Here is a 55,049-nt window from a genome sequence, read left to right on the forward strand (position 1 = left end):
AGATATAGGTGATCTTCGCCCCGGGATACTTGTGAACAATTCTACCGGCCTCCTCGTAGTTCAAGATCGCACCTCCGAGGTAGAGGTGCTTCAGCCCGGGATACACATTGTCTGTCTTCAGACAGAAATCCGGCGATGTAATGATGCTCGTGATTGCAAGAGAGCCGAACTTACCAAGTCTTCGATTGAGAAACCAGGCAGGAGTGCCGAGGTTTATCTGAGGAAGAACGGTGGAAAAACCCTTCAATACATTGGCGAAACAATACATAAAGGAAGTGGTCAGCACGATGTTCTCCCCTTCGTCCTCCATATTGTCGTTGATCAGCTCCAACTGGCGGTAGAGGTCAAGACGGCTCCTAAGAGCGATCTTGGGTCTTCCCGTCGACCCCGTCGTCATAGTAAGAAGGGCCGGCCTTGCATCCTCATTCGGATCTGTAAACCCTCGGCCTGTCGCCTCCTCGCCCTTTCTTATGTCGGTGTCCAAAGTTGTTCTCGCCCCATCTTTCTCCCCGTTCCCGTCAAAGAAAGAAACTCTTCCTCTCCTCTCATCTTTCGAAGCCCTCTCCTTCTTATCCCGCTGCGAATATGTTGTACCGATGCCCCCTGTATAAGTCCTTGACTTTTCATACAGCCTATCGATAAAGAGCATCCTTCGGATCTTGTTGATGTCGCCGAAGGCCAGTTTCAAAAACCTCGTCTTCTTCGAAACGGCGATATAGTCCGCCTTATACTGCGACAGTGTCTCGGCGATCAGCTTCCTGCCCGCCCACACATCGACATACATCGCCGAGGCTCCGATCTTGAGACAGGCGAACATAAATACGACAAGCTCGTAGGACGGCGGTACAAAAATCAGTACCCTCCCTCCTTCGCCAAGCCCCCTCTCCCGAAGAAGAACTTCCATATTGTCCACATCGATTCCGAGCTGTCCAAACGACACCTCTCTTATTCTGTTGTGTTGCAGATAGAAGAAGGCTGTCCTGTCCGCGTAGGAAAGGCAGGCTTCTTCAAACTTGTCAATAATCTTACTCATACTTACTCTTTCTGTCTTTGATCTCTTTGTGATATACCGAAAAATCCCGATAGAAGAAGGACTGATTCTGTCGAAACAGCTCGTCCGAGAGCTCCTTCTCCAAGACGAAGTTCTCCTCGGGAAAATACCTCCTGTTCTGCATATTCCAGTAGGCAATCCTCGCTCCCTTCGCACACATCCTGGATAAACGATCCGCTTCTATGAGAAACGTCTCCTCGTCAACATACTCGAAAATATCGGACAGGTTGAAAAAGTCAAAGCGAAGACGGCTGTCAATCTCCCCCAAACCTCCGTGCAAAAGAGTAATCCGGTCAACCCTTTCTCGAATAAGCTCATAGTTCTCCCTCTGCAGATAGACGGGCAGGGCCTCTGCTTCAAAGTTACCCTTCAAGATATAGCTGAGATAGGGATTGCTCCGATTTTTCGTAGAAGAGATCCCGTACTCAAAGCGTCTCTTGATGTCTTGAGCAACACCCCCCTTTTCCTCGACGTAACGATAGAAACTCTTATCCCTTCCAAGTCTTCCCATCACTCTTACTCCGAAGTAGATCCGGAACATCGAACGAAAACGCAGATTATCGATATGCCTGTCATAGAAGCGTTTTTGCCTGTCGGGACAATCCAAATCGCAAAACTCACGCAGTTTGACCGAACGGCAAAAGAGCGGGGCGATCCTTCGTCGAAACAGTTGAAAATACCTCTCGAACTTTCCGGCGTGGATCACTCCCCCTTCCACGATATCGGCATTGGAGCGAAAGTAGGAAAATGCCTCTTCGGACAGATTGCCCCTGAGCCTTTCCAAGGTTTGGAGCCTCTTTCCACTCTCCTTCACCCCCAAAAATGCGAGGGCCTCTTCATAGTCCAAGACCTCTATCGCCCTCATCTTAAGTTCCGTGCAAAAGAGCTGGGTCGGGTTGATATCGAAGGCGAGGATCTCTGAAGGATCTTCCAGGAGAAGGGCAAAGGTGTTATCTCCTCCCGAGGCGATCGAAAGTCCTCTCTGTCCCCTTCCTATCTTTAGAGCCTTCGCCAATATCCTGCTGTCTTCCCAACAGTTTGCATACCGTATAAAAGAAAATCTGTCCGTCCTACCCATCTGCCGACCGTCTCCCCCTGTCTTCGCCCTCTTCTTTGAAACAAAGCCCTTCAAGGTCTTTTTCCAAAATTTGAATTTCGCCTTCGCCCTCCTCCACGGACACCGAAGGCAAGAAGCCGTTCTTCTCCCAGAACCTCTTCGCCTGCATATTCGTCCTCACATAGCCCAAGCCGACCCTTCGATAACCCAGACCGGCAAGATGAATCAGGATATCCGAAATCAGAGCGGTTCCCGATCCGTGTCCGCTATATCCTGCATCAAGCATAAAAAGCCCGATCCAAACCGTATCCTCATGCGGAAAATCCTCGATCAAATCCAGAACAGCCATCAGATGTGAGCCCTCAAAGAAGCCCAGATAGTGCTTTTTGCTCCCGGTCCATCCTTCCGGCACCGCCGTCAGATCCCTCATAACGCTTTGCTCCGAGGGGGCGGGGGGACAGTGTTGAAAATAAAGAGGATTGCTCCTATACAAAGCAAGGATCTCTTCTGCATCTTCGCTGTTTAACGACCGACTCCTATACTTCGTACTCAAGTTCAGAATATCGAAGCCCTCTGCTCCTCGTCTTGTGCTCTTCATCTCTTGTCCCTCCTCAAAGTCTTTCGCATAACGAGTGCCCTGCTCTTTTTCTCTCCCCAGGACAGATCTATGTGTTCTTCCGCTACAAAGCCCATTTCTCTCCAAAAACTGGTCACATTGTCCTCGTAATCATCTACGACATCAATGCGGACACAATTACATCCACCCTTTACAACTCCTTCTTCAAACAGCTCATACAGTTCTCTTCCCTCTCCCCTTCCACAAATCTTTCTATCGAGCATCAAAAGGGAGAGATAGACTTCCTCTCCGGGTCTGAACTCGATCAGACCCTCAACTTCCTGACGGAAGAGATCGACCGCGACACAGGAAACAAAGCCCGCTTCTTGCATGGTAAGCGCTTCTCTTAAAATAAAGTCCTCATCGACAAACGTGACGCCCAAATGATGTTCAAGAAAACCTCGGTTTGAATTGTAAACTTCGACAAGCCTCGCGTAATGTTCTTTTTGAACTTTCTCTATACGGTATTTTTTTCTGACAAACACAGCCAAAACCCACTCTCCCCGTCTTTCTATTCTTCTTCCATCAATTCAATACTTCCCCTTATTCCGTCGACCCTTACCTTCATTCCGTCCTTGACTCTGTCGGTCAGACCCCGCACTCCGACGACGAGGGTCAGACCCATCTCCCTTGCGATGACTGCGGAGTGGGAGAGCACGCTTCCTCTCTCGATGATGACTGCCTTCGCCATCGGAAAAAGTACCGTCCAACCGGGATCCGTCCTCTGTGCCATCAGGATGTAGCCGTCCACATCGGCATCAGCGGGATCCGTGACATATTTGACCCTGCCCTCTACCACTCCTCCGCCTCCGGCGACACCGTAGAGCATAGTCTCGTCGTGTTCGAGGATCTCCTGCCGACTAAAGATCGGGATCATAGTTTCCTCCGCCACTTCTCCGTAGAAGTACATCCTCTCATAGATCTTCTTTTCTTTATTGGTTTCGTACTCTTCTTTTCTCTGCTCAATCCTCTCACGAACATCGAAGTCTTTGCCCTCCGCAAGAGAAAAAACCTCGTCTTTGTTCAGAAAGAAGACATCCCTGTAATGCTCAAGTATACCCCGTACTTCGAAATTGTGCCCGAACCTCAAAAAGATATTGCGGACAATGGCATAGATATAGGTTCTTCGAAGGCGAAGCAGCTCCCTGTTTCGTACAAAATACTTGGTGATCCCTACCAAGACCTTGAGTAGCTGTTTTTCGAGGAAGGACACCTGACGGTACAACTCTCCCTCATCGACCTCTTCTATTTGGTAGACCGGTACCTTCCCCTCCATCTTGAGATAGTTCTTCAAGGTCTGAAACAGGAAGGTCGAATCCTCCTGAAGGGTTACAGTCTCAAGCTTGAGCTCGTCCATCGCCCTTGCTCCGTAATTGTCAATATAGTCCAGCAATCTCCGGTTGACCTCTCTACCGTCCTTGAGGCGAGATCTCAGCTCTTCGATACTGCTCCTTCGAAACTCCTGCAACAACTCCTCATCGTCCCAAATCTCATTGACGATCTCCATTAGCGCAAGGCTCTGTTTGACACTCTCGACATTGCCCTGCTTGCTGAGGATCTTTCCGATAAGCCCCTCACTGTCTTTGATCTTTTTCTTTTTCAACTTCTCACTCAAGAGACCAAAAAAAACCATGGCTCCCATATCGTTGGTGATCGGAGTGGTAAAATCGTCCAGAATCGCCTCCTCCAGATCCCGGTATACCTTGAGCAGATCCTTGTCTGCATAGCCCTCGAAACGGTTGTTGGCATAGGGCGAGGTGAGACGTTCGAACTTCTTCACGAAGGCCTCGCTGTCCCTTCGGATACGCAGTAATTTGTAACCGAAGCGGAGGTAGATCTTCATCAGACGAAGCTTCGCCCTGCTCTCGGATTCCTTGAGTTCGACCTTGACCCCCATCATATTCTCCATATACCGCTTATTCTTCTCATAGCCGGGATAGAGGGCGGTCATCCTATACCAGCTGTTCAGGCGATAATAGACCTTGTTTTCGTAGAAGCAGATCATCTGCCTGAGGTCCTCGCCGATGGATTCGATGTCTTCCTCGGAGATATAGAATCCTTTCAAGGTCTGACGGTAGATTTTTTCGTAGACCTCCCTTGCAAAGCTGAAGGTCAAAGGAGTGGTCACTCCCGAATAACTCTCGATGATATTGGAGTTGTCCAGGATGGTTCGAAACTCCCTCTTGTCAATGTGGCGGTATGTTGTGATCAGCCTGTCCTGAAGGAGGTAGATCTCTCCCTTCGAAACGCAGAGTTCAATATCCCTCGCCCTCTTCTTCTCGTGAAGATCTTCGATCTCCCGCCCGAGAGCTGCGACCTCCCTGATCTTCTCATCGCTGAGCGGAAAGCCTTCGGACCTTGTTACGATATCCCCGAAAATATCGACAATGACATCGTGGCTGTTCTTCTCTCCCGATACCAAGCCTTCTCCCAAACCTTCAACGGCACTGATAAGGAGTTTGTCGGGATCGTTGGTCTGAGGATCGGTCGTAAACATCACCGCCGACACCTCCGCCTCCACCATCTTTTGGACGATGACCGCCATCGCCATCTCTTCATTGATCAAACCGTGTCCTCTTCGGTACTCCATCGCCCGATCCGAAAAACACGAGAGATAACAGGCCTTGATCAATCCTTCCAAGTCTTCGTCCCGACTCACATTGAGAAAGGTCTCCATCATCCCGGCGAAGGAATGTGTCTCCCCGTCCTCGTCCACCGCACTCGAACGCAGGGCAAGCAGGTCCCCCGACTCAAACTGTCTTTGGAGAGCCTCGGAAAACTCCTTCCTCATCTGCTCGCTGAACTCCCTACCCTCGATCAAGGCTCGGATCTTCGGGAGGGAGGAAGGCTCATAGTTCGACAGAAGATCTCGATATTCCTCCTCCTTCTCACCTAAGAAGGCGGAAAAAAACTCCGTTGTCAAAACGAAGAAGGGAGGTACCCTGTAACCCGCCTGCTTCAAAGAGGCAAGCTGATACCCCTTTCCTCCCGTCTTTCTTCTATCCGCTCCCGTTACCCCTTTATAGATCATCTCTTCTCTTCCTTTTCCATATTCCAAATACGAGGGACAGCAGTACCAATCCCGCCAAAAACACAAATTCTCTCAGTCCGAACTCCGACAACGGTCGGACACGACTGAGGTAGTAGGCTCCGCTGACCGCACCCGCTCCGCTCTGTAACCATGGAACCCTCTCTTCGAGCAACATCCACAGCACGATAAGAAGACAGAACAGGCCTCCTGCTCCATAGATAAGAAGGTTCACACCTACATAGAGCAGAGATGTCACAAGGCAGAGTCTTCTCAATCCTCTTCGGTCCAAACCATACCTTGAGTTGCCGAAACAAATGCCTCTTCCCCCCTCCCCGTTCATGCCGCGTACCGATCTTCTCGCGTCCTTTTCATAGTCAAAAAAGTCATCGAGGGTACGGGCTAGGAGGAGCTGCAACCAGATCGGCAGTACAAACAATTCGCAACGCGAGGATGCAGCCGCCGAAATGACCGAGGAAAGAAAAAGGGCAAGGAGGGCGTAGATAAAGAGCCTCCCCTTATACAGAAAATACCCTGCTACTTCCATTTGGAGATCACCCTCTTGTAGAGTTCCGCCTTGAGCAGCGTTGTTCCTTGAGGCTTGCCGATGTAGTCGAAGAGTTCCTTCATCTCCGCCTCCGGCTTGGATTCAAGAATCTCTCCTTCCAGTTTCTTCTTCGCATCCTCCACACTCAACTGACCGTCCCTCACAAGAAAACTCACCTCCGGCAGGATATGGGGCCTTCCCTCCGCCCTCTGGTAGATGTACTTAGTCGCGGGATGGATACGACAGTCGTAGTGGTTATAGTGTTCTCCCACCCTCCAACTCGTATTTTGCTTCAAAAACCGTACGATCTCGTCTTCGTTGTAAGGATGGTAGAGAAAGTAGGCGACAAACTCGCGGAAGTCGTCCCCCCGAATATCTTCAAACAACATCTTCTTCACGTCTTCTCTCAGGTTCTTGTCCAGCTTTTCGTCGATTCTGCCCAAGAGGCCCGTGTAGAGCGATGCAAGGTCCAGTTCCTCGATCGGCGTCAGCCCCGCTTCGACCAACTCGGAGAACACATCCTCCCCGTAGAGCCGAAACATCTGCTCCGGGCTTCTACCGTGGACGATCATCCCCGCATCGATCTTGGAGGCGAAATTTATCATCGACGCGTAGCCGATGTAGGAACAGGCAACACAAGGCACCAGCCATTTCTTTACCGAATAGGCGTAGAATCGTTTGAGCAGGTCCGGATCAAACTCAATGTATTCATGCTCGACCCGCAGTTCTTCTACAATCCGATCGATATTAGCCCTTGCCTCATCGCTCAAAAACCCGTTGTTCATTGTAAATGCCTTGATATGAAGATTATACCTGTGCTTGAGTTCGTAGAGTACAAAAACGCTGTCCTTGCCCCCCGAGATCCCGACCGCCGCATCGTAGGCATGCCTTCCCTTTATCCTGTCTACCCTTGAGCGAAACAGTTCTTCCAGCTTGGGATAGTCCGTCAGAGTCCGCCTGTCTCTCAAGTACGCTTCACAAAAATTGCACAGTCCTTCGTCATTAAAGCGGATTCCTCTGACCGAAGTATCATTCAAGCACCTTATACATGTTTTTGCCATCTAAATCTCCTTACAATATACCGCGTATCGCTTTTCCTTAGACTCTACCTTCTTTTCAAACCTTCTGAATCCTTCCTTCTGTTCGCATTGGAAATGGTAGATCATCTCCTCGTACCCCTTGTCCTTCACGAGAAGACAGCCTAGGTAGAGCAGGGCGACGTAGAGCCCATGTTTTTGGTAGGATTTTTTGACCGCACTCGTCTTGGAGATAAAGCCCTCTCCCACCGGATTTTCATAGCCGAAGACATAGCCTGCCGCCTCCCCTCCGTCGTAGGCGACGATCAGGGAGAACTTCAGGTTCCTGATCCACGACAGGTAGAGCTCCTCAAAGACTTCGAAGGGAAGGTCGCTGTAGAGGTAGGCGTCGCGGAAGGCGTCCCTCGAGATCTCGTAGACCTCCCTTGCAACCGGAAAAGCCTCTTCTCCCTCATAGAGCTCAAACCGATAGCCCTCTCCCAGTTTTTCTTCATAGACCGCCCTGCCCATCTCGAAGAGAGGATTGTTCATATCGATGACGGCACTGCGGTAGGTGTAGAGCTCCCTGTAACCGAGCCTTCCTATCCATTCATTGTAGTAGGAGGGATTGGTACAGTCGGGAAACAGCCTGAACTCAAAGTTGTCGATCGCCCAGCGATAGGACATCCAGGTACAGTAGTTCATCGGACCGATCAGGCTCCTAAAACCCAGCTCCTTCGCCCTCTTCTCCATCTCCTTGAAGACGGCCTCCGCCTCCCTGTAGTCCTCCGACAACTCGACAAAGCCGAACATCGCCGGATGTTCCTCCACATTGCGGTTGACGATCAAATAAGTCCGACACCCTCCGTGTTCGAACTTCTCATAGTAGTCCGCCAATTCCAAAATTTTTATCTCCCGATCCATTATTTTCGACCTTCCTTTCCGCCTGTCAAAAGACAGAGCAGCCGATTCGCATTGATACACATCTGTTTGACAAAGCCCAGCTCCAGCGTCACATCGACAATCCGATAGACACTGAGCTTGTTGACAATATATTCCAGGATATTGAACTCCAGAATCTGCCTGTAGTCCTCCTCGTCAATCTCAAGATCAAGGGAGGTGAGAAGACCCCTCTTGTAGTAGTCTATCGCCTCGAAGACCTCTTCATCTTCCATTTCGTGAAGAACAAAGATCAGAAACTCGATGACGTCATGCTCGGGATTTTGGAAACTCGCCAACTCCCAATCATAAATGAGCACGCCTTCTTCTGCAAAAAAGATGTTACGCAGGTTGAAATCGTTGTGAGTGAGAGTCCTGTGCTCTCTAAGACGGGCATGGCGAAGGTGGATATCCTCGATAAAAGCCCTGATCCCCTTGAGTTGCTCAGGATCAAAGAACTCCCTGTTGCTCTTCTCCAGCTTGTCAAACATATATTTGAGCAGGGGCCGACTCCTCTTGTAATCCCTGCTCGTAGGAAAATTGAGACGGCAGGCTGAAACGGAGGCTTTGCGGTTATAGTGTGCCCTATGAAAGTGCAAGATGGTATCGAGGACCTCCCTGATCCTCGAACCGCCCTCCTTCTTCGACGATGCGACCTCCTGCATAAGGATCATATACCTGTCCTTCCTGTCACTTCGGTAAAAACCGAAGGTCGGGATCAGGTGCCTTCTGAGATCGGCATCTACCTCCTTATAGAAATCGATCTCTCGAATATGGCTCTTATCAAAGCCGAGGATGCCGTGATAACGCAACAGAAGGTAGTAGAACCTCAGGTCCCTGTCATAATTGAGCAGACGGATCCCGTTTCGGATAATACGGGCCGACTTGAACTTGCCTATGACATCCAGTCTTTCTCCGTCGTAAAAACGAATCGAAAACTTTCGGATTGCCGGACTCCTCATACTCGCCTTTCCCGTAATCCCCTCCACATCTTCAAAGGGAAGTTGTTCTACGTTATCTATTTTTTTTTGAAACATTGTCTGAAATTCAAATATCAACTCTTGTGTTTTCATACTGTCATTCATTCAAACCGCCGATATCCATGCCCTTTATTCTACAGATTACAATACTATTCTCCCTTTGAAATGCCGAGTATACAAAATATACAATTGCTGAAAACAATTTGGATGCTCCTATGCTTTCAAAGCATTAAACTTGTCAATTCTAACAGATTAATAGTATAAAACAAATTTTTGTGCTTGTGAGTGCGGATATGACCACACTTCCAAGGGGGACGGTATCAAGTTCTTCTCCATAAATTTCCACATTAAAATACCTTCCCCGAATATCTACCCGAAAACAGGGAAGGCTATTGCATTTCTTTTGTAAAAACTCTTAGGTCAACATCATACAAAAAGGAATCCTTTATTTCTTCGATTTCAGTACATACACAGGATCTTTGAAGTGAGTGTTTCAAACTCTCGCTTTTTTCTTTATACTGTTCTGCGACCTTTTATCGATATATGCTGTTTTCGTTCATAAGTCGACGCTCAATGATCTTCCTAAGCAAAATCGAGACAAGCAGGATGACGAGGATAAGCGACAGGGCCGCCAACACAAGCCTGACGGAAGCGGAGGAATAGAACACCGACCAAAGATGGATTACAACAAAGAATGCAGCGACAGGAAGAGAGAGAAAAAACCTTTGAACACGAATCGACTTTCCGAGGTTCTCCTCCTGACTGAGGGGCAGTTCCATTCCCGCCAGTGCATTTGCAAGCAGAAAAATATTGACCGTATTGGAGAAGATCAGCACAAGGTCGATATAGGCGTCTCTTTTGCACAGAATACCGAAGACAAAACAGTGGAACAGGGACATCGGAACAACGTATTTCAGGCAGACCGCCTTCAGTCCGGCCGTATAGAGGTTGGCCCTGTTTCTGATCGGCAACCTGAGATAAGAGTTGACACGTTCGGTCCGATTCGAAATCTCAAATAGAGAATACAGGATCATGACCGTAAAGGCGGAAATATAAATGTTGAGGTAGAACGGTTCCTGCCGAAGCTGTTGCAGGATATCACCGCCCTTGTCCAAGGTGTTGAACACGAACACATAGGGGAAGATGCAGGCAAAGGTGACCTGCGGAAGCACTTGGAGTTTGAGTCTTCTCTCGCGTCCAAACAGAAGGAGGTAGAACCTCATAAAGTTTTTCTCCTCGGGATTCGAACCTGTTAGCGCCACTATAGTCCTCCACAGTGCAAAACGTCCTCTATTTCTCCTGCTTGCCGTCGAGAGCCTGTATAAGTTCCGCTCAAAGTAAGGCATCACCTTCGCCAAGTAAAGCAGAAGAAGCAAGACCGGAACAACGACGGAGGCCACACAGGCCACAACGATGACGGCAGAGGTTTGGTGCTCGAAGAGCAGTTGATACGGGGCCGCCAAAAAAGTCGAGGGAAGAAGGTAGAGAAGGGTCGGATAGGTGCGAACCTCCTGGAGATCTGGAGAAAACCCGATCAATCTGAGCACGACTTGATAGCTTACCATCAGAAAGACGGACACCCCTACCTGAAAGTAATTGATGATGTCCCTCAGCTTTTCTCCCGTAAAAAACCTCAGCAAGATCGCATAGCCGAACGACGAGATCACAACGGAGAAGATGACCGTCAAAAGAACGGTGACCACCGACATTCCCAAAAAAACTGCGCCGTGCCGAAACGTACCTATCGCGATCCCCGTCGCCGCAAGTGCGAGGGCATAGGTCGAAATATACAGGATGATGTGAGTCAGTTTTGCCACCGACATCGTTTTGACATCGATCGGCCTTGTCATAAAAAACTCCTTCTGCCTCAAATCGAGCAGGATTGAGGAATAGTCCGAGATAAAGATTGAGGAAAGCAGAGTCAGAAACATCAGGATAAAAATTTGCATACTCAAAAAGATCGAGACGGGCAGCAACAGGATGAAGCCGACCATGATCCCCATGATCAAAGTGACGATCATCGATTTCTTAAACTGATTTTTGCCGTCATCGATTACCTCTCCCTGCGTTGCAATGACATTCACCCTTCTTCGGTCCATGATCAGCTTCAACTTCAGAATCTCTATCATCTGCTCATAGTCCACCCCGGCGCCTTCATAGAAGGTCCTGAACAGGCTCAAAAGTTTGATCACATAGGTCTCATTCATCTCTATGTCCTCCCAATACACAGTCCACATACTCCTTGACCAGATCCGCCTTCTCATCAAAGCCCGTCAATTGATTGAAAATGCTCTCAAGGGATTTGTCCTCACTGTGCTCCTCCAGATCCTTCATCGTCCCGTCGGCGATAATATAACCCTCCTTCAAGAGGATGATACGGCTGCTTACCTTCTGCACCACTTCCATAATATGCGAAGAATAAAAGACGGTCTTTCCCTTCTTCGCCAAGCTTGAGACGACGTCCTTGAATATAGCGACGGAGTTGGCATCCAGACCGTTCAACGGCTCATCCAAAAATAGGATGTCCGGATTGTGGAGCATCGAAGATACAATGCTCACCTTTTGTTTCATCCCCTTGGAAAAACTCTCCATCCTCTGCTGTATATGCTCCTCGACACCGAAGATCTTGAGCATGGTTTGTGCCCTGTCAAGGTAATCGTTTGTATCCATCCCGTAAATACGCGAAAGGAAGGAGAAGTACTCCGCCGGTGTCAGGGATTCGTAGATCATCGACATCTCGGGCACATAACCGATCCTCCTCTTGTAGTCTGTACTGTCCCCTCCGATCTTCTCGCCGAAGATCTCAATCTCACCCGTATGATCGGATATCAGCGAGAGAATGATTTTGATTGTCGTACTCTTTCCCGAACCGTTGGGACCGATGTAGCCGACGATCTCCCCTCGCTCCACCTCAAAGTTCAAATCGTGCAGGACCTGCTTATCCTCATAGGATTTGTTCAGTCCCCTTACCTTCAGTACCTTCTCCATCACTTTCCATCCTTTCTCAAGAGTGTTTAAAAGACCTTATCCGACCGGAGTATGCCGAAGATGCCATATAAGGCTAAATATCAATATGCCGATCTACTAATGTTCTCTCTTCTTCTTCCCACGTTTTCGTCCCTGTTTCCCCGCGAGAGGATAAAGGCGTTGCACCTTGTCGTTGAGCACCATAGCCAAGATCATAAACAGGGCCGACAGCAACATAAAGATAGGACTTCTCTCTCTGATGTAGGCGGGTATGGTGAAGAAGCCCGCAAACAGAGCGATCCTCGAATACATCATCAGCTTCTTCTGCTCCTGCGACTGCTCGGACTTGTCATATTCCACCTTCATCCGTCGGATCAACTTCTTTCTCTTACCCTCCAAGGCAAAGAAGAGCACCTCGAACACGACGACGAACAAAACGAGGTAACTGAGCTTGTTGAGCATATCGGTCAGCATAAAGATCGAAACATAGCCCGCAAAAACCAGGACCAGTGACGCATAAAACAGGACCCTCTCCAATTTCTTGTCTTCCATAAACATCCTCTCCTTTTCTCTTATATCGATATCCGACAGTTCTTTATATCCACTGTGCAATCAAAAAAAATCAGTTCCGGCTATCGCCAAATACAGTTCTTTGATATCAATAACTCCTACTATTCTCCGTTTGAAATGTCGGGTATACGGAATTATCATTTTCGAAAAGCAACTTGGATAACGATATGCTTCAAAGTAGTCGACCTGTCAATTTTAACAGATAACAGTATCAAACGAATAAATATATCGATATCTCCGATACTCCATTCCAAAAAATGTTTTTTGCCCTGTTGTATCCGGGCAAAAAAACAGGGCATACAACGCAGGCTTCGATCCCGGCCGTTGATGAGCCCCTCCCTGTTCCATACTTCAATCCTTCTTCTGAAGGATGCGAAGGCGGTATACGCTATAGGTGATAAAAAGAAAATCCAAGCAGATGATCAGGATCCCGATCTTGACCTGCAAACGCGTGATCAAAACAGCACTCGTTCCGAGCAAAACGCTGACCGCATAGAGGACGAGGACCGTCTGTTTTTGGCTCAGACCCTTGTCGAGAAGCCTGTGATGCAAGTGCCCCTTATCCGCTTCCATGACCGGCCTGCCCGCCAACTTACGCCTAATGATGGCAAAGGTCGTATCAAAAATAGGCACCGCCAGAGCCAAGATGGGCACGATGACCGCAACAAGAGTAACGGTTTTAACCGTTCCTTCAATCGCCATCACCGAAAGGATGAAGCCGAGGAACAAAGAACCCGTATCCCCCATAAAGATCTTTGCAGGGTTGAAGTTGAAGGGCAGAAAACCCGCCGTGGAGCCTGCCAGACACATAAAGATCGTCCCGTAGACATAGTAGCCGTTGAGAATCGAGACCGACGCGAGCGTAAAGGCCGCAATACACGAGATCCCCGCCGCAAGACCGTCCAAGCCGTCGATAAGGTTGATACAGTTGGTGATCCCCACGATCCAAAACAGACTGATGGGTACCGCCCAATAGCCGAGCCACATAACATGACCTGTAAAGACATTGGCCAGATAGTCGATCCTTACTCCGGAGTACACGACAATTGAAGCACATAGAATCTGAATCGCGAGCTTGGGCTTCGCATCCAAGGGTTTGGTATCGTCGATAATTCCCATAATTACCATAATCGAAGAAGCAATCAGAATCGCAATCAACTCCTTGTGTACTCCTCCGAAGATAAGAGCCCCCACCGAAAAAGCCGTGGCGATACCCAGACCTCCGAGCCTCGGTATCGGCTGTTTGTGTACCCTTCTGTTGTCCTTGGGCACATCAATCGCCCCGACGATGTGAGCGAATTTGATCACAAAGGGTGTGAGCAAATAACAAATAACAAAACCTGTAAAAAATGCCAATACTAATTTTATAGCAACCATTCCCGTATCCCTCTTTTGTTTTACACTAGTACCTGTTCGAACCGTTTAGGAAACACCGAGCAAAGACAAATTCCCGCTTTCCCTTCGAGGTTATAAGACCCCAAAATTTTTTGTTTTAAGAAAATACCGTGCAAAGCGACATCTTGTGATTTTACTGTTGTTTTATACGGAACAAAAATCTTGCGAAAGGAGCACTTCCAAGGAGCTTATGCTCTGTATGAAACCGGTTTTGCTCCGCTTTGTAGAATTATTCACTATCTTCTTTAAGAATTTCATCCTTCCGATAACATCGATGTCATACTGATTTTTTGGAATTATGCGGTATATCCTTAATATCCCGGCGACAGATCTTCCGACAAGGAATCGTCGTTGTCGATCCAATCCTGCACGTCGACGACCCGATAATCATCCTTTGTATCACGGATGTAGACCCTCTCGATACCTGCGTTGATGACGGCACGCTTACACATACTGCACGAAGATGCGTCCTTCACATACTCTCCCGTGCGGTAGTCAATGCCGACCAGATAGAGGTCCGCACCTATCATATCCCTTCTCGATGCGGAGATGATCGCATTCATCTCCGAGTGGACGCTCCTACACTTCTCGTACATCTGACCCCTGGGTATGCGGAGTTTCTCTCTGAGGCAGTAGTTCAGATCCGTACAGTTTGCCCTTCCGCGCGGAGCACCCGTATAGCCGGTGGAGATGATCTCGTCGTTTTTCACAATGATGGAGCCGTAGTTCCTCCTCAGACAAGTCCCCCGCTTTGTGACCGTTTGTGCAATATCAAGATAATAGTTTATCTTATCCCTTCTGTTCACGACCCTTAACTCCTCACTTATATTATGCTTAATCATACCATAAAACCATCCAAACTTTAACACTTTTTTTGCAGGATTTCCGTTTGAAATCTCTCGATTTTTTTCAAGCTCTCCTTCTTTTTTTGTTTCCGTCTGTTCCATTTTGCAGTATAATTATAGCATAATCAATATTCCATTTAAGACAACGACTCTTAACTGAAGAAGTGTAGACAATCCCATTTGTTTTAAATACCTTTTCAAGCATCACCATCTTAGTTGTTTTTCCGGACGAAGCAAAGGTGTTCTTTTCTATCTAGGTTTGGAAATCGTTCGACATACTTTGTTACACTGACACAAAATAGCCCTCTGACAATTCGGAATAACGTCCATTCACTTCTAAAGATAAGGCTACGAGGAGGAAGACCGTTTTGAAAAAAGATAATGAGCAAAACAGAAGGCTTTTATTATTCGGTTATCTGGTATCGAGCCTCGGAGACAAAATCTACTTGGTATCTTTGACCTTGTTCCTAATCAAAGAGTTTAAAAAGCCTGATATTTTAGCACAAATTATTGCTATTTCTTCCCTTCCACAATTATTTTTCGGCTTTTTTGCAGGTCAAATCGTTGATAAATTGAACAAAAAGAAAATAATTGTGCTCTCCGACCTTCTTCGTGGAATACTTATGTTGTCCATTGTATTCTTTCTGAAAACAGAACATCTCCATGTTTCGGCTCTCGCGATTATTACCTTTTTCATTTCAGGTATAGGTGTGTTTTTCGACCCTGCCATCGCTTCCTTTATTCCTCTGATTTGCACAGGAGAAAACGAACTGAAAAAAATAAATTCCGCCCTATACGCCTTTATCAACATCTCTACTGTTTTGGGACCGGTGTTGGGAGCTTTTCTTTTCGGGACTTTCAGCTTTAAAGCTGTTGTCATCTTAAATGCAATATCCTACGCTCTCTCCGGGCTCAGTGAAATCCTCATAAAAGACCTTGAACCGCCAAAAAAATGTAAACCCTCTGATATAGATTTGTCAGAAGAATTATCTCAAGGGATGGCTCTTATTTTTCGTCATCGTGCTTTGAAACGTGTTGTGTTCCTTTCCCTTGTGACAAATTTGTTTTTCATACCGTTTTTTGAACTCTTCCTGCCTATTATTGTAACGCTTGAACTTCACTACAACGATTTGTTTTTCGGAAGCATTTCCACTGCCCGTGCCATAGGAACAATTACAGGCTCTCTTCTTATCTACAAATGGGTAATAAAGCACTTGGAAAAGTTCTATGCGAAAACTCTTTTTATTCAAGGGCTTGTCGTCTTTACAACAGGAGTTACAGTTTTCTTCCAGGATCAAACTATGTATGTGACTCTCTGCCTTTATATCACAATATTTATTGCGGGTAACATCGGTGCCCTTTCGAACATCCCGTTAAATGTACTTATTCAGCAGAATGCTCCCAAAGATAGGGTTGCTACTACATTCTCCACGATGTCGACACTATTTAGAGTCTTGGCACCCGTAACCCTCTTTTTCTTCGGTCGGCTTACCAAATATATCTCCTCATCAACCCTATCCGTTGTCAGCGGACTTATTGTAATGTTTATTACCGTTCTTATCTTTTTCTTACCATCCGCTTATTTACAGAGGGAGTAATAAGTATTGCCTATACTTTGAGTTATATCCCTTACTGCTTTCCATAAAAAAAAGACGCTGTTATAATAGCGTCTTTTGTTCTACTTTTCTATAACATCGCTTGAATAATCGCCTATGCCTCCTGCGTTATAGACATCGGTAAATCCGTTGGCGACCAGAAGCTCTCCGGCCTGTCCGCTCCGATTGCCCGAGCGACAGTACAGGATGATCTTTCGATCCTTATACTCTTCGACTTTGCCTACATTGGCCTCGATGTCTTGAAGAGGAATATTGATCGCTCCTTTCAAGTGTCCGGAAGCAAACTCCTCCGCCGTACGTACATCGACCAGGACTGCCCCTTCAAGCTTTTCCCCCGATTTCAACAGTTCCTCCAATTCGCTCGGACTCATGTCCTTGAGCACCGCCTGATCGGTCTGTTCCTGTAGGGTCTGCTCTGCTTGAGGCACCGAAGATCCGCTGTTCGCCGTACAGGACACCCCTACCGCCAAGGACAGTGCCATCGCAATACCGAAAACCAGTTTTTTCATCTTATCTTCATCTCCTTATCTCTGTTCTGTAAAGCAATTCCACGAGCCTGCTTCAAACGCATAGCTTGTGTTCTATGATACCCGTTTATAATCTTTTTAAGCATCCGACTTATCGTTCCTTTCGCTCTGCAATCCTTCAAACTCTTTGAAGTGCATACCGTTTCTACCGATCGTATTTTATCCGATTTCAGCTTTATGAATAATTGTTATTTGCTGCTTCCTCTTGCTATTTTTTGCGGATACCATTTCTGAAATCGGGCAGTAAAAACTCCCATGATTGCAGGAAGTATGGAATTGATCAATCCAATATACATTCTTGCATCTGTACGCATAATAAAATAGGTCCAAATCGGCGTAAGCAGATAAAGAACTCCCCAAGCGGCGGTCAAAATACGATTTGTCTTAATAAACAAAGGATTTCGAAAGGCCCTGTCCCCACCGTAATCATTCTTGGAATATTCAGCGGAAAGAGGTATGTCCCTCAAGGCGGATATGCTCCACATCAAACCGAATGCGAAGTAAGACATCGGGATTACGACCATGGAAGGTATCCGGATCAACAACATCATCGAAAACACACTGACCGCGGCTCCTGAAATCACATCGTATACGGTTTTTTTGTTCTTGTAGAACACCATGGGCAACAAACAGGAAACAAAGATACTGATCAGACTTCCCCAAAAGATATGGATACTTGCCGCTACCCATAATACAATCCACGGGGTCAATACATACCTCATATCCGTTTTTTCCTCTATCAAGGATTTGCTGTCGCCTTGTTCGACATTTGAAGCTTGACCGAAGTACTCGTTCCACCTCATCATGACATCAAAACTGCCCTCAACGGAGTATAGATGTTTCATCAATGCCTCACTACCCTCCATCTCTCCTTTAGCGATCGCCTCCCATACTTTGAAGGGAGTATGAATAACCGTTGTCGGCAATCCGTCAAACTCTTCCAGAACACAACTTTCCGTTTGACCCAAAACGACCCGATAACGCTTGCCGATATCCGTATAGTCCATATCCAGAAGAATGTCGGTTCCCCTATATGACTCAGGGTTATAAAGGCTCGCCATCTGTCTGGTAAAGGTCAACGAAGCCTCCTGCTTTTCTCCGGAAGGAGCCACCCCCCAGCTTGCATCCGCCATACGTTCGAACACATCCCTGGGCAGGATCGGCTCCTCCAATGTTTTTCTTGTTTCTTCGCGTATGCCTCTGGAGATATATTCCGCACCTGCCTGATATACCTTCTCAAGATAGGTTTGCGTTTGCTTGGATAATTCCGGAACGGCAAAGAGTTCTCCTTCTCCGCAGAATAAGCTCGTGTACTTGTCTTTACCGCAGATCCTGTCAAATTGTGCTTCAATACTGTTATAATTGGACTTTGACGTATAAAATCCGCAGGTGGAGATCAGGATAGTCTTTTTTCCGCTCATATCGTATCGTGCAGGGTGTCCTCCTCCCTCGGAGTCCGGCAGCATAAACGGCAACGACAGAGGAAGTTGTCTGTCAATGACCGTTTTCAAGTGGCCGGGCAAACTGAAATAATATAGAGGAAAACTCCAAATGACAAGATCGGCCCACAACAGTTTTTCCAGCACCAATTGCATATCATCTTTGATACAGCAGGTTCCCGGCACCGTCTTCCAACAGAAAAAACAACCTCGACAGGGACGAATGTCCATCTGTGCGATATGGAGTCGTTCAATTTGGGGAAGACTGTTCTTTTTTTGGTCGCAAATGCCTTCCAAAAAAGCATCGGTAAGCCGAAGCGTATTGCTGTTCTCTCCTTTCGGACTTCCGTTGATCACAAGAATGTTCATTGCTCCTCCTTTTCTTCCAAGAGAGCGATACAGTGCTCTGTCCAATCCAAGTACATTTGTGCATACCGTTTCCCGAAGTCGGCGGTCATTTTCCAGAACAAGGCGCGCTTTTTATCGGACATCTTTTCTCCGTACAATTCTATGGAGGCATCTGTCTGTTGAATCGCCTTCAAACCGAGAGCATAGTTTTGATTCAGCAGTTTAAAAAATTCCACACTCTTTGAAACCTCTAACTCCCCCATAAAAAAAGTCTTCATCAAAACAGAAGAACGCATATCCAAATCCACATTGACATCGGATAACCAACGCAACAACTCCTCCCGTCCCTTCTGCGTGATTGAGCAGATGTTCTTATCGGGTTTTCCGCTTTGTTCAACCGTTTGTTTTACGATCCAGTTGTTTTTTTCCAACACATTGAGTTCACGATAAATTTGGCTGGTCTGAACGGGCCAGAAAAAGTTCAGGGAGTCCCTGAACACTTCTCGGATCTCATAACCGCTCATATCTGTATAACTCAGTAATCCGAGTATTCCATGCTTGAGCACAACGATTCCTCCCCTTTGAAACGAATTATATTCCACAAATGGAATATCTTGATTATATTCTACTTGTGGAATATTGTCAAGAGATTTGTACGGCAACTTCCGCACAGAGGAAATACCGCACAAAGACACAAAATGATTTTTTCTTTGTTTCAATACGCGTGAAGACTCTTCCAAATACACACTTTCGGGAATGACTTTGTTCAAGAAAAACTATGTTTCCACTCCGTTTTCGAATTATACGGTGTTTTCTAAAATCAGAGTATTCTTTTTCGTTGTTCCAAACGATAAGAGAAACAGACGATACCTTCGGATAAAACATTTTGTGTGCTCATAGATTTTTCAACCCGTATAACTGATCTATGGAAACAGGAAATCCTGTCATCGTCTTATACTCTTCATCCTTTGAAGTATCGATAACACCGATTTGTACTCCCTGAAAGATAAACGGGCGTTTGTAGTTGCAAAACGGATATAACCACGATTCTATTGGAGAATGGTATTATAGACTTCAACAAAGAACTTATGAAGTGACGCCATTCAAGAACTCCTCTCGCATACAAAGCTCTTTTCCATGCTTTTTGAAACGACGATCCATCTCCTCAACTGCCCAATATAATAAAACGAGGGATGTTTTTTTCGCTGTTCTTTCAAGGATTTTATTCTTCTGATATTTTAAGATATATAATATACAAAACTTTATATAATATATATTTGACATAAAGAATTATATATTGTATTATATGAGTAAGAAAGGAGTTGAAGTCGTGAAAAACAAAAAATTGAAGCTCGCAAGAGTGGAAAAAGATATGACGCAGAAGGATCTCGCAGATGCAATCGGAGTCTCGCGTCAAACCATAGGACTGATCGAAGCAGGGAATTTTAACCCTTCATTAGCTCTATGTATCAGTATTTGCAAGGCATTAAACAAAACTTTAGACGAACTTTTTTGGGAGGATGAAAACAATGAAAACAAAACAAATCTATGATGAACGTATTATCGCCGAGAGAAGAAAGATCGGGAGCGACCTCGCACAACTCCTGTTCGTTGTCCTGTTTGTATCTGTAATCGTACAGCAGGTAATATTGAAGGCAGCTGTCGAACAATATCTGGTGGAATTGGTCTGTGTCATATTTTCGGGTTTCTATATTTTGGTCGGGAATGTAAGAAAAGGAATTGATATGGTTCGTGAGATTCACCCGTTAAAAAACGCTTTCATAGCGACTTCGGTGGCAACGATCATCTTCGGGATCCAAAACTATACTTCCTACTCCGAGAAATACGCCAAAGTGACAGACCCCAAGTTTTTATTTTCATTGGTCGTATTTTTCCTGTCGATGTACACGATGAGTTTTGTTCTTTACGCTCTCTTACGCCGTATCAATGAAAGCAAAATAAAAAAGATCGACGCGGAGCTCGATGAGGAAGAATAACCCGATTGAAATTCCATATTTGTAAGAAAAGTGTGTTGCAAAATAACAGACCCATCGTCTTGCAACACACTTTTTTTATTAATACTATTATTCATTTGAGCTGTGGACATCAGAAACCTGTGCTCAACCGAAGATAACACGGATGTTCGTAGTCATAAAGTAGATATAACCACACTTCTATTGGACGATAGTATAAAAGACATTCCGTCTTTGAGGATATAAGAGCTCTCCATACAAAGGCAAACTTCTGATTTCCCTATGAAGTTATAAGGTTTGAAAGTTGGACATATCAACCCTTTCAAGAAGTTTCTTTTTCCTATACAACGATTTTTTGAATTATGCGGTATTTGCCTTACAAAAGACCGGTTCCCCTATTTGAACCTTTTGGTACAAAAACTGCGATACATATGATTCAGCGGTCCTCTTCCTATTCCGAGATGAAGTTCGGCGGATATCGCTCTTGCAACGTAAGCCTTGGCTTCTCGGATCGCCGTCTTCATATCCTTGCCGTGGGCAAGGTTCGATGCGATGCTGCTTGAAAGGGTACAACCCGTTCCGTGGGTATCGGGGTTGTTGAACCTTCTCCCTTCAAAAAGTACAATCCCTTCTTCCGATACAAGAACGTCCGTCGGTTCTTCCTCGAGATGTCCCCCTTTTATCAGAACGGACACTCCCGTCCGTTCCAACATCCTTTTGCCCGCCTTCTTCATATCTTCAAGGCCTGTAATCTTCTCTCCCGACAACAACTCGGTTTCCGACAGGTTCGGAGTGATCAGTTCCACAAGAGGAAGAAGTTCACGAACCAAGGTCTCGATCGCCTCCTCCTCAATAAGGGGAGAGCCCGATGTCGAAAATGCAACGGGATCGAGGACGATATGCTTAGCTCCGTACTCCCTCAACTTGTATGCGACAGTATGTATGATCTCGGCAGTTCCGAGCATTCCAATCTTGACCGCATCCGGGACGATGTCTTGGAATACGGCATCGAGCTGGTCGGCGACCATCTTGACGGCAACAGGTTCCACACGGATCACTCCCATCGTATTCTGGGCCGTGATTGCCGTGATCACGCTCATCGCATAGACTCCGTGTACCGTCATGGTCTTGATGTCCGCCTGAATGCCCGCTCCGCCTGAACTGTCTGAGCCTGCGATAGTAAGCACTGTCTTCATACCTTCCTCCTTTGTTTCTTTAGTAACTATCGTTTTCTTGAATGATTCCATTGCTATTTCCCGTTTTAATTCCATAATCGCTTACTACTGTCGATACAAGATCTGTCATACCGAGCCTGCAATCATCAAAAAAAACACTTCCGTTCCTATTCCAATACCAATCATTGATATCCACATCTCGAAAGAATAACAGTATAGGCAATACCGCACAAATATAAAACCTTGATTTTCCTACGAAGTTGCAAGAAACAAAGTCTTATCAAATCAGTCTATTCTTCCTTTGAGTTGTGGATATAAATAATGTGTGACCATAGAAGATAAACCGATTTTTCGTAAGTTGAAAAAAGGATATATCCATCCTTCTATTGGAGAATCGTATCAGTCGAGAACAGTATCCACCGTTGATTTGGTTCTTGATTCCCAAACTATTTTGTAAAGTAACATCCGAACCGGAATTGCAGTGAACGGTACGAATTGTTTTATATAGATAGAACTTTGAAATCACCGTACAAAGGAAGAACAGGAATTTTCCTTTGTGCGGTGTTTCCCGATATATCACTACAGCGGTCAGATGGAGTGAACAATACTTTGATCTATCTTGCCAGTTCTATACTGGTTTCGCTGTCGATAAACTCTCCTATCCTCTCGTCCCTTCCCTGAAGAAGGTATCTTGTCCCTCCTTCGTAGGCTCTTCTCGCCATCTCCTTGAGTCTGTTGATCTCTCCTGTTTTTTCGATGTTGACGATCAGACCTACCTTCAGGTTCGGATAGGTCAGGGCCCGGTAGTCGCCGTCGCTGTCGCCCATATACAGGATGGGAGCCTTGCCGTAGAGTCCTTCCAAACTCGCAAGATAGTCGGCCTTGCCCTGCATATAGGTCAGGAGCTTGTCCGTGTCGACCTCCGCCAGAAAACGCCCCTCCTCGTCCTTGAGAATGTTCATCCCTACGACCTCCCCCTTGGAAAACCCGTAACCCAAGACCTTGGAGCTTGCTACCTCCTCGACAATAAGCTCCGATGAGGCGGTACAGATATAGACGTCGATGTTGTTGTTTCGGAGTTTGTCATAAAGGTCCGCCTGTTGGGAGATCCTCCTGATCCCCGTCTGAATACAGGTTTGGATCTTATCTCCCTCAAAGTCGAACTCCAATTTCAGGATCTTCAAAGGCTCCTTCATCCAAAAATCCAAGGCCTCCCTTGTCAAGAGCCTCACTTTCTCCTCGGTCATCTTGTAGAAGAGGTACAGGATGCGATGACAGCCCTTCCCGTAGTCGAGCTGTGCATAAGAGAGCTCGTTGTAGAAGTAGACCATCGAGGCGACAAAGTTTCTGTAGTCTTCTTCTTCCTTCAGCTTGTCGGCCCCTTCGTTCTTCCTCTCGTACAGGCGAGTGTAGACTTGTGCGATATACGCGGAGATCCGGTATGCGTGCGAACCCTCCTCCATCTCGAACTCCTTGCGTAAGACATAGAGAAAGTCCTCGGGGTCCATCGCATACCTCAACTCAAAGAGTTGATAGAGGAACACCGCGTCCTGCACATCGTACATCGCCGAAGTATTGTCCCAGTCGGCGACCACATAGTTTCTGTGGTATTTTTGAGTTTCCTCAGGGCTTCGATGTGCCCGGATCAGCTCCTTCAAAACCTCGTAGTTCTTCCTTGTCCATCCCTGTTCTTTGAGCATATTCTCCTCCTAACAATCTTTAATATCTGTATTCTGCAACTAAGAAAACACCGCACAAAGGCAAACTTCCGATGTTTCTTCGGGTTTATAAAATACGAAAGTTTATCCTATCAACATTTTCGGAGGTTTCATCCTTCCTACAAAATTGATTTTATGCTGATTGTTCAAATCGTGCGGTATTGCCCTAAGTATTGCCGGCAGTACCGTCTTTCTATAAACGGATCTCGATCGACAAAGAGGAACGCAAAATCAGGGCAAGCCTTGTACCCATGTGCGTTCTTCTTTCGATATGACTTCTCTAAAACGATTCAAAACTTCTTTTGACCGCCTGTCTGTAAGCCGTCTCCTCAAAGCCTTGACCGACCTTCTTCCTTATCAGTTCCGAAAGTTGGAGGAGGTAGGTTCGATAGCCTTGAAGAAAGATCTTCCTGTCTTCTTCACGTCCGCTCCACTCCCCTTCACTGAAGTGCACCGTCAGCGTCAGTTTTTTCTCCTTCTTGTGATAGCGACTCTGATAGATGCCCGAGGAAGGGTAGTAGGTCGATAATCTTCCGCTGAAACAGACAAACATATCAATCTTCTCCAAACCATCCATCTCCAACACACCGAACTCTTCCTTGAGTTTTTTCCGCACCTCTCTTACCGTTTCGGCGATATGGTCCGCAGGTTTCTGCGGATCTCCAAACACCGCACTTATAACAAGCTCCATGACTTCCTCCTTTCTCTGTGTCGGTTCCTATCCGTTTTTGTACCTTTCTGCAGTAGAAAAAGACTGATCCTGTAAGCACAACAACTCCATACCCGTAAAATTATCAGAGGTTTTACTATCGTCTACAGAAGTACCGCATAAAAACACAAAATGATTTTTCCTTTGTTTTTCAAAATATAGAAAGCTTCGCAAACGAGAGCTTTCAGAAATGCCTTTGTCCAAGAAAAACGAAGTTTTTCCTGCTTTTTGGACTTGTGCGGTGCTTCCTTATAACAAGGATCCACATAAGGGTGATATCCATAGTCCCTACACCCTCAGTATCCTACCCCACATCAGCTACCCCTCTTTCGACGAGGGGCATCTTATACTCAGTTCCATCGAAGTCTCCTTCATCCGAAGTTTTATCTTTTCACCTTCTTCCAAAGAAAGTTCGACATTGGCGAAGGCGGAGAAGAGATCGATGTCCCTCATCATATGGAGGGTGAGACGGCGATCCTCCCCGGAGATACGAAACAGCAAAAACTTAACCTTGGGAAACTGGATGCGGGACAGCCGCGGATCCTTGCAACCAAGATCGACCGTGCGTCCTTCAAGATCGACAAAGACATCGATATCTCCGTTTTCTTTTTCGTTGCTGCGATAGGAAAATTCTGTATCGAGGAGTTTTTCTACCCTCGGATCCATTGTGGCACCTCCTTTAGATAAGCGTCATCCTCCAAACGGTTTTTTGGTAATGATATAGAAAACACCGCATAATTTGAAAACCGTCGTAATACTATTCTCCAATAGAAGCATGGATATATCCTTTTTTAACTTATGAAAAATCGGTTTATCTTCTATGGTCACATATTATTTATATCCACAATCCAAAGGGAGAATAGTATAAAATCGCTGTATATGAAGGCTGACTTTCTTGAAAGTATTGATTTGACAAAATTCCATTTTTTCAAATTCATAAGAAAATCAAATTTTTACATTTGTGCGGTATTGCCTATATCCTGTATACCCTGCCTTTCAAACGGAGAATAGTATAAACATATAACAGTATCGGGACCTCTATGATACAAGCCCTTGATATCAATAAAAATAGGCAATAGTACAGACACGGCTCTTCGGACATCTCTGCATGTAAGCTCCGATCGATATCTCCGGCAGGTTCTGATACTATCACCTATTGCAATTAACCTTATGCGATTTGAAATCTGTTGCCGTTCAAACCGTTTTCGATAATGATATATTCCGTTTCCTCTTACCTTCCTACTCGACCGTTACCGACTTGGCAAGGTTTCGCGGTTTGTCGACATCGTTGCCCTTCAACAGGGAGGTGTAGTAGGCAAGCAATTGTGCCGGAATAATGCTTACGACCGGCATCAGAAGGTCGGGGCAGTCCGGTACGAGGATGTGTTCCTCCGACTGCTCTATGATGTTTTTCGCTTCCGCCCTTGTAATGGCAATGGTGTAGGCTCCCCTCGCCTTTACTTCCTGGATGTTGGACGCCGTCTTCTCAAGAAGATCCTTCTGTGTCGCCAATGTGATGACAGGGATCCCCTCTTCGATCAGGGCGATGGTTCCATGTTTCAACTCTCCCGCGGCGAAGGCCTCGGTAAAGATGTAGGAGATTTCCTTGAGTTTGAGCGCTCCCTCCATGGCACTGCTGTAGTCCAAGGTCCTTCCGAGGTAGAAGATACCCTTGCTGTCCTTGATCCTGTCCGCAATCCCCTTGACCTTTTCTTCCTGTTTGAGTACTTCTTCCACCTTGTCTCCGAGGGTCAGCAATTCCTTCAACAACTCGTCCCTCTCCTGAACGCTCAACCTTCCGAGAAGGTCGGCCATCTTCATCGCCACCAGATACATCGCAATCAGCTGGGTGGTATAGGCCTTGGTCGATGCGACTGCAATCTCAGGTCCCGCCCAGGTGTAGAAGACATCGTCCGCCTCTCTTGCGATCGATGAACCGATGACATTGGTAACGGCGAAGGTCCGCGCTCCCTTCTTCTTCGCCTCGCGAAGTGCCGCCAGGGTGTCCGCCGTCTCTCCGGACTGACTGACAAGGATCATAAGGGTGTGCTCATCGACAAAAGGTTCTCTATAGCGAAACTCGGAGGCCAGATCCGTCTCTACGGGAAGACCCGCAATCTTCTCTATCGCCGTCTTTCCTACCATTCCTGCATTATGAGCCGTTCCGCAGGCTACGATGTAGACCTTGCGAACCTTCTCCAGCATCTCCTTTGTCCAGGTGATGTCCCCGAGAGAGATACTGCCGTCCTCCTTCATCCGATGTTTGATTGTATCACGAATCGCTTGGGGCTGTTCGTGGATCTCTTTTAACATAAAATGAGGATAGCCCCCCTTGGTAGCCGCCGCCATATCCCACTCGATATGGGTCAACTCTCTTTCCACCTTATTTCCTTCTCCATCGAGGATGGAGATGTCATCCTTACTCAAGATGACGGTCTCTCCGTTTTCGATAAAGTAGACGTCCCTCGTATGTTCCAAGATGGCCGGAATATCCGAGGCGATAAAGTTTCCGTCCTTGCCCTTTCCGATGATGAGGGGACTCTCCTGACGCAGGGCGATCAGCGTATCGGGGTGTTTTCTGGACACGATTCCGAGTGCATAGGCCCCTCGCAGACGTTTTTTTGCCTCGAAGACCGTGGAGACAAAGTCTCCCGTGTCACAATCCGCCAACAGATGCGCGACGATCTCGGTGTCCGTATCCGAGAGGAAGCGGTGTCCCTTGTCCTGCAACTCTTTCTTCAATTCGAGGTAGTTCTCTATAATCCCGTTGTGGACGACGGCAAACTCTCCCTTATCATCCAAGTGAGGATGTGCATTGACATCCGAAGGAGCCCCGTGGGTCGCCCAACGGGTATGACCGATGACGACCCTGCCCTCGATCGGGTCCGCCTCAAGTTCATCCCTCAATCCCTGCAATCTTCCCTTCTTCTTCTTGAGTCGGAGTCTGTCTCCGCAGACACTGGCTACCCCCGAAGAATCATAACCTCTATACTCCAATTTCTCAAGTCCGTCCAAGACAAAGTTCTGCCCCTGACGTTCTCCTATATAACCGACGATCCCGCACATTTCGATTTCCTCCTTCTGTTTGTAACAAAACTTCTTTGTTTACGATTTCTCAAGTCTCGGCTCCGTCTTTTCCAAAAGCCGTGTACTTCTTCTCGTCTATACCTCTTTCTCTCACCGATCGTACAATTCAACTTCTATGATCCCTCGAACTGTTTCAAGCAATGATAGCTTGCATAGTTCTCACACATCGATTGAAAAACGGTATAACGGGTCTAAATAAAAAATCACACAAAAACAGATGCATCGTCCTTTGTCGGGCGATACCTCCTGTCAAAGAGAGTTCACGGAAATGCTTTTGTACCGGGAATTCCTCCCCGTCTTTGTTCATTTCTTAGGCTGTGAGACCTTCGAGGCATCCGCCGAATCTTCGATAACCCCGCTCCTCGTCCACCGCTTGGGTTCTGGCGCTACATCTATTTTTCTCTCTTTGTTTTGTTATTATATCATATCTGCCCCCATTAAGAAAATACCGCACGAAAACAAAAAAGAGGATTGAAGGGCAATCCTTTATGATGATCCGAATATCCGACAACAAGATCAGAAAAGCCCGCCCCCCAAAAACAATTGGAGAATACGGGCTTTTTGCGTATCTATGATCTTATACTGCTATTCTTTTGAGTCGTGGATATAAACAATCTGTGACCCATAGAAGACAACATAGTTTTTCGTGGTCAAAAAACGGATATATCCATACTTCTATTAGAGAAGAGTATTCTATCCGTTTTGCCTGTATCAACTCAACCTTCCTCCATCAAGCTCGTGCCCTGCGTCGTCGCAGCATATCGAGAGCCATCCTCAGTTCCCTTACCCGAAGCGCTCGAAGCATCGCATAGTAGACCGCCATACAGATCAGGGTCGTTATGCCCAGTTTGATCAGGTTGGAGCCTACAAAAACAGAAAGCAGAGTCGAGACCATCTTGCCGACCAATGCCATTACAAAGGCGGACAGTGCGATACGAATCAGAGATTGCAAAAGCTGTCTGCCTCCGAAGCGCCCTATCTTGCGTTGGAGGTTGACGAAGAAGAGTAGGGCGGTGATGATCGACGAAGTTGCCGTAGCAAGGGCCAAGCCCCTATGTCCCATGGGTTCCACCAACAGCAAATTCAAGATGATGTTGATCACAATCGAGATTACGGAGTTGATCATCGGAGTCTTGGTATCTTCCATCGCGTAGAAGACCTTCTCCATGATCTGCCTCCATCCCAAAGAAACGATACTGATGGAGTAGAACCTCACTGCACCCGCTGTCCATCCTACCATCTCCGCCGTAAACTCTCCACGCATAAAAGCAGTCGCCACAATAAGCTCAGACATAGCTATCATCGCAAACGAGATCGGCACCAAAAACACCGACATACTGCCCAAACTCGTCGCCAAGGTCTTCTTTACCGTCAGCATATCTCCTTCTTTGGTCAACCTCGAGATCCTTGGGAATATCGTTGTTCCCACTGAAGTGACGACGACGGAGTTGACCAGAAGATTGAGTTTGTTGGCGGCATACATACAGGTCACGATCCCCGCCGCCAACCCGGAGGCGAGGTAGCGATCTACGGTCAGGTTGATGTCAAAGACCATCCGTCCCAAAAATACCGGGATGACCAGGAGAATGATCCTCCTCACGTTCTCATCCCTAAAATCGAGTCTCGGGCGATAGCGAAATCCCGCTCTGTATGCAGGTATCCCGAAGTAAGGAAGATAAAAGGCATATCCTGCAGTGACCCCGATTCCCAGCCACAGATAGTTCTGCGTCGTTCCTATCAGAATGGCGGCGATCATGATCAGGTTGAGCGGTATCCCCATCAGACCCACGACGGTAAACTTTTCGTGCACCTGCACATAGCCTTGGAGGATGAAGGAGATGCCCAAGAACAACATCGACCAGATCATAATATTGGAGAACTTGACCGCATAGGCGATCGTCTCCGTCTTGTAACTGCGAATAAAGAAGGTTCTGATGATCGTCTCATCAAACATCAGAAACAGAGCAATGATGATAAGCGAAATCAGCACCACCATCGTTATCAAGTTACTGTTGAACTTGTCAACTTCCTTCTTACCCTGCAGTTTGACGGAGTTATACATCGGTACATAGCAGGTCAGAAGTGCCGTGGCGATTCCTCCGAAGATCACAAGGGGGATGTTCCACGAGATGACGAAGGCATCGGTCAGTGCGGTCGCGCCGAACTTCTTCGTCAGCAGAGCCTCCCTTGCAAATCCGAGAATCTTGGATAACAATGTGAAAAAGGACATCAGAAATGCCCAGGTAGATAGGTTGATCATTGGAAACTTTCCTCTTTCTTCTCTTCTAACACCAAGGAAAAGGTGTCTTGACTCTCTTTCACCCCTGCGACGGTGTATGTAAGTTTCGATCGAAACAAGGGTCCATCGACCACAAAGGTATGGTACTCACCGTTTTCTCCACAGACATCGATGTTTTTTGCCTTCATTCCTTCTATAAGCTCTTCTGTAAGAGGTAAACCGAGAACCGTCTTGTCGAAGCAGGACTTCCTCACCTTCTGAAGGACACAGCGATAACCTTTGGAGATGATCTCTCTGACGAGATCCTCCCTTTTTTCTCCCCAGAGGGGAAATACGGCCTTAAGACCGACTTCCTCGCAGAGACTTCGACACCAACTCCTATGTTCTTCAATATCGATATCTCCAAAAACACAGACTTCCGTCCCGCTCCTCTTAAAACTCTCAAGGACAGCTGCAAAGCGTTCCCTGTAGTCTTCTCCCTGCGAGTCTACCGCCTTGAACGGAAGTTCCAGACACCTTCCCACCTCCTTGAGAAGCCCCAAGGGAAGATTATGGAAGAAACTTCGACCCGTCCGCACGTCGAAGGTGACAAGCAGGGCCTCTATCCGATAACCTTGAGTGATCGCGCGTTCCAGAGCCAAGATACTGTCCTTTCCACCGCTGTAGGATACAACTGCCTTGCACATTTGCTTTCTCCTTACTCCTTCATTAAAACCAGTATAACGGCACGTTGAAATTCATAGTAATTCCGACTTTGATATGAACTCTTTCAGTTTATATCAAAGGCAGGAAATAAAGATAAATATCAATATGTCAAGACACTAGGGAACCTCCACATAAAGATGAGATTCGTTTTTTCGTCCTCTTTCGGAACTCAACGATCTCGTGAACCGGGTTCCTTCGGTCCCGATGTCATAGTGTTTTTCGATAGAAGTGTGGTTATATCCACACTCACAAGCACAAAAACCCATCTTATTACTATTATTCTTTTGAGTTGTAGATATAAACAATCTGTGACCCATAGAAGATAAAACAACTTTTCGTCGTTTGAAAAACAGATATATCTATACTTCTACGGAAAAATAGTATTATCTCCCATAGAATGAAAGATACGGATAATCTGAATGAGCAATCGTATCAAAGCTGTTTTTTTCAAATGATGCGATATCTCCATAAGATCACACGGCTTTTTTCATCTGTCTTAGAGCAGGTCTCGTGATCTCCATCTGATCGTATTCCACAAACAAAGTCCTTCCTATTCTCTGAAAGTACCTTCGAATCTCCTTATAACTGTCGTTATGGAAGGGCTCTATCTTATTGTTGAAACAGGTGTCATAGAAGGTCCTTCTCTTGTAAAAACCGATGGCCTCATAACAGCGGATCGCCCTTGCATTGTACTTTGCAACCAGGAGCCTGATTTTTCGAAGCCCCTTGACCTCAAAGGCCCAGTTCAAAAACACTTTGATCGCGTCCCTGCCGAACTGTTTGTTCAAGGCATTGGGTCTGAGCAAAATGCCGATCTCTCCCGTCTTCAAGATGGGATTCACCTTCCTCAGTGCAATATAGCCGATCAGGACGGCCTCTCTGTCGAAGATACTGAAACACTCTCGGTTGCCCCTGACCTTGCCTTCATACCACCTCTGCACCTGGGTGTCCGTCCACATAGGAAAGTTGTAATCGAGGAAGAGCTCGTCGGTGTGTTTTTCCCAATACAACATCTCCTTAACATCCTCCACCTTCATAGGTGCCAGTTTTACCTTTTCTCCCCAAAGCATAGTTCTCTCTCTTTTCGACTATAATCTCAATTCGGGGCCGGGTGCATTGGCAAAGAGCTGATACTGTCCCAGCCATGTCAACACAACGGTTCCGATCTCTCCACTCCTGTGTTTTGCAATAATGACCTCCGCCATATTCTTGTCGGGGGTATCCTGATCATATACCTCATCCCGGTAAAGAAACATTACCATATCGGCATCCTGCTCGATGGCTCCCGATTCCCTGAGGTCCGCAAGCATTGGCCTGTGTTCCGCCCTCTGTTCGGGTGCACGCGAAAGCTGAGACAGGGCAATGACGGGACACTCCAACTCCTTGGCGAGGATCTTGAGCGACCTTGAGATCTTGGAGATCTCCTGTTGACGGTTCTCCGTCCTTGTATCTCCTTCCATCAACTGGAGATAGTCGATCACGACAAGGTCCAAGCCTTTTTCGATCTTGAGCCTTCGACACTTGGAACGCAGCTGAACCGCATTGATCCCCGGGGTGTCGTCGATATAGATCTTTTGGTTCGAGAGGATGTGCATCGAAGAAGTCACCCTCTCCCACTCTTCATCCTCCAAGGTCCCGTTCTTGATGTTGCCGAGCATCACTTGGGAGTGGGCTGCAAGCATCCTCTGAAAAAGTTGCTGCCTGCTCATCTCCAAGGTGAAGACCGCTACCGAGGCCCCGCCCTTGAGAGCCGCATTGGCCACCAGATTCAGGGCAAAGGCGGTCTTACCCATCGCGGGACGTGCTGCGACCAAGATCAGGTCCGTCTTTTGAAAACCGTTCGTCTTCCTGTCCAGATCGATGAAACCGCTCGTCAAGCCGGTCAACTCCGCCTTATTGCGGTAGATCCTCTCCATCTCGTCGTAGGTCTCCATTACGATATCACTGATCTCAATAAGCCCTCTTGTATTCCCGGACTGGGAGATATCAAAGACCTCCTTCTCCGCAAAACCCAAGACGGCTTCGACCTCCTCCTCCGCGGAATACCCCTTCTCCATGATCCTCTGAGAGGCACGGATCAACTCTCTGAGTACGGATTTTTCTTTGACGATTTTGGCATAGTTCACGATGTGAGAGGTAAAATCAGGCACAGATGTCAGGTCGGTCAGATAGCCGACTTCCTCCGGGGACTGCTCCGCCCCCTTCTTCGTCATCTCCTCGGTCACGGTGATAAGATCGATCGGCTCGGACTTCATATAGAGCCTCAGCATCGCCGCATAGATATCCTGATGAAGTTCTCTGTAGAAATCCTTGACCTCGATGATGTCCGTAACCAATACGATGGCATCCTTGTCAAGGAGGATGCTGCCCAAGACGGATTGCTCCGCCTTGATCGAATACGGCATCGTCTTTCCTTCCACCTTCTCACCTTCTCCCAAATCTTCTTTATCTTAATCGATCGCCTTGATGTGGACTGCCACTTCTCCCGTAACTCTGCTATGGAGTTTGATCTCCACGATCGTTGTGCCCAGTTCCTTGATCGGATCCTTCAAGATGATCTTTCTCTTGTCGATGTCGATATCCAGATCCTTCTTGAGCTGATCGGCGATATCCTTGGACGTGATCGAGCCGAAGAGTCGTCCGTCTCCCGCCTTGGCATGGATGGTAACTCCGTTTTTTTTGAGCTGCTCCGCCAGTTCCTTCGCCCTTTCCTCGTCGCGCTTGTCGTTGATCTCCTTCGCCGTTTTTCTCTGGTTGTAGTCGTTCAAATTCTCTTTGGTTGCCTCGATGGCAAGACCTTTTTTGAACAAGAAGTTACGCGCATATCCGTCGCTTACTTCTTTGAGTTCCCCACTCTTCCCTGTTCCTTTTACATCCTTGAGCAATATTACCTTCATTGGTTCTCCTCCTCATTCAAATATTCCATGACCGCTTCTTCCAATCTATCCATCGCTTCTTCTATCGTCGCATCCTTCATCTGTGTAGCTGCGGTATCCATATGACCGCCACCGCCGAGTCTTTCCATAATGAGCTGAACGTTCATCTTACCCATCGAGCGCGCACTGATCTGAAGGGCGTTCTCCTGCCCCTTCGTGATCACGAAGGAGGAGATGACTCCCTTGATGTTGAGAAGGTCGTCGGCGACCTTTGCCGCGATCAACTTGGGATTCTCCAAAATCTCATCGCAGTGAGTCATAGCGATCTTTCCGTCGATGATCTTGGCGTTCTTGACGATTTCGGCAATCTTCATATAACTGTCGACATCTCCTTGGAACAAGGTCTTGACCTCGACCGTGTCCGCCCCCGCCTTACGCAGAAACGCCGCCGCTTCAAAGGTCCTCACCCCCGTCTTGAACGAAAAACTCTTGGTGTCGAGCATCATCCCCGCCAACAGCGATTCCGCTTCCAAGGTATTGAGTTTGGGTCTGTCATCGATATACTGGATCAGTTCCGTGACCATCTCACTGGCTGAAGATGCGTAGGTCTCGTGGTAGACGAGCACCGCCTTGTCGACAAACTCCACTCCTCTTCGGTGATGGTCGATCAAAACGATCTTTTCACAGAGGTCGATCAGCTCCGGAGCTTCCGTCAGGAAGGGCTTGTTCGTATCTACGATGACAAGCAGGACATGCTCACTGGCTATCCTCTTCGCCTGCTCGCTGTTGATAAAGATGTTTTCATAGCCTTCCTTCTTTCTGATTCTCTCATACAGGGTATCGATCGACGTATTCGAATGGTTGAGTACAATGTTCGCCTTCTTATCGAGCATGCGACAGATTCCGTACACTCCCATCGCCGAACCCAAGGCATCCAGATCCGCAAAGGTATGGCCCATGATCAATACGTGGTCTGCGGAGTACACCAGATCCTTCAAAGCATAGGCGATGATCCTCGCCTTGACCCGCGTCTTCTTCTCCACCGCCTTGGTCTTGCCCCCGTACATCACAAACCTCTCTCCACGCTTGATCACGCACTGGTCTCCTCCTCGACCTTGAGCGAGTTCCATCGCTGAAACGGCACCTTCGTGCGTCTTTTGCAAGGTCTTCATCCTGGGGCAGGCCCCGATCGATAAGGTCACGGGAAGAGTGCTTTTGAAATCGCTGCTTCTGATCTCATCGAGGATCGAAAACTTGTTGTCCTCCATCCCTTCGAGATTTTGTTCATCGACCAGAACAAAGTACCTATCCTTGCTTACCTTTCGGATGGCGGCATCATAGTTCTCCGCCCAGACCTTGAGTTTTCTTTCGACCTCCGCTTCCATCAGTGGTTTATCGGTATCTTTGACCGTATCCAGGACCTCGTCGAAACTGTCGACCTGGATCAAAATAATCCCCGTCCTGGTATTCTTATATTCTTCCATCAGATTTTCATAACGGGTCTCATCTATAAAATACAGCATGATCATTCCGTTGTCCTTCTTGGAATTGGGGACCACATAGTACACGATCTTGTACTTCTTGGGTCCGATCTCCATAAAGGTCGAGGGATTGTCCCCCTTGAGCGAAACATTATCTATGCTGATCTCCTCAAAGACGGTGTCGATGTGCTGGCCGATCAGACCGCTCTTCATCGCCACAGCCGAAAACTTCTTGTTATACCAGGTAATCGTCCCGTCCATCCTGCACATACACAAAGGTATCGGAAGGTTCGTGATCGCCTGTTTCGTACTTTGATCCATACTTAGCGACAGAGTTTCCAAATATTGAGTCCACTCCGCATCCTTCTTGCGCCGTTCCAGACGTTCGAGAACAAACATCACAATGACGAGTACAACTCCCGCCAAGGTGACCCAATAATTGTATCTCAGAAACAGGATCGAACCGACCAAGAGTGCCATCGGATAGACAAGGTTCATCTTCTGTCTATATCCCATACTGTCCTCACTCCTCTATTTCTTTCTCTTTTCGTAGATCGGAAACAAAATCAACTCCTCCGATCGCAACTGCCACCATCGGGAACACCAGCCCTACCCCAAGGATTAACAAGTTGGAAAGAAAGGTTGAAAATACCTTCTTTATTCCAAAGGTAAGCGTCGCAATCCCCTGAACATAGAAAGTAAAGAGGAGGGTAAACAACATCGTCACACCTATCTTCACAGAGTAGCGTTCACCTATAATAAAGTGGCCAAGACCCCAAAAAACGCAGATCCCCAATATCAAAAGAGGATCTCCCGGCATCCGAAACTCACGAAACTTAGGAAAGATCTCCTTCCTCGTATAACGATTCAACACTCGACCGGTAACATAGAAGGTGGTCAAAGCCAGAACAAAAGACAGACACAAGATCCCTGCCGGAAGAAAATACATCACCCTGTTCACAAAGACACGGATCTCAAGTCCGCTAAGCATTTCGATCTGACTTTCCAAGTCCCGATTTTGAGTAAAAAGCTTTTGATATCCGAGGATGATCGTCCTGGTGATCTTCTCCCCCGTAATCTTATAGTAATGGTGACTCCATATTGAAAACAAAGCTCCCGAAAGCACGGTGATCCAAAGCATCATCTCTTCGGGGCGCTTCCTGTGAACAATCCCGTAAGCGGTAAGCAAACCGATCATCGTCAGCAACAACATCAGTTCGAAAGGAATCAACAACGATGATACCACGACACAGATCGATGTCAACGCCCCTGCAACAACGACCGCATATTTTAAGGAAGAAATCACTCCCGTGATCGCAATCAAAGTAGGCATTACAAACAACAGCAGTTCAAACATCCCTATGGAGCCGCTCACCAAAAGAACGAGAGCTCCCACAAAAAACATCCTAAGCGCATAGGAAATTCGACCTGCCTCCAACTGTGCATTCTCTCTTTCGTTTTGCAACCTGACCCCTCCTTTACAAACATCCCCGTTTATTCACAGGGACAATTTTTTCTATTATTCTTACACTTTTGTCTTATTAAACGGTCATCTCCTATGACTGTATCACGGAATCGAGCTTCTCCCTTCAGACAATCATATCGCTTCTGTAGGCCGTCTTTTCGTCGAATAACGCTACTGTCTGACTGCTGTACGTAACAGATGCACAAAGTCAAAAAACGGTTTTAGCGTCTCTGACATACAAGTTTCGACACACGACGTCCTGCACAGGAGTATGAAATGCTCTAACGTTTATCTATCATTATAACCCATCTTTCTCTTTTTTTACAGTTATTTTTCACGATCGCCGAAAATACCCCACTCCGTGTATCGGAACCAAAGAAAAATGAAGGATAGAAGATACAAAGGAAACACCGCACAAAGGCAAATTTTTGATTGTAATTCCCGTTTATAAAAGACTACAGCTTGTCAAATCAAGACTTTCGAGAACCTCATCCTCTGTATAAAGTTGATTTCATGCCGGTTTTTCGAGTTGTGAAGTATTGCCAAAAAAACACATCCGAGTCTATGTGGCGATATCCCCGGATGTGTTTGATCACAAATTTTATACGAAGGCTCAACAGAACTGTTGTCCCACCTGTTCTTCGACTACGAAGATCCGGTTCTTCTCCTATAAAAGCAGATCACCGATTCCAACGATTTGATATCATAGTCTTATACTACTATTCCTTTGAATGATGGATATAACTAATCTTGTGAGCCATAGAAGATAAAACAATGTTTCATGGTTTGAAAAATAGATATATCCATACTTTTATTGAAAAATAGTATTAGGACTCGTCTTCCTCATAGTCCGGCTCATAGAAGTCCTCTTCATAGTCGTACTGAAACCTCCTTTGATTGTTACGAAAATTGTCAGAAGGTTTAGGATCGAAATGCTTGCGATTTTCTCCCTGCAAAAAAAGTTCCAACTCCGCTTCAATCTCCTGCGGTGTCTTTCGAAGTTTACCTGCCTTCTTATCCTTAGATTGATCCGCCCCCTTTTGCTTCTGTACTTCGCGCAACTTTGCATCGTCAAAGTCCTTCATAGTCTCCAACCTTCCTTTCTTCCCCCTCGAAGAGTTCATCCCTTCCTCTTTCACCTTGGAACAATGATGTTTGTGCAATATGCCAAAAATTCCCTCCAAACCTCCGATCGGTTTTCTGCAAAGGAAATACCGCACAAAGGCAAATTTCTGATTGTAATTCCCGTTTATAAACTACTAAAGCTTGTCAAATCAATAATTTCAACCTGCGTACAAAAGTGGTTTTATGCTGATTTTTCAAATGATGCGGTATCATCGCAGCTCATCCTCCCGATTTTTCTACCGCAAAAAACACTCCATCGTAATCACGGCATCTCCTCCTATAACGATGGTGGAGTCTCGATATCGGCTCTTGATCAACGAGGATCTCCCCATGCTCTCCCCTTGGACGAAGGTGTTTTCGCCCTCCCTGTCGATCAAACCCTCTATGGCGAGATAATGAGTCAGGGCACCGTTGGAAGTGCCCGTCGCACATTCTTCATCGATTCCTACGAGAGGTGCGACGTTCCTGCAATAGGCGGTTACTTTGCCATCGGGGTCGAGAGCGAAGAGGTGCATCCCTATGACCTCGTACTTTTCAGAAAGGGCCATGACCTTCTCCCTATCCATAACAAAGCCGTCCAAGGCCTCCTTGCTCGCCACGGGCAACATGATATCAGGCAGTCCCGTACTGATGATTTTGGGAAGAAGCTCCGGATAATCGTCCTCTCCCAGACCGAAGGCCTCGTAGAGTTCCCTGCTCTCCTCTCTCGAAAACTCGCGGAACAAACAGGGGCTTGCCATATCCATCCAAACTCCATGAGCTTCGACTGCAATTTCAAGCTCTCCCGCCAAGGTGAGAGCCTTGTACATACCCGCCTGAATCCGCCCTTCTTCCCTGAGGGTCGAAAAAGCCGCTATGGTCGCATGTCCGCAGAGGTCGACCTCCTCCGTCGGGGTAAAATATCTGAGGTGAAAGACCCCTTCTCCCTCCTGCTTTACAAAGACGGTCTCGGAATGTTTAAGCTCCGCCGCCAGCTTCTTCATAAACTCCACACTCGGATTGTCCTCTCCCTTCTCCATGAGGACGACCCCCGCCTGATTTCCCGAAAATTTCTCCGACGTAAACGCGTCCGTAACAAAAACTCTCATCTCTCTTCTCCTTTCCGTTCTTTACTACCCCTTGTTAATACTATTGTTCGTTTAAGATGTCAGGTAAACAGAATATATATTTATCGGAAATGTCTTAAATAATCGTAGAACTTAAACTTTATGACCGGACAATTTTAACAGATAATAGTATAATACTATTATTCCTTCGAGTTGTAGATATAAATAATCTGTGACCCATAGAAGACAAACCAACTTTCTTGGTTTGAAAAACAGATATATCCATACTTCTATTGAAAAATAGTATAAATCCTTTGAACTGTTGTCCTTCAAATTGTTTTTCGATAAGGAATATTACATAAACAGCATTATAAAAGCAATAAAGCGGAAAGGCAATGCCTTCCCGCTTTCTGTCTTCTTCTATATCGAAGGTACTTACATCCTCTTCACGCAAGGAGCTTATTCCTCGGTTTTTGCCTGTGCGACGATCTTCTCCGCCATTTGGGCAGGAACTTCCTCGTAGCGAACAAATTCCATCTCAAAATAGCCCTTTCCTTGTGTCATCGCCTTCAAGTCGATGGCATATTTGAAGGTCTCCGCCTGGGGAGCTTCCGCCTTGATCAACTGCTTACGGTTCTTATAAGCCTCCATACCTAAGACTTTTCCTCGTTTTTTGTTGATATCCCCCATGATGTCTCCCATGTATTCTTCAGGAACAACGATGGATAATCTCATGATCGGCTCAAGAAGGACCGGTCTCGCCTCTTCCATTCCCTTTTTGAAAGCGAGGTTAGCAGCCAATTTAAACGCCATCTCCGAAGAGTCGACATCGTGGTAGGAGCCGTCATACAGGGTCGCCTTGATGTGGGTCACGGGATAACCTGCAAGGATACCGTGTTCCATCGACTCTCTAAGACCCTTTTCGACTGCAGGGATATAGGACTTGGGCACCGAGCCTCCGAAGATCTCTTCCGTAAACTCAAACTCTTCTCTCGAAGGTTCGAAACGAATCTTGACATCTCCATACTGTCCGTGTCCTCCGGATTGTTTCTTATGCTTGCCTTGTACATCGGACTTTCCTTTTATCGTCTCACGGTAGGGCACCTTCAAATCGTGCAACTCGACTGCCACACCGAATTTATCTTTCAGCTTGTCCTTGAGTGCATTGACGTGGATATCTCCCTGCACTCCGAGGACCGTCTGTTTGGTCTCCGCATTTCTCTCCCAAGTGAAGGAAGGATCTTCTTCCATCAGTCTTTGAAGTCCTGTGGAGATCTTGTCTTCATCTCCTTTGTTTGCCGGCTCTATCGCAACGAGCATCTGCGGTTTCGGGAACTCCAAAGGTTCTATCGGAGTCTTGTCTTTCGAAGTTGCCAGAGTATCTCCCGTAAAGGTGTCGGAGAGTTTGGTCAACACCACGATGTCTCCAGCTACCCCTCCGTCCATCTCTTTGAGTTCACCGTTGACCATCGTATACATTTTGGTCACCTTTTCCTTGGAATCTCTGTTGAGGTTGAAGAGTTCGACCTCGGGATCGACGTCTCCTTCGACGATCTTGGCATAGGAGATCCTTCCGATGAAGGGGTCTACCACCGTCTTGAACACTCGGATAATGAAGTCCGTGGAATATCTGGTCGCCAAAATATCGACCGGCGACGGAAGGAAGTCTATCATCGAATCGAGCAGAGTGTGGATACCGATGTTCTTCGCTGTCGAACCGCAGAGTACGGGAATGATATCTCCATTGAGGACCCCTGCACGCAGACCGCGACGGATCTCATCGTTGGTAAATTCTTCTCCGTTGAAGTACTTGTCCATCAAAGCCTCATCGGACTCCGCAACGGATTCGAGGAGCATCTCGCGCACCGGTGCCGCTTCTTCGCGGTACTCTTCCGGGAAGGGCACGGTCACGCACTCCTTGCCGTTATACTCTCTGGAAAACATCCCTACTACGTTGATAAAACCTTTGAAACTGTCTCCCTTGCCCCAAGGAATGTGGAAGGGAGCGATCTTCTTGCCGTATCTCTCTCTCAATTGTTCGAGTATCTTGTCGTACTCCGCCTTCTCACTGTCGATCTTGTTGACGAAGATCAGTCTGGGCACATTGAAATCATCTGTGATCTCAAGAGCCTTGTCGGTTCCGACCTGCAGATCGGTCGTTCCGTCTACGACGATAATGGCTCCCGATGCGGCTCCCATCGCGGAGATAACCTCTCCCGAAAAATCGAAGTAGCCCGGTGTATCCAAGATGTTGTATTTATTGTTATGGTACTCTACGGAAAAGAGTTTCATAGAAGACGTGAGATTGACCGCATCCGTTGGCTTCGAAATCTTGTTATTCAATCCCGCGGTAAAGTGGATCGCCTCGATAAGATTACTCTTTCCTGAACCGCTGTGTCCCAAAATCGCTACGTTTCTGATTTTTTCGCTTTCATATTTTCTCATCTTTTACCCCTCTCCAGCTATGTACTTTGAGTTTTAATTTTCTCAAAATAATATCGCCTTAATAGATATTTTTTAGAAAAGTTTCGACTATTCCTAGAGACATTATAATACAAAAAACAGATAAAAGGCAATGTTTTCCTTAAATTATTCCAAATCGCGATCCAAGGAAAAAGCCGCCTTCTCCGTATAACAAATCGCCCCGTACTTCAGCAATAAAAATACCCGACCATGATCCGACCGGGTTATTTTTATGTGTGTTTTGTGTGTTTTGTGTGTTTTTCAACCGCGTTTTCGCCTTGAGACGATAACTCGCCCCGACGTTTCAACCAAGATACGGGAACACTCTCTACGCGAGTACGTCCCCTTCTCTTCATTGCTCTTCCGAATATTCGCAAAATGCGAAAACGACGTTCCTTGTATCAGAGTTCGCAGACTCGCCGTGCTTTTGCAGGTGCGGAACAAAAATGTTCCAAATACACAACAGAATCCTTCCCACTTCCACAGGGGCCATCTTCACATCTTACCTTATCCGATTTTCCATGTCGAAATCTTCGATTTCCGCTCTCGTAAAACGTTGCGACTATCAAAGCATGACACTGTTTCGAACCGTGCTCCCTCTAACTTCTTCTAAGCCGGCTTCTTTTTTGTTCAAGACGAACGAAATGCAGGAAACCGTATCCACCATCAACTCAAACCTCCGCGTTCTTAAAGGAAGCAGGTATATCTTCCAAGGTCACAGCTGTTGTAACAAAGCAAGGTCACAGCCGTTATTTTATGAAAAATTCCAAGCCGATGTGCCTCGAAGATTTCACGGACGATGTAGAGCTCCTCAACAAAGAGAGAGTTTTTCAAGAAAAGTCTCTTAAAAACGACTTCGGATCCACGGGCTTTCCTGCAGAACGATCCACATCCGAGCGGAGCGAAGGTGATTTCAGAGAACTTATAACCTTCCTTCCCCACCACGCAGAAAGCGGTTATCTCTTTCTTAGAACATCACCGTAAGAAGAGAGCGAGTCTCTTTGAGATCTTGTTCTACACTTGAATCGCAAAGTACGAGCTTTTGAAGAAATTTTCGCACAATTCTTATGGTTTTACTCTACCACAAAAAAAACATTCCGTATATTACCCAAAAGGATTACTTACGGAATGTATCTTCTTTTTCTACAGTATTTTCAAGGCTTTCATTTGTGAAAATCCTTGATTTTTTTTTCAAAAAACGCTTGGAAGGGAATTTCTCCCGTTTTTCTCCTGTTTTTTTACATTTTTTTGAAGAATTCGGCATCTTCCTGTGTCTATTGGTTAATTGGAACCCTCTTTTTTATCAAAAGACAGCGTTTTATTCCGCCAAAATGTCCCAAAAAATCACAGCGTACTTTTATCACCGATGTACAGAACACAAAGGGCCAGCTGAAACAAGTCTCCACAAACTCCGAAAACACCACCGCAAAGGAAAAATTTCTACCTTGCTGTGAGTCTATAAAGTACAAAGACTCCCCCCCTTGCACCGGAATATCCAAAGACGTTCATCCTTTCGATCAAATCGATGTTATACCGGATTTGCAGGTCACACGAGACCTTCCTTTGTCCTTTGTATAAAACAGGTCATGTTTTTTCAAACGATACGGCATCGCCTTAAAAGGATCTACTTCTTTACCAGAAATCTCTCTTCCAACGGCTGTACATCCTTTTCGCCCGGTTGAGATCCCGGTTTGCCGAACGGCATCTGTGCGATCAGCTTCCATGAGGATTTCAGTCCCCATCTCTGTCTTACCGCCTCTTCCACCAACTCGGTGTAATGCTGCAAGCTCGCTCCCAGACCCTCATCCTCAAGTGCCGTCCATATCGCAAACTGATGGATGGCATTGGTATGCTCCGACCACTTTGCAAAGTTCTGTGCATAGAGGGGAAACTTCTCCTGAAGTCCCTTTATAACCTCAGTCTCCTCAAAATAAAGGACGGTCCCGTACCCTTTTCGGAAGGACTCTATCTTCTCCTTGGTAGAAGCAAAGTTCTCTTCTGCAACAACCTTCTTGAGCTCGGCTTCGGTAAGATCCCAAAAAGCTCCATGCTCTTCACCCAGTAGAAGTACAACTCGAGTAGATTGAGAGTTGAAGGCGGAAGGAGCACTTTTTACAATATCTCCGATGATCTCCTCCAAACGGGCATCCGAAACGGTACTCTCACCTAGAATATCGTAGTAACTCCTCCTGTGCTTTACTGCATCTAAAAATGTTTTGTTCATTGTTTTTTCCTCCTTATTTTATAAGAAACACCGCCCAAGACTGCAAACCCGTCCTTGCATGATTTTCGGTGTGATTCAAACCTCCTGTAACATGAACCCTGTCAAAAATATGTTCTCCCGCAAAGATCCGATTTCACACAATGTCTTCAAAGGATACGGCAGGATCTCAATTTCAGTTGAATGATTCAAACACCACGTTTCGGGAGATTTTTGAAGATCTGTTTGCAGATACTCCGAAGCAACAAATCGAAACCCATCGCCATTGGGAAAATGCTCCCAAAAAAGAACCTCCTGTTTTTGTCCACGAATGTACAAGTGACCGCCATCTGCCGGGCCAATAGCATCTATGGGTTCATCCTTAGCACAAAACAGATTGTATCCCGATTTTACAAGGACTGCGGCATTGTTTTCATGAGGTTTGCAATAATATGAAAATGTAACTACATAGCTCTATTTTTATATTCCCTTCTTTTTCGATGTTCAAACAACTTTTATCTCTGTTCCTCCGGACTAACTGCTCGCAAACATTCAAAAATTGGATGTTTCCACCTACTCCGAAATATACTTAATAGAGGGTACAAACCTTTTTCATCTATGAGAATTTCAAACAAGCTGCTCCCTCTTACATCGGATCTCGACCCTTATCCTTCGTAAAGAATAACCTCTGAACATTTTCTGCAATCTGCTGCGTTTTTTCACCGTCGTAAACATAGAGCTTATTGTTTGCTTCTCTGTGAACCTCCGTATTCGTCAGATACAATACCCTCCCCCCATCGGTAAAGTATGCATCATAGACATCTTTTGCGATGAACTTGCTTTCTCCCTTCGTATAGCTTTTCAGATGACCGTGTTCGATCCCGCGGTTCCATGTGGTAAAATACAGCAAGGTCTTTGTTTTTTCATCATAGTCCCAACGCTCGGTATTGACGTCTTCATCTACTTTTTTGCCATCAACGTACAGGTCGCCGACGAATTCAGCCTTAAATTTAAAATAAATTTCCGTCCCGTCACCGAAGACATTTTTCCTTGTAGTCGACACATTGTCCGAAACAACTATCGGATCACTGACGCCGTCTTCGGACACCTCGACCCTATACAGATCCCCCTTGAGATATTGGCCATCCACATTCTTGTAAAAGTACAGTCGTCGACCGGACGAATCAGCCGAAACAGTCTCCGCGACAACACCCGACATTGTCATCACCCTGTCCTTTATCGCCACAAAATACGGAGTTGTTTTTTGAAATTCCTCAAAAACTTTATCCATGATCTCATAAAGATCGTATTCCTCATTCAACTCGGAAAGTTTTATTTTTGTAAAGGCTTTTGCATCATACTCCCTGAAAAACACCTGTGTCCGGTCCTGCATCACCCAACCGAACAAAGCGATATCCCACATAATACCGCTCGAAATCCACAGACATCGCTCATTGAGTTTGTGCGACTTTTCCCCGTCGAAATACCATAATGTATTGACTGTCCATCCATACTCATCCGCATCTTCCTCCGAAAGATTTTTTATAAATTCTTTACGGGGTGAATCGGGTGCAACATCATCTTCGATCAGTTCATCCCAAGGGATTATTTTTTCGTCAGTCCGATAATACCCTTCGCCATTGTTGAGAAACCCGATCACGATAGCATTGTTCGCGATCTTTTCTTCCTTACCGGCATGGTAAAGATAGAGATTCTCTCCCCTTGAATACACAAATTTCGTAAGCTCTTCATTGCAGTAAACGATGTAATGAATGTTTTTCACAATTTTTTTCGGTTTTTCATTTTGAGATTTGACATACAGATCGGAATTCTCATCCAAAAAACAAATGTTTTTACCATCTCCGGAGATATAATATTCTCCGACATACTCTGAGAGTTTTTCCGATTTTTTCAGATCAAAGTCCCATCGATATAAGCCGCGCTCATCCCCTTTCACATACAGCATATGCTCTTTGTCTGCGCTCGTCAGATATTCGCTTATGTTTTCATCGATGAACCGGGGTTTCTCATCCTCTTTATTCAAAGACTTGTAGTACAACCGCATTTCTCCCGGATCGGAATGGTCTGCAAAAATAACGGCTTGATTTTTAAAGATCCGATCGATGTTGCTACTGACAGCATAGACATCCTCTCCCTCTGTTTTCAAGTATTGTTCGGTCAACTGCTCAGGCTGTACGCTATCCGTCTTCTCCAAATCGATGTATCGGATCTCGTTGTTTTGAAGATAAAAGATATAGTCCGAGGCCGCCTCCTCGATAACTTCCTCCTCGTTGGACGACACCTCCTCCGGAGCCTCTGTCTTGCCGGAGGTCGCCTCCTGCGAAACCTCTGTCTTGCTGCACGAGACCGGCCATAGGCCCATCAGTATCACAAGCACCAATGTAACAAGTCGATAAAAGTACTTTTTTCTGAACAAACAGCGTTTTTGTTTCATAGGATCGCCTTTCATCTTTTCCTCCTTTACTTTTTTCGTACAACATCCATCTTATACTGTTCTTCGTTTAAAATACAGGGTATACAAACTTATCATTGCCAAAAAACAATTTGGATCATGAGATTCTTCAAAGTATACAACATGATATTTTAATTAGGAAAACACCGCACAAAAATAAGTTTCTGATTTTTGCCTACTTCTATAAAATACGAAGATCTGTCATATCAATATTTTTAAAAATTTCATCTTTCGTATAAAATTGGTTTTATGTTGATTTTTCGAATTTTGCGGTATCTCCATAACACTATCCACCAATAGAAATATGGATATATCCATTTTTGACTGTGAAAAATTATTTTTTCTTCTATGGATAACAGATGATTTATATCTACAACCCAAAGGAATTCCAGTATTATGCCGCTGTAACGGTACATCGAAATTCGTAACTTTGACATGAACTCCTTTGATTTATAAAGATAAAAAGATAAGGTTAAAAGTATATTTATGAGATTACTTGAAAAATGAAAAACCTGCGAGATACCCTTGTAAAACAGAGGAGGTTTTATACGAGTATCTCACAGTTTTTACTTTTTGTAAATAATTGTATAGACACGTTCCGGCATCAGTCCACAAAATACGGAAATTTGTCATATCAACATTTTCGAGAGTTTGATTCTTCTTATAAATGACACTTTTTCAATTGTTCAGCATCGCCCTTTTTCAAGTTCCGGTATCAAAGCCGTATCTTCTCCTTTAACTCCCGGGCGGATTTTTTGACATCGGGGGAAGAGAAGATCGCCGAGATCACTGCGATCCCGTCAAGGTTTTTGCCCTCCAGCAGAGGAAGGTTGTCTCCGTTGATCCCTCCGATCGCCACAACGGGAAGATCGATATTGTCCGTGATCTTTCCGAGTTCTTCCATCGACAAGGCATGGGTATCGGACTTGGATAAGGTGGCAAAGAGAGCGCCCACTCCGATATAATCCGCACCGGACTCACAAGCTTCACGAGCCTCCCTGAGGTTGTGGGCGGAGAGACCTATGATCTTGTCGCCAAGCAGCCTCCGCGCTTCTTCGATCTTCACATCCTCACGGCCGAGATGAACGCCGTCGGCTCCCACAGCCTTCGCTACATAGGGATCGTCATTTATGATCAGAGGGATGCCGTAACGATCGCAGAGGTTCTTTACGCGAACGGCGAGCTGTTTCAACTCCTCTCCCTTCAACTTTTTTTCCCTTAATTGTAGGAGGGTAATTCCGCCTTTCATTGCCTGCTCCAATTTGGCGAAGTATTCCTTTGTTTCCGAGTACTCCGGTGTGATTGCATAGAAGAAGAGGTTTCTTCGAATACCGTTCATCTCCTTCAGTCTGATATGTTTCTCCACCTCTTGGGTCCTCATCGTACTTAGGGCATCCATCATCGAGGTTTTCATACTTCCGGTTCCTCCGCCGACCTCTTCGGCACGTGTACGGGCAAGTTGTCCGGATATCCCCATCATCGCACAGGCGAGAAGGGTCGCTTCCATCTCCTTCCCTGGATTTGCCCCGATACATGCCCCAATCAGTCCCGACAGCATACAACCGACACCTGTGATCCTCGTCATCCTTTCATCTCCGTTTCTTATAAGGTAGAGACGATCTCCTTTTGCGATGATATCTTCCTTTCCGGTAATCACGGCGATGCAACCGTATTTCTCGGATATTTTTTTTGCAAGCTCCATCCGTCCTTCTCGGTTCTTATTCTCGTCTTCAAAGGCATCCACTCCTTTGCTTCTCGTCTTCTTCCCACAGATCGCAAGCATCTCCGAGTAATTTCCCTTAATTACGGTAACATCCACCTCTCGAATGAGTTTGAGGACGGATCCCTGTCGAAATTTTGATGCCATACAACCGACGGGGTCGAGAATGACGGGGACGCCTTGCCTATTCGCCGTCTTTCCCGCCACCATCATACTGATGAGTTTTTCCGCACTGAGCATACCTGTATTGAGGACCAGAGCGGAGGATCGTGCCGTGATATCCTCGACCTCCTCGATGTAGTCCGCCATTATGGGCACTCCTCCGATGGCAAGCACAGCATTTGCAACATCGTTTGCCGTGACGGGATTGGTCATGCAGTGAACACAGGGTCGTTGTCGCTCGACCCGCTCCAAAAGTTCTCGCATATCCTCCCTCCTAATCCGCAAGTTTGATTTTTTCTCCGCTTAAAATACGGTTGGTCGTCCTCATGGCGCACATTTTTCCGCACATGGTGCAACTGTCCCTCTCACTTGGAGGCTTGGACTCAAAGTACTCCCGCGCCTTCTTGGGATCGAGTGCGTAGGAGAACATTTCCTCCCAGTCGATCCGTCTTCGTGCATCGCTCATCCTGTCATCAATGTCCCGTGCTCCTTCCAAACCCTTTGCAATATCACCCGCATGTGCCGCGATCCTACAAGCGATGATTCCATCGCGCACATCCTGAAGGTCGGGCAGCCTCAGGTGCTCCGCCGGTGTGACATAGCAGAGAAAATCCGCTCCCGCACTTGCAGCGACCGCTCCTCCAATCGCAGAGGTGATATGGTCGTAGCCCGGTGCGATATCGGTCACGAGAGGCCCTAATACATAGAAGGGCGCCTCGTGGCAGAGACGTTTCTGGAGGATGACATTCGCCTTGATCTCATTGAGAGCCATGTGACCCGGACCTTCTATCATGACCTGGACGTTTTTCTCCCATGCCTTCCTGGTGAGGATTCCAAGCTCTATCAGCTCCGATATCTGAGCCGCATCGGTGCTGTCGTGTGTGCTTCCGGGACGGAGCGCATCTCCCAAAGATATGGTCACGTCGTAGCGGTAGAGGATGTCCAAAAGTTTTTCATAGTGCTCATAGAAGGGATTTTCGTTACCCGTCATCTCCATCCATGCAAAAAGGAGGGAGCCTCCCCTCGATACGATGTTGGTAATTCGCTCGGACGATTTGAAGGCTTCTACCGCCCTTCGATTGATCCCCGCGTGAATCGTCATAAAGTCTACCCCTTGCTTGGCGTGGTGTTCCACAACCTCAAGAAAGTCCTCCGCAGTGATATCTTCCAATTCTTTTTCCAAATATCCGACAGCATCGTACATCGGGACCGTCCCTATCATCGCAGGAGAAAAGTCGATGAGTTCGCCTCGAAACTTGTTCGTCTTTCCGTAATTGGACAAGTCCATGATCGACTCTGCGCCGAGCTCTATGGCCAACTTGACCTTCTCAAACTCCTCGGTATAATCGGGACAGTCCCCCGAAACCCCGAGATTTACATTGATCTTGGTCTTGAGACCCTTGCCCACCCCTTCGGCGCTCAGCGCTTTGTGATTAATGTTTGCGGGAATTGCTACCTTTCCCTGTGCAACGTAGCTCATCAGGAGCTGTACATCGATGTTTTCCTTTTGTGCCACCGTTTTCATCTGCTCGGTTATGATCCCCTTTTTTGCCGCTTCCATCTGCGTCTTATAACTCATCCTACAATCCTCCCTCGATTTTTGTGTAAAACATCCCCGTCTTCTCCAGCGAAATGATACCTGCAAGCCCTATCAGAGCTCCCGCCGCCGAACTCATGGAGAAGGGGATAACGAAACTAAGCAGTGCGACCTCCTTGGATAAGAGCAGAGCCGCAACGGGATAGGCGATGATCGCACCCAATAGGCCCGTACCGATCAACTCTCCGACAAAGGCCGCTCCCAAACAGCGATACCTTCGATACAGGACTCCCGCAAGACACGCACCCACCATACTTCCCGGAAACGCAAGAAGGGATCCCGTGCCCGCCGATACGCGGATCACTGAAGTTGCAAAGGCGGTCAGCACCGCATAGAACGGACCGAGCATCACCGCCGCAACGAGGTTTATCATATGTTGCACGGGAAACACCTTTGAGACTCCGACAGGGATATAAAATCCCGAGAGTACGACTCCGACTGCTACGAAAAGACTCGCAACCGAAAGTTTTTTTGTGTTGGACATAAGTTCTTCCTCTCCTCGGGAGGATAATATTTGCAGTATGTAAAGAGAAGAAACACACGGACATCTACACTCTTTGATCGGAGCATACTATATGCTGAAATTGACCGGTGGACTTTGAGATATATACTAATCATCAAAAACGATAGCTATCCTCCAACGGAAAGTATAGATAGATCTATTTTTCGACCACGAAAAATGGTTTTATCTTCTATGGGTCGCAATCGTTGATACCCACAACTCAAAGCACAGCATCGTTTTCATTCGAAAAACAAGGTTCTTAAACGTCTCTGTTTCAAAGGCTTTCTTCAATCTCTAAAACAAGAGAAAAAACCACAGTGTCCCTTTGTGAGGTACTTCCATAGCCCCCAAATTGTTTTTCGATAATTATATACTCTGTATACCCGGTGTTTCAAACGGAAAATAGTATAAAGAAAACACCGCACAATTCAAAAAATCATTGTAATACTATTCTCCAGTAGAAGTATGGACGCATCTGTTTTTCAACCACGAAAAACTGTTTTAACTTCTATGGGTCCACGGATTGTTTATGTCCATAACTCAAAAGAATAATAGTATAAAATCGCTGTATATGAATGTTGAATTTTTTGAAAGTGTTGATTTGACAAAATTTCATTTCTTACAATTTCATAAGAAAATCAAAATTTTACATTTGTGCGGCATTGTCTAAACATAAGATAGGATCACAGGAAAGCACCGATGTATGGTCGATCCTCCTGCCTCATCAACGAAAAAAAGCGCCCTAAAAACGGGCGCAATAATCCGATAGATTCCCTACGTTGGCATTATCCAAATCAGGTACGGTCGAAACCTCTGTTTCCTCTCAGCCTGCATCCAAGCTCCCGAATATACCTTGATTATATCGAAAGAAACCGCAGTTGTCAAACAGAAGTATATCGTTGGGAGGATACTGAGAGAATTATCGGGAAAACCAAGTTCTCAAATTTTTAGTCAATTTTCTTTTAAAAATTTTTTTGAAAATCTAGATCGTGTCTACGCAATACTTTACAAAACGTAAAAAATGTGAGATACTCGTATAAAACAGAGGAGGTTTTATACGATGGAACAACTACAAAATAGGCATGATTTAACCGATGCACAGTGGAATAGAATTGAACCGATTATCAAACAGCACTTAAATAAACGTGGCGGTTCAAATGCCAATGACAACAGAGTATTTGTCAACGCCAGTGATTCTTCTTTGCTAAATGGTCTGCAAACTTTATTTTACCAAAGGAATTGATCTATGGATTATTTTTTATTCAGTTGTTCAATTTCATTTTACAACTTACCAATATAAACCCCCAAACTAAACTTTTAAATCCCAACAAAGACTTCTACAATCTTTCTTATCTTTTCTAATACGGATTCTTTCTTCTTTTCTCTTGCTCCCTGTCTGCGTGAAGTCGGTGGGATAATACGATCCAACTCATCTCCTGCATATTCGACATATCCTTTATTGATAGCCTTTTCTATAAATCGTTTTGAGTCTTCTTTCAACTTTTCTTCTTGAACTAAGGATATTATTTTATTTTCCTTCTCTTTCTTTGCAAAACGATAGAATGACTCAAGAATATCATCGGTGTTTTTTAGTTCAGATAACCTTGTGCCGTTTATAAAGTTCATAATCAATTCTTCTTTTGCTCTTGTGCCAAGGCTTGACCTGATGACCCTGCGAACTTCTGCTTTTAAACCTTCCACATCATCGTTTTCCTTTGACTTTTCGAAGATCAAAGCCAAAATATAATCCAGATTTATCTCGTCTGTTTTCAGTAAGTCAATCTGAAATTCCACATCAGAAAAATCAATTTGCTCACCCTCGGACCCTTCATTGCGCTTTGAATTTACAATGCTTTCTCTAATATCAACATAGACGCTCTTCATATCTTGCATCTGCCTGTCCGAGATGATTTTTTCAAAGCTTTCAAACTCATCAAAATTTTTCAGGATATTCTCAGCCTTCAGTAGTTCACCAAAAAGCTCTACAAATTCCTTTTTGTCCGCTTCTGATATAATTTCGGTTGGTTCCGGAAATTTAGTTATCATTTCATTGCAGATATCTTCATACCCTTTGATCACACCTCCCGTTGCTTCATCTTTAAAACCATGAATATACTCTTCATAGCTCTTTTCCAAAATAATATTTACACTGTTTTCATCACCGAATGTCTTTATTGCATCCTGTGTAGCCTTTTCCAAGTCCCTAAAGCAAACAATATTACCAAATGTTTTTACCTTGTTCAGGATACGGTTTGTTCTTGAAAACGCCTGAATAAGACCGTGATATCTAAGATTTTTATCCACAAACAACGTATTTAACGTAGGTGCATCAAATCCTGTCAAAAACATTCCTACTACTATCAGCAAATCGATTTTCTTCTCTTTTACTTTAAGAGACAAATCCTTATAATAGTTTTGAAATTCATTTCCGTTTGTAGAAAAATTGGTTTTGAAGTAATCGTTATAGTCAGTAATCACCTTATCCAAAAATTCTTTTGCTGACATCTCCATCGCTGAAACATCAAAATCCTCTTCGGATATTTCTCCGACCGCTCTTTGTTCTTCATTGGCTGCAAAACTATAAATGGTAGCTATTTTTAATCTTTTTTCTTCAGGCAAGCTGCTCTGCTGTCTTTCGAACTCTTCATAATATAATTTTGCCGCTTCAACACTTTGCACAGCAAACATAGCATTAAAGCCATTAAGTCTTCTATGCTTCAAATCATAAAACTCATTACGATGTGTTTTCGTGTCAAATACCCTAAGAATATGCTTTGTGATTTCAGTGATCCTTTCCGGATGAAGTAACATTTTACTTTCCAGTTTTGCTAATTTCTTATCATCTTCCTCTTTTTCTGCACTCTTGAATTTAGGCGTAATATTGTTATAATCAACCTTAAATTTTAAAACCTTTCCATCACGAATAGCATCCGTGATAACATAGCTGTGAAGCTGTGCTCCGAATATCCCTGATGTCGTATCTCCACCAATAGAATTTTCAGGAAAAATCGGTGTTCCCGTAAAACCGAATTGATAATATTTTTTAAATGACTTTCTGATATTCTTCTGTGCATCTCCAAACTGAGAACGATGACATTCATCAAATATAAGCACGCAATGCTTATCATAAATTTCATGGGCAGGATTCTTCTTTACAAACTCATTTAGTTTTTGTATTGTGGTAACTACAATCCTGTTATCATCCCTTTCGATACACCTTTTCAGTTCCTTTGTATCCTTACTTCCATTCACACTGTCCGGCTGAAACCTTTGATATTCTTTCATTGTTTGGTAGTCTAAGTCTTTTCTGTCTACCACAAAAAATACTTTATCAATAAAACCCAGTGTTGTAGCAAGCCTTGCTGCTTTAAATGAAGTTAACGTTTTGCCCGAACCTGTCGTATGCCAAATAAATCCTCCCGCTTCCGGTCTGCCGGCTTTTTTGGTCTCATAGCTTGACTTTATCTTCCACAAAATTCGTTCGGTTGCTGCTATTTGATACGGTCGCATGATAAGGAGAGTATTATTTGAATCGAATACGCAATATTTTGTAAGAACCTCAAGGATAACCCGCTTCTCAAAAAACGTCTTAGTAAAGTCCTCCAAATCACAAATCACCTTGTTTTTAGCATCTGCCCATTCACAAGTGAACTCATAATGATTTTTGTTCTGTGCGGTTGTATTTGCAAAATATCTGGTATAGGTTCCATTGGAGATTACAAATATCTGTACATACTTATATAATGAGTTTTCACTGTTAAAGCTTTCTTTACTGTATCTATGAATTTGATTAAAAGCTTCGTGCAAATTCACCCCTCTTTTTTTGAGTTCTATGTGAATAAGCGGTAAGCCGTTTACCAAAATGGTTACATCATAACGATTTCTGCTTTTTCCTTCAGCACATACCTGATTCGTAACTTGCAAAAAATTGTTATGTATATTTTTCTTATCTAAGATCTTAATGTTTTTCAAATGTCCGTCATCAAAAATAAAATCATGGATATGATTCTCCTGCACCTTTCTGGTTTTCTCGATCATCCCATCATTTGGAGCATCCAAATATTCAATTAAAAATCTGCTCCACTCTTCATCAGAAAAAGATATATTGTTCAGTTTTTGAATTTGAGTTTTTAAGTTTTCATATAGTTCATCATTTGATTTTACTATAAGCCTCTCATATCCCTGCGAGACCAGGTTTTCAATCATATGTCTTTCAAGTTCCGCTTCACTTTGATATGAAGTTTCTCTAACTCGAAAGTCTTTTTCAAAATTTGCCAAAATGATTCCACCTGTCATCTCTGCGATGGTAGATGTTTTGTAATTTACTTTTCCTTGCGACATCTGATTTACTCCTTCCATTTATATTCTCTCTTAAAATTTTCAAAGAGTAGCTTTAAGAGATTTTTCTCATTCGGCTTCAATTCCTTCGCTTCCAAGTCTGATATTTTATTATGCGATGACAAGTTAATAAATCTAATATATGCTTTTCTATCCTCATCAGACATACCATCCGCTACAAGGATATCGCCCCAATTATTATATCCAAGAAAAGATGCTGTTTTTTCCAACAAGTTTCTAAATAACATGAAATGATATCTCTCAACGAGGTTATCATCTATTGCCTTTTGAATGATTTTTTTGACAAACAAATGATATCCAAACGGGGTATCATTCTGTTTATTAAGGAAATATATAGGAAAGACCTCACAATTGGCAAAATAAAAAAAGAATGGGGATAACAGGGTAAAAAATTGATATTTATTCCCCGTTATCTCCATGTTTCTCTTTGTTGTGCCCGATTTTTCGTTTTTCGGGCACAACAAATTAAGCACTTAGGCTCCGCCTCTGTGCGATCAATAGATTCGCCAAGCTACACAGGATATTCAGCTTCGCCTCCTGTTTCTTAAGTCCTTTATATCTCGTCTTTCGATACCCGAACCTTGCTTTGATGATCCCAAAGACATGTTCTACTTTGGATCGAATCGATGATTTCTCCCTCTCTCTTCGTTTGATCTGTCCTTTCGATCTCGCACTCTTCTCCCTGCTCTGTGAACGTCTCTTGTTGATTTTGTAGTTGATCTTTTGTCCTTTTTTGTTTCTCTTTCTTGCTTCCTCCCGTCGCTCTGCTCCCAAATAAGCGCTATCTCCATAGACTTCTTTTTCTTCTCCTGTTAATAACTCCGGCACCATCGTTACATCGTGTACGTTCGCTGCACTTACTTTCACGCTGTGTACCAAACCGTTTTTAGCGTCTACCCCTATATGGGCTTTGTATCCGAAGTACCAATTGTTTCCTTTCTTTGTTTGATGTGCCTCCATGTTTCTTTGTTTACTTTGGTTTTTTGTGGAGGAGGGAGAGGAGATGATGGCAGCATCTACTATGGTTCCTTTT

44 protein-coding genes and 1 riboswitch (1 of these 45 only partly in view) are annotated in these 55,049 nt (G+C 45.4%); of the genes, 4 read left to right on the plus strand and 40 right to left on the minus strand.

Annotated elements, in window-relative coordinates; all coding sequences use genetic code 11:
- The 14 genes from ACFO4R_RS00280 to ACFO4R_RS00345 form a co-directional block, all read right to left on the minus strand.
- On the minus strand, positions 1-1,033 hold the 5' portion of the coding sequence (locus ACFO4R_RS00280; RefSeq protein WP_379786939.1) for an AMP-binding protein. The gene continues 575 nt to the left of window position 1, outside the view; 1,033 of the gene's 1,608 nt are visible here — the first part of the coding sequence; the start codon lies at positions 1,031-1,033; its stop codon lies beyond the left edge, outside the window.
- Positions 1,026-2,183, minus strand: coding sequence for a DUF3419 family protein (locus tag ACFO4R_RS00285; protein WP_379786940.1), 1,158 nt, complete (start codon positions 2,181-2,183; stop codon positions 1,026-1,028). Before ACFO4R_RS00285 ends, ACFO4R_RS00280 begins: the two co-directional genes overlap by 8 nt.
- Complete coding sequence (locus ACFO4R_RS00290; RefSeq protein ID WP_379786941.1) at positions 2,122-2,706, minus strand: GNAT family N-acetyltransferase; 585 nt, start codon at positions 2,704-2,706, stop codon at positions 2,122-2,124. The genes ACFO4R_RS00285 and ACFO4R_RS00290 overlap by 62 nt, the downstream gene beginning before the upstream one ends.
- On the minus strand, positions 2,703-3,215 hold the full coding sequence (locus tag ACFO4R_RS00295; RefSeq protein WP_379786942.1) for a GNAT family N-acetyltransferase: 513 nt from the start codon (positions 3,213-3,215) through the stop codon (positions 2,703-2,705). Before ACFO4R_RS00295 ends, ACFO4R_RS00290 begins: the two co-directional genes overlap by 4 nt.
- A gap of 20 nt (positions 3,216-3,235) precedes the next feature.
- A complete protein-coding gene (locus ACFO4R_RS00300) occupies positions 3,236-5,755 on the minus strand; it encodes a PEP/pyruvate-binding domain-containing protein (protein ID WP_379786943.1) in 2,520 nt (839 codons plus the stop codon).
- The gene (locus tag ACFO4R_RS00305; RefSeq protein ID WP_379786944.1) at positions 5,745-6,299 is read right to left on the minus strand and encodes a hypothetical protein; all 555 of its coding nucleotides are present in this window, start codon (positions 6,297-6,299) and stop codon (positions 5,745-5,747) included. The genes ACFO4R_RS00300 and ACFO4R_RS00305 overlap by 11 nt, the downstream gene beginning before the upstream one ends.
- Positions 6,290-7,360, minus strand: a complete 1,071-nt coding sequence (locus ACFO4R_RS00310; RefSeq protein ID WP_379786945.1) for an adenine nucleotide alpha hydrolase family protein — start codon at positions 7,358-7,360, stop codon at positions 6,290-6,292. Before ACFO4R_RS00310 ends, ACFO4R_RS00305 begins: the two co-directional genes overlap by 10 nt.
- Entirely contained in the window at positions 7,361-8,239 is an 879-nt protein-coding gene (locus tag ACFO4R_RS00315) for a hypothetical protein (RefSeq protein WP_379786946.1), read from the minus strand.
- Complete coding sequence (locus ACFO4R_RS00320; RefSeq protein ID WP_379786947.1) at positions 8,239-9,339, minus strand: phosphotransferase; 1,101 nt, start codon at positions 9,337-9,339, stop codon at positions 8,239-8,241. Before ACFO4R_RS00320 ends, ACFO4R_RS00315 begins: the two co-directional genes overlap by 1 nt.
- Positions 9,340-9,767: 428 nt before the next feature.
- Positions 9,768-11,441 carry a hypothetical protein gene (locus ACFO4R_RS00325; protein WP_379786949.1) on the minus strand — a complete coding sequence of 558 codons (1,674 nt, stop codon included), beginning with the start codon at positions 11,439-11,441 and terminating at the stop codon, positions 9,768-9,770.
- The gene (locus ACFO4R_RS00330; RefSeq protein WP_379786950.1) at positions 11,434-12,222 is read right to left on the minus strand and encodes an ABC transporter ATP-binding protein; all 789 of its coding nucleotides are present in this window, start codon (positions 12,220-12,222) and stop codon (positions 11,434-11,436) included. The genes ACFO4R_RS00325 and ACFO4R_RS00330 overlap by 8 nt, the downstream gene beginning before the upstream one ends.
- 96 nt (positions 12,223-12,318) lie before the next feature.
- Positions 12,319-12,753 carry a hypothetical protein gene (locus ACFO4R_RS00335; RefSeq protein ID WP_379786951.1) on the minus strand — a complete coding sequence of 145 codons (435 nt, stop codon included), beginning with the start codon at positions 12,751-12,753 and terminating at the stop codon, positions 12,319-12,321.
- Positions 12,754-13,122: 369 nt separating this feature from the next.
- Positions 13,123-14,148 carry an MraY family glycosyltransferase gene (locus ACFO4R_RS00340; RefSeq protein WP_379786952.1) on the minus strand — a complete coding sequence of 342 codons (1,026 nt, stop codon included), beginning with the start codon at positions 14,146-14,148 and terminating at the stop codon, positions 13,123-13,125.
- Positions 14,149-14,477: 329 nt separating this feature from the next.
- Positions 14,478-14,972 carry a deoxycytidylate deaminase gene (locus ACFO4R_RS00345; RefSeq protein ID WP_379786954.1) on the minus strand — a complete coding sequence of 165 codons (495 nt, stop codon included), beginning with the start codon at positions 14,970-14,972 and terminating at the stop codon, positions 14,478-14,480.
- 407 nt (positions 14,973-15,379) lie between these two features.
- Between ACFO4R_RS00345 and ACFO4R_RS00350 the strand changes: the two genes are divergently transcribed.
- Complete coding sequence (locus tag ACFO4R_RS00350; RefSeq protein ID WP_379786955.1) at positions 15,380-16,609, plus strand: MFS transporter; 1,230 nt, start codon at positions 15,380-15,382, stop codon at positions 16,607-16,609.
- Between the two features lie 80 nt (positions 16,610-16,689).
- Here ACFO4R_RS00350 and ACFO4R_RS00355 read toward each other — a convergent pair whose 3' ends face one another.
- The 3 genes from ACFO4R_RS00355 to ACFO4R_RS00365 form a co-directional block, all read right to left on the minus strand.
- Positions 16,690-17,136, minus strand: coding sequence for a rhodanese-like domain-containing protein (locus tag ACFO4R_RS00355; protein ID WP_379786956.1), 447 nt, complete (start codon positions 17,134-17,136; stop codon positions 16,690-16,692).
- Positions 17,137-17,342: 206 nt separating this feature from the next.
- On the minus strand, positions 17,343-18,962 hold the full coding sequence (locus ACFO4R_RS00360) for an NAD(P)H-dependent oxidoreductase (protein ID WP_379786957.1): 1,620 nt from the start codon (positions 18,960-18,962) through the stop codon (positions 17,343-17,345).
- A complete protein-coding gene (locus tag ACFO4R_RS00365) occupies positions 18,959-19,507 on the minus strand; it encodes a PadR family transcriptional regulator (RefSeq protein ID WP_379786958.1) in 549 nt (182 codons plus the stop codon). The genes ACFO4R_RS00360 and ACFO4R_RS00365 overlap by 4 nt, the downstream gene beginning before the upstream one ends.
- Positions 19,508-20,271: 764 nt before the next feature.
- Between ACFO4R_RS00365 and ACFO4R_RS00370 the strand changes: the two genes are divergently transcribed.
- Together ACFO4R_RS00370 and ACFO4R_RS00375 are read left to right on the plus strand one after the other, a co-directional pair.
- Positions 20,272-20,493: a helix-turn-helix transcriptional regulator gene (locus ACFO4R_RS00370; protein WP_379786959.1), complete on the plus strand. Its 222-nt coding sequence runs from the start codon at positions 20,272-20,274 to the stop codon at positions 20,491-20,493.
- On the plus strand, positions 20,471-20,938 hold the full coding sequence (locus tag ACFO4R_RS00375) for a DUF6773 family protein (RefSeq protein WP_379786960.1): 468 nt from the start codon (positions 20,471-20,473) through the stop codon (positions 20,936-20,938). Before ACFO4R_RS00370 ends, ACFO4R_RS00375 begins: the two co-directional genes overlap by 23 nt.
- A 371-nt stretch (positions 20,939-21,309) precedes the next feature.
- On the opposite strand, the gene thiD is transcribed toward ACFO4R_RS00375, so the two are convergent.
- From thiD to thiW, 20 genes are all read right to left on the minus strand, one after another.
- Positions 21,310-22,110 carry a bifunctional hydroxymethylpyrimidine kinase/phosphomethylpyrimidine kinase gene (gene thiD, locus ACFO4R_RS00380; protein WP_379786961.1) on the minus strand — a complete coding sequence of 267 codons (801 nt, stop codon included), beginning with the start codon at positions 22,108-22,110 and terminating at the stop codon, positions 21,310-21,312.
- A 593-nt stretch (positions 22,111-22,703) separates the two neighbouring features.
- Positions 22,704-23,789, minus strand: coding sequence for an HAD family hydrolase (locus ACFO4R_RS00385; RefSeq protein WP_379786962.1), 1,086 nt, complete (start codon positions 23,787-23,789; stop codon positions 22,704-22,706).
- A gap of 298 nt (positions 23,790-24,087) precedes the next feature.
- Positions 24,088-24,498 carry an Imm12 family immunity protein gene (locus tag ACFO4R_RS00390; protein ID WP_379786963.1) on the minus strand — a complete coding sequence of 137 codons (411 nt, stop codon included), beginning with the start codon at positions 24,496-24,498 and terminating at the stop codon, positions 24,088-24,090.
- Between the two features lie 336 nt (positions 24,499-24,834).
- Entirely contained in the window at positions 24,835-25,182 is a 348-nt protein-coding gene (locus ACFO4R_RS00395; protein WP_379786964.1) for a hypothetical protein, read from the minus strand.
- Positions 25,183-25,755: 573 nt separating this feature from the next.
- Positions 25,756-27,582, minus strand: coding sequence for a glutamine--fructose-6-phosphate transaminase (isomerizing) (gene glmS / locus ACFO4R_RS00400; protein ID WP_379786965.1), 1,827 nt, complete (start codon positions 27,580-27,582; stop codon positions 25,756-25,758).
- Between the two features lie 751 nt (positions 27,583-28,333).
- Entirely contained in the window at positions 28,334-29,863 is a 1,530-nt protein-coding gene (gene murJ, locus ACFO4R_RS00405) for a murein biosynthesis integral membrane protein MurJ (protein WP_379786966.1), read from the minus strand.
- A complete protein-coding gene (locus ACFO4R_RS00410; protein ID WP_379786967.1) occupies positions 29,860-30,528 on the minus strand; it encodes a Dph6-related ATP pyrophosphatase in 669 nt (222 codons plus the stop codon). The genes murJ and ACFO4R_RS00410 overlap by 4 nt, the downstream gene beginning before the upstream one ends.
- Before the next feature lie 492 nt (positions 30,529-31,020).
- A complete protein-coding gene (locus tag ACFO4R_RS00415) occupies positions 31,021-31,617 on the minus strand; it encodes a GNAT family N-acetyltransferase (protein WP_379786968.1) in 597 nt (198 codons plus the stop codon).
- Positions 31,618-31,635: 18 nt separating this feature from the next.
- Complete coding sequence (gene dnaB, locus ACFO4R_RS00420; RefSeq protein WP_379786969.1) at positions 31,636-32,967, minus strand: replicative DNA helicase; 1,332 nt, start codon at positions 32,965-32,967, stop codon at positions 31,636-31,638.
- 30 nt (positions 32,968-32,997) lie between these two features.
- Entirely contained in the window at positions 32,998-33,444 is a 447-nt protein-coding gene (rplI, locus tag ACFO4R_RS00425) for a 50S ribosomal protein L9 (RefSeq protein ID WP_379786970.1), read from the minus strand.
- On the minus strand, positions 33,441-35,420 hold the full coding sequence (locus tag ACFO4R_RS00430; protein WP_379786971.1) for a DHH family phosphoesterase: 1,980 nt from the start codon (positions 35,418-35,420) through the stop codon (positions 33,441-33,443). Before ACFO4R_RS00430 ends, rplI begins: the two co-directional genes overlap by 4 nt.
- A gap of 7 nt (positions 35,421-35,427) precedes the next feature.
- Complete coding sequence (locus ACFO4R_RS00435; RefSeq protein ID WP_379786972.1) at positions 35,428-36,369, minus strand: DUF2232 domain-containing protein; 942 nt, start codon at positions 36,367-36,369, stop codon at positions 35,428-35,430.
- Positions 36,370-37,196: 827 nt separating this feature from the next.
- The gene (locus ACFO4R_RS00440; RefSeq protein WP_379786973.1) at positions 37,197-37,493 is read right to left on the minus strand and encodes a hypothetical protein; all 297 of its coding nucleotides are present in this window, start codon (positions 37,491-37,493) and stop codon (positions 37,197-37,199) included.
- Between the two features lie 237 nt (positions 37,494-37,730).
- Positions 37,731-38,582 (minus strand): PhzF family phenazine biosynthesis protein, encoded by an 852-nt coding sequence (locus ACFO4R_RS00445; RefSeq protein WP_379786974.1) that lies wholly within the window; start codon positions 38,580-38,582, stop codon positions 37,731-37,733.
- Between the two features lie 417 nt (positions 38,583-38,999).
- The gene (locus ACFO4R_RS00450) at positions 39,000-40,985 is read right to left on the minus strand and encodes an elongation factor G (RefSeq protein WP_379786975.1); all 1,986 of its coding nucleotides are present in this window, start codon (positions 40,983-40,985) and stop codon (positions 39,000-39,002) included.
- 1,642 nt (positions 40,986-42,627) lie between these two features.
- Positions 42,628-43,227 (minus strand): nitroreductase family protein, encoded by a 600-nt coding sequence (locus tag ACFO4R_RS00455; RefSeq protein ID WP_379786976.1) that lies wholly within the window; start codon positions 43,225-43,227, stop codon positions 42,628-42,630.
- A 622-nt stretch (positions 43,228-43,849) separates the two neighbouring features.
- Positions 43,850-45,673 carry a hypothetical protein gene (locus ACFO4R_RS00460; protein ID WP_379786977.1) on the minus strand — a complete coding sequence of 608 codons (1,824 nt, stop codon included), beginning with the start codon at positions 45,671-45,673 and terminating at the stop codon, positions 43,850-43,852.
- Positions 45,674-46,391: 718 nt separating this feature from the next.
- On the minus strand, positions 46,392-47,822 hold the full coding sequence (thiM, locus tag ACFO4R_RS00465) for a hydroxyethylthiazole kinase (protein ID WP_379786978.1): 1,431 nt from the start codon (positions 47,820-47,822) through the stop codon (positions 46,392-46,394).
- A gap of 10 nt (positions 47,823-47,832) precedes the next feature.
- A complete protein-coding gene (gene thiC / locus ACFO4R_RS00470; RefSeq protein WP_379786979.1) occupies positions 47,833-49,137 on the minus strand; it encodes a phosphomethylpyrimidine synthase ThiC in 1,305 nt (434 codons plus the stop codon).
- Position 49,138: 1 nt separating this feature from the next.
- On the minus strand, positions 49,139-49,639 hold the full coding sequence (gene thiW / locus ACFO4R_RS00475) for an energy coupling factor transporter S component ThiW (protein ID WP_379786980.1): 501 nt from the start codon (positions 49,637-49,639) through the stop codon (positions 49,139-49,141).
- Positions 49,640-50,411: 772 nt separating this feature from the next.
- Positions 50,412-50,513: riboswitch (TPP riboswitch) on the minus strand.
- Between the two features lie 204 nt (positions 50,514-50,717).
- Here thiW and ACFO4R_RS00480 point away from each other — a divergent pair.
- Entirely contained in the window at positions 50,718-50,900 is a 183-nt protein-coding gene (locus ACFO4R_RS00480) for a hypothetical protein (RefSeq protein ID WP_379786981.1), read from the plus strand.
- Positions 50,901-50,974: 74 nt separating this feature from the next.
- Here ACFO4R_RS00480 and ACFO4R_RS00485 read toward each other — a convergent pair whose 3' ends face one another.
- The 3 genes from ACFO4R_RS00485 to ACFO4R_RS00495 all read right to left on the minus strand — a co-directional run.
- Positions 50,975-54,016: a type I restriction endonuclease subunit R gene (locus ACFO4R_RS00485; protein ID WP_379786982.1), complete on the minus strand. Its 3,042-nt coding sequence runs from the start codon at positions 54,014-54,016 to the stop codon at positions 50,975-50,977.
- A complete protein-coding gene (locus tag ACFO4R_RS00490; protein ID WP_379786983.1) occupies positions 54,004-54,489 on the minus strand; it encodes a hypothetical protein in 486 nt (161 codons plus the stop codon). The genes ACFO4R_RS00485 and ACFO4R_RS00490 overlap by 13 nt, the downstream gene beginning before the upstream one ends.
- Positions 54,482-55,049 (minus strand): IS5 family transposase (locus tag ACFO4R_RS00495; RefSeq protein ID WP_379786984.1); only part of this gene is annotated, 568 nt, incomplete at its 5' end. The genes ACFO4R_RS00495 and ACFO4R_RS00490, both read right to left, overlap by 8 nt.

The organism is Filifactor villosus, assembly GCF_042652965.1.
In the GTDB taxonomy this organism is placed as follows: domain Bacteria; phylum Bacillota; class Clostridia; order Peptostreptococcales; family Filifactoraceae; genus Filifactor; species Filifactor villosus.

Coding starts and splice junctions, on each gene's coding strand:
- ACFO4R_RS00290 (WP_379786941.1), bottom strand. CDS start 2,706: ATGAAGAGCACAAGACGAGGAGCAGAGGGCTTCGATATTCTGAACTTG.
- ACFO4R_RS00300 (WP_379786943.1), bottom strand. CDS start 5,755: ATGATCTATAAAGGGGTAACGGGAGCGGATAGAAGAAAGACGGGAGGA.
- ACFO4R_RS00305 (WP_379786944.1), bottom strand. CDS start 6,299: ATGGAAGTAGCAGGGTATTTTCTGTATAAGGGGAGGCTCTTTATCTAC.
- ACFO4R_RS00310 (WP_379786945.1), bottom strand. CDS start 7,360: ATGGCAAAAACATGTATAAGGTGCTTGAATGATACTTCGGTCAGAGGA.
- ACFO4R_RS00315 (WP_379786946.1), bottom strand. CDS start 8,239: ATGGATCGGGAGATAAAAATTTTGGAATTGGCGGACTACTATGAGAAG.
- ACFO4R_RS00320 (WP_379786947.1), bottom strand. CDS start 9,339: ATGAATGACAGTATGAAAACACAAGAGTTGATATTTGAATTTCAGACA.
- ACFO4R_RS00325 (WP_379786949.1), bottom strand. CDS start 11,441: ATGAATGAGACCTATGTGATCAAACTTTTGAGCCTGTTCAGGACCTTC.
- ACFO4R_RS00330 (WP_379786950.1), bottom strand. CDS start 12,222: ATGGAGAAGGTACTGAAGGTAAGGGGACTGAACAAATCCTATGAGGAT.
- ACFO4R_RS00335 (WP_379786951.1), bottom strand. CDS start 12,753: ATGGAAGACAAGAAATTGGAGAGGGTCCTGTTTTATGCGTCACTGGTC.
- ACFO4R_RS00340 (WP_379786952.1), bottom strand. CDS start 14,148: ATGGTTGCTATAAAATTAGTATTGGCATTTTTTACAGGTTTTGTTATT.
- ACFO4R_RS00355 (WP_379786956.1), bottom strand. CDS start 17,136: ATGAAAAAACTGGTTTTCGGTATTGCGATGGCACTGTCCTTGGCGGTA.
- ACFO4R_RS00360 (WP_379786957.1), bottom strand. CDS start 18,962: ATGAACATTCTTGTGATCAACGGAAGTCCGAAAGGAGAGAACAGCAAT.
- ACFO4R_RS00375 (WP_379786960.1), top strand. CDS start 20,471: ATGAAAACAAAACAAATCTATGATGAACGTATTATCGCCGAGAGAAGA.
- thiD (WP_379786961.1), bottom strand. CDS start 22,110: ATGAAGACAGTGCTTACTATCGCAGGCTCAGACAGTTCAGGCGGAGCG.
- ACFO4R_RS00385 (WP_379786962.1), bottom strand. CDS start 23,789: ATGCTCAAAGAACAGGGATGGACAAGGAAGAACTACGAGGTTTTGAAG.
- ACFO4R_RS00390 (WP_379786963.1), bottom strand. CDS start 24,498: ATGGAGCTTGTTATAAGTGCGGTGTTTGGAGATCCGCAGAAACCTGCG.
- ACFO4R_RS00395 (WP_379786964.1), bottom strand. CDS start 25,182: ATGGATCCGAGGGTAGAAAAACTCCTCGATACAGAATTTTCCTATCGC.
- glmS (WP_379786965.1), bottom strand. CDS start 27,582: ATGTGCGGGATCGTCGGTTATATAGGAGAACGTCAGGGGCAGAACTTT.
- murJ (WP_379786966.1), bottom strand. CDS start 29,863: ATGATCAACCTATCTACCTGGGCATTTCTGATGTCCTTTTTCACATTG.
- ACFO4R_RS00410 (WP_379786967.1), bottom strand. CDS start 30,528: ATGTGCAAGGCAGTTGTATCCTACAGCGGTGGAAAGGACAGTATCTTG.
- ACFO4R_RS00415 (WP_379786968.1), bottom strand. CDS start 31,617: ATGCTTTGGGGAGAAAAGGTAAAACTGGCACCTATGAAGGTGGAGGAT.
- rplI (WP_379786970.1), bottom strand. CDS start 33,444: ATGAAGGTAATATTGCTCAAGGATGTAAAAGGAACAGGGAAGAGTGGG.
- ACFO4R_RS00430 (WP_379786971.1), bottom strand. CDS start 35,420: ATGGGATATAGACAGAAGATGAACCTTGTCTATCCGATGGCACTCTTG.
- ACFO4R_RS00440 (WP_379786973.1), bottom strand. CDS start 37,493: ATGAACTCTTCGAGGGGGAAGAAAGGAAGGTTGGAGACTATGAAGGAC.
- ACFO4R_RS00445 (WP_379786974.1), bottom strand. CDS start 38,582: ATGAGAGTTTTTGTTACGGACGCGTTTACGTCGGAGAAATTTTCGGGA.
- ACFO4R_RS00450 (WP_379786975.1), bottom strand. CDS start 40,985: ATGAGAAAATATGAAAGCGAAAAAATCAGAAACGTAGCGATTTTGGGA.
- ACFO4R_RS00455 (WP_379786976.1), bottom strand. CDS start 43,227: ATGAACAAAACATTTTTAGATGCAGTAAAGCACAGGAGGAGTTACTAC.
- ACFO4R_RS00460 (WP_379786977.1), bottom strand. CDS start 45,673: ATGAAAGGCGATCCTATGAAACAAAAACGCTGTTTGTTCAGAAAAAAG.
- thiM (WP_379786978.1), bottom strand. CDS start 47,822: ATGCGAGAACTTTTGGAGCGGGTCGAGCGACAACGACCCTGTGTTCAC.
- thiC (WP_379786979.1), bottom strand. CDS start 49,137: ATGAGTTATAAGACGCAGATGGAAGCGGCAAAAAAGGGGATCATAACC.
- thiW (WP_379786980.1), bottom strand. CDS start 49,639: ATGTCCAACACAAAAAAACTTTCGGTTGCGAGTCTTTTCGTAGCAGTC.
- ACFO4R_RS00480 (WP_379786981.1), top strand. CDS start 50,718: ATGGAACAACTACAAAATAGGCATGATTTAACCGATGCACAGTGGAAT.
- ACFO4R_RS00485 (WP_379786982.1), bottom strand. CDS start 54,016: ATGGAAGGAGTAAATCAGATGTCGCAAGGAAAAGTAAATTACAAAACA.